The sequence below is a fragment of the Bradyrhizobium sp. USDA 4369 genome, from assembly GCF_054056435.1.
In genome coordinates this window covers 4,600,100-4,656,619 of the sequence record NZ_JBSRYH010000001.1, presented here as the reverse complement: position 1 = coordinate 4,656,619, position 56,520 = coordinate 4,600,100, and the positions used below count along the sequence as shown (strand labels likewise).

General features: G+C 61.8%; 53 protein-coding genes, 1 tRNA gene and 5 pseudogenes (2 of these 59 only partly in view). 32 read left to right on the top strand and 27 right to left on the bottom strand.

The annotated features are described in order from the left end of the window. Positions 1-238: the 5' portion of an efflux RND transporter periplasmic adaptor subunit gene (locus tag ACVIJ6_RS20930; protein WP_456774240.1), read on the bottom strand. 899 nt of this gene lie to the left of the window's left edge; the window shows 238 of its 1,137 coding nt (coding positions 1-238); the start codon lies at positions 236-238; its stop codon lies off the left edge, out of view. A 494-nt stretch (positions 239-732) separates the two neighbouring features. After that, entirely contained in the window at positions 733-1,593 is an 861-nt protein-coding gene (locus tag ACVIJ6_RS20925) for a ferritin-like domain-containing protein (protein WP_456774239.1), read from the bottom strand. A 302-nt stretch (positions 1,594-1,895) separates the two neighbouring features. Here ACVIJ6_RS20925 and ACVIJ6_RS20920 point away from each other — a divergent pair, with 302 nt between their 5' ends. Genes ACVIJ6_RS20920 through ACVIJ6_RS20890 form a run of 7 tightly spaced genes read left to right on the top strand, consistent with a single transcriptional unit; the run spans position 1,896 to position 10,772 of the window. Continuing rightward, positions 1,896-4,154, top strand: a complete 2,259-nt coding sequence (locus ACVIJ6_RS20920; protein ID WP_456774238.1) for a 4Fe-4S binding protein — start codon at positions 1,896-1,898, stop codon at positions 4,152-4,154. Between the two features lie 10 nt (positions 4,155-4,164). Further along, positions 4,165-6,084 carry a TAT-dependent nitrous-oxide reductase gene (gene nosZ / locus ACVIJ6_RS20915; RefSeq protein WP_456774237.1) on the top strand — a complete coding sequence of 640 codons (1,920 nt, stop codon included), beginning with the start codon at positions 4,165-4,167 and terminating at the stop codon, positions 6,082-6,084. 4 nt (positions 6,085-6,088) lie between these two features. Further along, positions 6,089-7,477, top strand: a complete 1,389-nt coding sequence (locus tag ACVIJ6_RS20910; RefSeq protein WP_456774236.1) for a nitrous oxide reductase family maturation protein NosD — start codon at positions 6,089-6,091, stop codon at positions 7,475-7,477. Continuing rightward, positions 7,474-8,394 (top strand): ATP-binding cassette domain-containing protein, encoded by a 921-nt coding sequence (locus ACVIJ6_RS20905; protein WP_456774235.1) that lies wholly within the window; start codon positions 7,474-7,476, stop codon positions 8,392-8,394. The genes ACVIJ6_RS20910 and ACVIJ6_RS20905 overlap by 4 nt, the downstream gene beginning before the upstream one ends. Continuing rightward, entirely contained in the window at positions 8,391-9,221 is an 831-nt protein-coding gene (locus ACVIJ6_RS20900) for an ABC transporter permease (protein WP_456774234.1), read from the top strand. Before ACVIJ6_RS20905 ends, ACVIJ6_RS20900 begins: the two co-directional genes overlap by 4 nt. After that, positions 9,218-9,763, top strand: a complete 546-nt coding sequence (locus tag ACVIJ6_RS20895) for a nitrous oxide reductase accessory protein NosL (RefSeq protein WP_456774233.1) — start codon at positions 9,218-9,220, stop codon at positions 9,761-9,763. The genes ACVIJ6_RS20900 and ACVIJ6_RS20895 overlap by 4 nt, the downstream gene beginning before the upstream one ends. A gap of 10 nt (positions 9,764-9,773) precedes the next feature. Beyond that, a complete protein-coding gene (locus ACVIJ6_RS20890) occupies positions 9,774-10,772 on the top strand; it encodes an FAD:protein FMN transferase (RefSeq protein WP_456774232.1) in 999 nt (332 codons plus the stop codon). A gap of 152 nt (positions 10,773-10,924) precedes the next feature. Here the strand turns inward: ACVIJ6_RS20890 and ACVIJ6_RS20885 are convergent, their stop codons facing one another. Continuing rightward, positions 10,925-11,668, bottom strand: a complete 744-nt coding sequence (locus ACVIJ6_RS20885; protein ID WP_456774231.1) for a helix-turn-helix transcriptional regulator — start codon at positions 11,666-11,668, stop codon at positions 10,925-10,927. A gap of 496 nt (positions 11,669-12,164) precedes the next feature. Between ACVIJ6_RS20885 and ACVIJ6_RS20880 the strand changes: the two genes are divergently transcribed. The 5 genes from ACVIJ6_RS20880 to ACVIJ6_RS20860 all read left to right on the top strand — a co-directional run bounded on the left by ACVIJ6_RS20880 (position 12,165) and on the right by ACVIJ6_RS20860 (position 17,729). Beyond that, positions 12,165-13,877, top strand: coding sequence for a choline dehydrogenase (locus ACVIJ6_RS20880; protein ID WP_456774230.1), 1,713 nt, complete (start codon positions 12,165-12,167; stop codon positions 13,875-13,877). 82 nt (positions 13,878-13,959) lie between these two features. Further along, the gene (locus ACVIJ6_RS20875) at positions 13,960-15,411 is read left to right on the top strand and encodes a coniferyl aldehyde dehydrogenase (RefSeq protein WP_456774229.1); all 1,452 of its coding nucleotides are present in this window, start codon (positions 13,960-13,962) and stop codon (positions 15,409-15,411) included. Positions 15,412-15,697: 286 nt separating this feature from the next. Beyond that, a complete protein-coding gene (locus tag ACVIJ6_RS20870; RefSeq protein WP_456774228.1) occupies positions 15,698-15,844 on the top strand; it encodes a hypothetical protein in 147 nt (48 codons plus the stop codon). 118 nt (positions 15,845-15,962) lie between these two features. Further along, positions 15,963-16,199 (top strand): hypothetical protein, encoded by a 237-nt coding sequence (locus tag ACVIJ6_RS20865; protein ID WP_456774227.1) that lies wholly within the window; start codon positions 15,963-15,965, stop codon positions 16,197-16,199. Between the two features lie 726 nt (positions 16,200-16,925). After that, a complete protein-coding gene (locus ACVIJ6_RS20860; RefSeq protein ID WP_456774226.1) occupies positions 16,926-17,729 on the top strand; it encodes a DUF1236 domain-containing protein in 804 nt (267 codons plus the stop codon). A 209-nt stretch (positions 17,730-17,938) separates the two neighbouring features. Here the strand turns inward: ACVIJ6_RS20860 and ACVIJ6_RS20855 are convergent, their stop codons facing one another. The 4 genes from ACVIJ6_RS20855 to ACVIJ6_RS20840 all read right to left on the bottom strand — a co-directional run bounded on the left by ACVIJ6_RS20855 (position 17,939) and on the right by ACVIJ6_RS20840 (position 21,891). Beyond that, positions 17,939-18,355, bottom strand: a complete 417-nt coding sequence (locus tag ACVIJ6_RS20855; RefSeq protein ID WP_456774225.1) for a hypothetical protein — start codon at positions 18,353-18,355, stop codon at positions 17,939-17,941. Positions 18,356-18,737: 382 nt separating this feature from the next. Next, positions 18,738-19,445, bottom strand: a complete 708-nt coding sequence (locus ACVIJ6_RS20850) for a VIT1/CCC1 transporter family protein (protein WP_456774224.1) — start codon at positions 19,443-19,445, stop codon at positions 18,738-18,740. 410 nt (positions 19,446-19,855) lie between these two features. Beyond that, complete coding sequence (locus ACVIJ6_RS20845; protein WP_456774223.1) at positions 19,856-19,981, bottom strand: hypothetical protein; 126 nt, start codon at positions 19,979-19,981, stop codon at positions 19,856-19,858. A 119-nt stretch (positions 19,982-20,100) separates the two neighbouring features. Beyond that, entirely contained in the window at positions 20,101-21,891 is a 1,791-nt protein-coding gene (locus tag ACVIJ6_RS20840) for an ATP-binding protein (RefSeq protein WP_456774222.1), read from the bottom strand. A 533-nt stretch (positions 21,892-22,424) separates the two neighbouring features. Here ACVIJ6_RS20840 and ACVIJ6_RS20835 point away from each other — a divergent pair. Beyond that, complete coding sequence (locus ACVIJ6_RS20835) at positions 22,425-23,159, top strand: Crp/Fnr family transcriptional regulator (RefSeq protein WP_456774221.1); 735 nt, start codon at positions 22,425-22,427, stop codon at positions 23,157-23,159. A gap of 33 nt (positions 23,160-23,192) precedes the next feature. Here the strand turns inward: ACVIJ6_RS20835 and ACVIJ6_RS20830 are convergent, their stop codons facing one another. After that, complete coding sequence (locus ACVIJ6_RS20830; RefSeq protein WP_456774220.1) at positions 23,193-23,939, bottom strand: Crp/Fnr family transcriptional regulator; 747 nt, start codon at positions 23,937-23,939, stop codon at positions 23,193-23,195. A gap of 151 nt (positions 23,940-24,090) precedes the next feature. After that, a complete protein-coding gene (locus ACVIJ6_RS20825) occupies positions 24,091-24,285 on the bottom strand; it encodes a hypothetical protein (protein WP_456774219.1) in 195 nt (64 codons plus the stop codon). Positions 24,286-24,581: 296 nt separating this feature from the next. On the opposite strand from ACVIJ6_RS20825, the gene ACVIJ6_RS20820 reads away from it, so the two are divergent. Further along, on the top strand, positions 24,582-25,850 hold the full coding sequence (locus ACVIJ6_RS20820) for a sensor histidine kinase (RefSeq protein WP_456774218.1): 1,269 nt from the start codon (positions 24,582-24,584) through the stop codon (positions 25,848-25,850). Here ACVIJ6_RS20820 and ACVIJ6_RS20815 read toward each other — a convergent pair. The 5 genes from ACVIJ6_RS20815 to ACVIJ6_RS20795 form a co-directional block, all read right to left on the bottom strand. Then, positions 25,823-26,557 (bottom strand): aldehyde dehydrogenase family protein, encoded by a 735-nt coding sequence (locus tag ACVIJ6_RS20815; RefSeq protein ID WP_456774217.1) that lies wholly within the window; start codon positions 26,555-26,557, stop codon positions 25,823-25,825. The genes ACVIJ6_RS20820 and ACVIJ6_RS20815 overlap by 28 nt on opposite strands. A 121-nt stretch (positions 26,558-26,678) precedes the next feature. Beyond that, the gene (istB, locus tag ACVIJ6_RS20810; protein ID WP_012041725.1) at positions 26,679-27,422 is read right to left on the bottom strand and encodes an IS21-like element helper ATPase IstB; all 744 of its coding nucleotides are present in this window, start codon (positions 27,420-27,422) and stop codon (positions 26,679-26,681) included. An 11-nt stretch (positions 27,423-27,433) separates the two neighbouring features. Beyond that, positions 27,434-28,966 (bottom strand): IS21 family transposase, encoded by a 1,533-nt coding sequence (istA, locus tag ACVIJ6_RS20805; protein ID WP_083780767.1) that lies wholly within the window; start codon positions 28,964-28,966, stop codon positions 27,434-27,436. A gap of 116 nt (positions 28,967-29,082) precedes the next feature. Continuing rightward, the gene (locus tag ACVIJ6_RS20800) at positions 29,083-29,976 is read right to left on the bottom strand and encodes an aldehyde dehydrogenase family protein (protein ID WP_456774216.1); all 894 of its coding nucleotides are present in this window, start codon (positions 29,974-29,976) and stop codon (positions 29,083-29,085) included. Continuing rightward, entirely contained in the window at positions 29,973-30,206 is a 234-nt protein-coding gene (locus ACVIJ6_RS20795; RefSeq protein WP_456774215.1) for a hypothetical protein, read from the bottom strand. Before ACVIJ6_RS20795 ends, ACVIJ6_RS20800 begins: the two co-directional genes overlap by 4 nt. A gap of 231 nt (positions 30,207-30,437) precedes the next feature. Between ACVIJ6_RS20795 and ACVIJ6_RS20790 the strand changes: the two genes are divergently transcribed. Next, a complete protein-coding gene (locus ACVIJ6_RS20790; RefSeq protein ID WP_456774214.1) occupies positions 30,438-30,650 on the top strand; it encodes a hypothetical protein in 213 nt (70 codons plus the stop codon). Positions 30,651-31,004: 354 nt separating this feature from the next. On the opposite strand, the gene ACVIJ6_RS20785 is transcribed toward ACVIJ6_RS20790, so the two are convergent. Next, positions 31,005-31,340 carry an HPF/RaiA family ribosome-associated protein gene (locus ACVIJ6_RS20785; protein ID WP_456774213.1) on the bottom strand — a complete coding sequence of 112 codons (336 nt, stop codon included), beginning with the start codon at positions 31,338-31,340 and terminating at the stop codon, positions 31,005-31,007. A gap of 1,476 nt (positions 31,341-32,816) precedes the next feature. On the opposite strand from ACVIJ6_RS20785, the pseudogene ACVIJ6_RS20780 reads away from it, so the two are divergent. The 3 genes and pseudogenes from ACVIJ6_RS20780 to ACVIJ6_RS20770 all read left to right on the top strand — a co-directional run. After that, positions 32,817-33,056: pseudogene (locus ACVIJ6_RS20780) on the top strand (phage integrase N-terminal SAM-like domain-containing protein); the annotation flags it as partial. A gap of 174 nt (positions 33,057-33,230) precedes the next feature. After that, positions 33,231-33,647: a tyrosine-type recombinase/integrase gene (locus tag ACVIJ6_RS20775; RefSeq protein WP_456777042.1), complete on the top strand. Its 417-nt coding sequence runs from the start codon at positions 33,231-33,233 to the stop codon at positions 33,645-33,647. Between the two features lie 12 nt (positions 33,648-33,659). Further along, positions 33,660-33,974 (top strand): annotated as a pseudogene (locus ACVIJ6_RS20770) (IS91 family transposase); the annotation flags it as partial. Here ACVIJ6_RS20770 and ACVIJ6_RS20765 read toward each other — a convergent pair. Continuing rightward, entirely contained in the window at positions 33,947-34,447 is a 501-nt protein-coding gene (locus tag ACVIJ6_RS20765) for a hypothetical protein (protein ID WP_456774212.1), read from the bottom strand. The pseudogene ACVIJ6_RS20770 and the gene ACVIJ6_RS20765 sit on opposite strands and share 28 nt — an antisense overlap. A gap of 305 nt (positions 34,448-34,752) precedes the next feature. Further along, positions 34,753-36,012, bottom strand: coding sequence for a cation:proton antiporter (locus ACVIJ6_RS20760; protein ID WP_456774211.1), 1,260 nt, complete (start codon positions 36,010-36,012; stop codon positions 34,753-34,755). A gap of 389 nt (positions 36,013-36,401) precedes the next feature. Between ACVIJ6_RS20760 and ACVIJ6_RS20755 the strand changes: the two genes are divergently transcribed. The 8 genes from ACVIJ6_RS20755 (at position 36,402) to ACVIJ6_RS20720 (ending at position 43,371) form a co-directional block, all read left to right on the top strand. Further along, the gene (locus ACVIJ6_RS20755; protein ID WP_456774210.1) at positions 36,402-37,169 is read left to right on the top strand and encodes a HalD/BesD family halogenase; all 768 of its coding nucleotides are present in this window, start codon (positions 36,402-36,404) and stop codon (positions 37,167-37,169) included. A gap of 72 nt (positions 37,170-37,241) precedes the next feature. Next, positions 37,242-38,396, top strand: a complete 1,155-nt coding sequence (locus ACVIJ6_RS20750) for a hypothetical protein (protein WP_456774209.1) — start codon at positions 37,242-37,244, stop codon at positions 38,394-38,396. 34 nt (positions 38,397-38,430) lie between these two features. After that, on the top strand, positions 38,431-39,231 hold the full coding sequence (locus ACVIJ6_RS20745) for a 2OG-Fe dioxygenase family protein (RefSeq protein WP_456774208.1): 801 nt from the start codon (positions 38,431-38,433) through the stop codon (positions 39,229-39,231). A gap of 111 nt (positions 39,232-39,342) precedes the next feature. Further along, positions 39,343-40,227, top strand: a complete 885-nt coding sequence (locus ACVIJ6_RS20740; protein ID WP_456774207.1) for a DMT family transporter — start codon at positions 39,343-39,345, stop codon at positions 40,225-40,227. Positions 40,228-40,390: 163 nt separating this feature from the next. Then, on the top strand, positions 40,391-40,762 hold the full coding sequence (locus ACVIJ6_RS20735; RefSeq protein ID WP_456774206.1) for a RidA family protein: 372 nt from the start codon (positions 40,391-40,393) through the stop codon (positions 40,760-40,762). Further along, positions 40,753-42,120, top strand: a complete 1,368-nt coding sequence (locus ACVIJ6_RS20730) for an aspartate aminotransferase family protein (protein WP_456774205.1) — start codon at positions 40,753-40,755, stop codon at positions 42,118-42,120. The genes ACVIJ6_RS20735 and ACVIJ6_RS20730 overlap by 10 nt, the downstream gene beginning before the upstream one ends. Before the next feature lie 33 nt (positions 42,121-42,153). Continuing rightward, the gene (locus tag ACVIJ6_RS20725) at positions 42,154-43,035 is read left to right on the top strand and encodes a branched-chain amino acid aminotransferase (RefSeq protein WP_456774204.1); all 882 of its coding nucleotides are present in this window, start codon (positions 42,154-42,156) and stop codon (positions 43,033-43,035) included. A gap of 87 nt (positions 43,036-43,122) precedes the next feature. Continuing rightward, positions 43,123-43,371, top strand: coding sequence for a transposase (locus ACVIJ6_RS20720; RefSeq protein ID WP_456774203.1), 249 nt, complete (start codon positions 43,123-43,125; stop codon positions 43,369-43,371). Here the strand turns inward: ACVIJ6_RS20720 and ACVIJ6_RS20715 are convergent. Together ACVIJ6_RS20715 and ACVIJ6_RS20710 are read right to left on the bottom strand one after the other, a co-directional pair. Continuing rightward, positions 43,356-43,850 (bottom strand): annotated as a pseudogene (locus tag ACVIJ6_RS20715) (IS66 family transposase); the annotation flags it as partial. The gene ACVIJ6_RS20720 and the pseudogene ACVIJ6_RS20715 sit on opposite strands and share 16 nt — an antisense overlap. Continuing rightward, positions 43,849-43,944, bottom strand: a pseudogene (locus ACVIJ6_RS20710) (transposase); the annotation flags it as partial. The pseudogenes ACVIJ6_RS20710 and ACVIJ6_RS20715, both read right to left, overlap by 2 nt. Before the next feature lie 597 nt (positions 43,945-44,541). Between ACVIJ6_RS20710 and ACVIJ6_RS20705 the strand changes: the two are divergent. Continuing rightward, positions 44,542-45,213: a GntR family transcriptional regulator gene (locus ACVIJ6_RS20705; RefSeq protein ID WP_456774202.1), complete on the top strand. Its 672-nt coding sequence runs from the start codon at positions 44,542-44,544 to the stop codon at positions 45,211-45,213. Positions 45,214-45,238: 25 nt separating this feature from the next. Here ACVIJ6_RS20705 and ACVIJ6_RS20700 read toward each other — a convergent pair. After that, positions 45,239-45,687 (bottom strand): annotated as a pseudogene (locus tag ACVIJ6_RS20700) (helix-turn-helix domain-containing protein); the annotation flags it as partial. Between ACVIJ6_RS20700 and ACVIJ6_RS20695 the strand changes: the two are divergent. Further along, positions 45,680-46,558, top strand: coding sequence for a phospholipase effector Tle1 domain-containing protein (locus ACVIJ6_RS20695; protein ID WP_456774201.1), 879 nt, complete (start codon positions 45,680-45,682; stop codon positions 46,556-46,558). The pseudogene ACVIJ6_RS20700 and the gene ACVIJ6_RS20695 overlap by 8 nt on opposite strands. Positions 46,559-47,019: 461 nt before the next feature. Here the strand turns inward: ACVIJ6_RS20695 and ACVIJ6_RS20690 are convergent, their stop codons facing one another. From ACVIJ6_RS20690 to ACVIJ6_RS20680, 3 genes are all read right to left on the bottom strand, one after another. Further along, positions 47,020-47,088 carry a hypothetical protein gene (locus ACVIJ6_RS20690; protein ID WP_456777041.1) on the bottom strand — a complete coding sequence of 23 codons (69 nt, stop codon included), beginning with the start codon at positions 47,086-47,088 and terminating at the stop codon, positions 47,020-47,022. Between the two features lie 337 nt (positions 47,089-47,425). Next, positions 47,426-48,631 carry a multidrug effflux MFS transporter gene (locus ACVIJ6_RS20685; protein ID WP_456774200.1) on the bottom strand — a complete coding sequence of 402 codons (1,206 nt, stop codon included), beginning with the start codon at positions 48,629-48,631 and terminating at the stop codon, positions 47,426-47,428. 226 nt (positions 48,632-48,857) lie between these two features. Then, positions 48,858-49,421, bottom strand: coding sequence for a TetR/AcrR family transcriptional regulator (locus ACVIJ6_RS20680; RefSeq protein WP_456777040.1), 564 nt, complete (start codon positions 49,419-49,421; stop codon positions 48,858-48,860). A gap of 109 nt (positions 49,422-49,530) precedes the next feature. Between ACVIJ6_RS20680 and ACVIJ6_RS20675 the strand changes: the two genes are divergently transcribed. The 4 genes from ACVIJ6_RS20675 to ACVIJ6_RS20660 all read left to right on the top strand — a co-directional run bounded on the left by ACVIJ6_RS20675 (position 49,531) and on the right by ACVIJ6_RS20660 (position 53,513). Then, on the top strand, positions 49,531-50,319 hold the full coding sequence (locus ACVIJ6_RS20675) for an SDR family NAD(P)-dependent oxidoreductase (protein ID WP_456774199.1): 789 nt from the start codon (positions 49,531-49,533) through the stop codon (positions 50,317-50,319). A gap of 59 nt (positions 50,320-50,378) precedes the next feature. Then, the gene (locus ACVIJ6_RS20670) at positions 50,379-51,473 is read left to right on the top strand and encodes an alkene reductase (RefSeq protein ID WP_456774198.1); all 1,095 of its coding nucleotides are present in this window, start codon (positions 50,379-50,381) and stop codon (positions 51,471-51,473) included. Positions 51,474-51,579: 106 nt separating this feature from the next. Next, positions 51,580-52,581 carry an NADP-dependent oxidoreductase gene (locus tag ACVIJ6_RS20665; RefSeq protein WP_456774197.1) on the top strand — a complete coding sequence of 334 codons (1,002 nt, stop codon included), beginning with the start codon at positions 51,580-51,582 and terminating at the stop codon, positions 52,579-52,581. 116 nt (positions 52,582-52,697) lie between these two features. After that, positions 52,698-53,513, top strand: a complete 816-nt coding sequence (locus ACVIJ6_RS20660) for an oxidoreductase (protein ID WP_456777039.1) — start codon at positions 52,698-52,700, stop codon at positions 53,511-53,513. 209 nt (positions 53,514-53,722) lie between these two features. Here ACVIJ6_RS20660 and ACVIJ6_RS20655 read toward each other — a convergent pair. The 4 genes from ACVIJ6_RS20655 to ACVIJ6_RS20640 form a co-directional block, all read right to left on the bottom strand. Continuing rightward, a tRNA-Lys gene (locus tag ACVIJ6_RS20655) sits at positions 53,723-53,798 on the bottom strand. A gap of 175 nt (positions 53,799-53,973) precedes the next feature. Then, positions 53,974-54,591, bottom strand: coding sequence for a Spy/CpxP family protein refolding chaperone (locus ACVIJ6_RS20650; protein ID WP_456774196.1), 618 nt, complete (start codon positions 54,589-54,591; stop codon positions 53,974-53,976). Positions 54,592-54,740: 149 nt separating this feature from the next. Next, positions 54,741-56,063 (bottom strand): TRAP transporter large permease, encoded by a 1,323-nt coding sequence (locus tag ACVIJ6_RS20645; protein ID WP_456774195.1) that lies wholly within the window; start codon positions 56,061-56,063, stop codon positions 54,741-54,743. Beyond that, positions 56,060-56,520 carry the 3' portion of a TRAP transporter small permease gene (locus ACVIJ6_RS20640; protein ID WP_456774194.1) on the bottom strand. 106 nt of this gene lie beyond the right edge of the window, so the window shows 461 of its 567 coding nt (coding positions 107-567); its start codon lies off the right edge, out of view; it ends in the stop codon at positions 56,060-56,062. Before ACVIJ6_RS20640 ends, ACVIJ6_RS20645 begins: the two co-directional genes overlap by 4 nt.

Below are 56,520 nucleotides of genomic sequence, written 5' to 3'. Positions count from 1 at the left end.
CCGCCTCGACGACACTGCCCTGCTGGAAGCCCCGCTCTGTCACGATACCACTGATGCGAGGCCGCACCTCCGCGATCCTCATCGGCGTAATTCGCCCCGGCAGGATCTTGGTGAGCGTCACCGGCGACGCCTGGACCGTGATGAACCCGACGGCAGGCGCATCCGCCGCCTTGGCTGCCGACGCCCCCTCCTGCTCCTTGCACCCCACGACACTGATCGTCGCAACCAGGAGAAGCATACACCGCGTCGCGTGCTTCGACACACAACCCGATAGGCGTAAGCTCAAGTTCAAGGCCATCGCAACGATCCCCTAGGAAAGGCGTCCATCACCAACCGCATGTCCGCCGGACACGCAACTAAGCAGCGCGATCCGAACAATCAACCCTTCGCGCGCATTGCTATCCTATCGATCGACTGCGACCACGAAATTTCAACTGCCATAAACGTTCGGGAGGAGCAATTGGATCAGTTGGTCGCAGACATTTACGCCCTATCAATCATGCGGGCCGCCGAACTACCGCTACGCATTCATTATACCAGCGCAGCTGCGCCCGGGAGCGACGGCCGTGCGCCAACTCGACGCGGGTCGAGACCGGCCAGCCGCACGCCGCTCCGGACATCAGATGCAGAAGCGGATTGACATACCGATCGCGGCTCGCCACGACGCGGGCCAAGCTTCCGGATTGCGCGTGAGGGTCAAGCGACGTGTACGTGCGGCATAGGCCGCGGAACTCAGTCGAGGGATCGCAGCCACGCCAGTCGCGCGATCGCCCGCGACGCAAGTCGCTGCAACCGGTCGAGCTGCTCGGGATCGGTCGCGCGCTCGGCATGGTCCAGATAGGCGTCCACCAGCGCCTCCGCGATCACCGTCGACTCTGCCTGAACGAGAGCGGCCGGCAATTGCACCAGACCGGCGATCTCCGCCGACATTCTGGAGGCGTCCTGCGCAAGCTCATGGAGACGCTCGGCCGGGCGGCTCGCCGAGCGAGTGGCCATGGCCTCGAGCAACTGCGCAAGCCGCGCCTCCAGCTGACGCGCATCGACGGGCTCTCCGTCGGATGTCGTAACCCCGCCTTCGTTCGCCGTGTGATAGGCGCGCCGCCGCTCCTTGCGTAGCGTCGCGACGTGGCCGAGCTCCTCGCGCGCCATGGCCTCGGACGCTGTCTTGACGTCCGCATTGTCAGTGAACGCGGCGACGTAAGACCAGAACGCGAAGGCACGCTCCTCATTGCGCACCGCCATGGCCAGCGCGCGATACGGCGTCATCAGGCGCGAGCCGTGAATTTCGCTCGCCGCCTCCGGCTCGAACGTCTCGGGCGCGCGCCATCGCACCAGCGCGGCATCGGGAGCGCGTCCCGTGCGCGCTGTCGACCACCGCGCCACGCTGTCGACGTGCTCTCGTTCCGCCGCAGCCAAGCGGGCAAAGACCTCGGCCAGATCGCGACGTCCCTGGCGCTGCATCTCTTCGCTCAACGCCGTGTAGCGATCAGCCGCCTCCTGCTCCATCGCATTCGCGAGCGCAAAAAGCTCGTCAAGCGAGGCAAGGTTCCCGGCGGGTTCCGACTTCAGCAAGAGGGTTCGTGACAACAACATGACGTCAGCCTGCTTTGACGACCTTGCCCGAGACGAGCTCTGAGACGCCGTTGTTTGAGATGACAACGTCTGAATGCCGTGGCGTGTTTGATCCAGCGCAACGTTCGTGAGATTGCAACCCACTAGACAGGGCGCACGATCAGGAGTCAATTTAGGTTGGCTCGATTTGCGCCGAGGATGTCAACGACGACGATCCTCCCTTCCCAACACGACAACTGATTGGAATGCGCGTCCTTCGCGGGGCGAGGGTTCCGCTTGAGGTGATCATGGTTGCGAGTGATGTCGCCACCAATCGAGGACCTATGGCTGCAATGACCCTGGCGGTCCTGATCGCGCTCTGCACGCTGGCAGCGCCGTGGCCAGCGCATGCGGCCGGAGATCTCGCCACCTATCTTTCAAAGATCACGCCAAGCGAGTTCTTTCCCGGCGCGGATCGTTTCGGCGCACCGCAAGGCGAACCGCCGATCGTGCCCGTCTATCGCGGCGATCAGCTCCAAGGCCATGTCTACCTCAATTCCGATTTCGCCAATGCCGTCGGCTATTCCGGCAAGCCGATCCATATTCTCGTCGGCATCGCGCCCAAGGGCGTTATCACCGGGCTGAAGCTGGTCGACCACAAGGAGCCGATCGTGTTGATCGGCATTCCCGAGCCGCGCATCGTTGCCGCGCTCAACGGCCTGCTCGGCAAGGACATGACGCCGATCGCGCAAGGCGCTGAGCATGCGCCGCAAGCCGACATCATCTCCGGCGCCACCGTGACCGTGCTGGTGATGCACGACAGCATCGTGCGCGCGGCGATGCGCCTGATCCGCAGCGGGCGGATTGGCGGGAGCAACCCAGCAGGCGCGGTAACCACACCGCCGAGCGTGATCAAGACGGTCGATCCCGACAAGAGCGAGATCCGCGACTGGACGAGCCTGCTCGGCGACGGCTCGGTGCGGCGGCTGCATCTCAGCATCGGCGACGTCAACGACGCGTTCGCCAAATCAGGCAATACGGCAGCCGCGCAGAATGCGGAGCCCGGCAATTCGGACGACACGTTCATCGACCTCTATGTCGCGCTGGCCAGCGTGCCGTCGATCGGCCGCAGCCTGCTCGGCGAGGAGGGCTATCAGCGGCTGAAAGACCGGCTGCAGCCGGGCCAGCAGGCCATCCTCGTCGCAGGCGACGGCGCCTATTCGTTCAAGGGCTCGGCCTATGTCCGCGGCGGCATCTTCGATCGCATCGAAGTGCTGCAGGACGGCGCCAGCACGCGATTCCGCGACAAGAATCATATGCGGCTGGGCGCGCTGGAAGCCAGCGGTGCGCCGGCATTGCGCGAGATCGGACTGTTCGTCACGCCGCCCGAGTTCACGCTCGACCCGGCCGAGCCATGGCAGCTTCAACTCCTGGTCCAGCGGACCACCGGCAGCCGTGACAAGGCGTTCCTCTCGTTCGACGTCAATTACACGCTGTCCGACGCCTATTTGAAGCGACAGGCGCAGGTTGCTCCGCCGGCCGCGAATGCGCCTGCGACACAGCCTGCCCCGAGCATGGCACAACAGTCGGCAGAGGACGCTGAAGAGCCGCTGTGGATGCGCATCTGGCGCTCGCAAACCGTGTCGGTCGGCATCACTGCACTGGCACTGGCCGTGCTCACCGGCATCTTCTTCTTCCAAAACGTGCTGGTGCGTCGCCCCCTGCTCTTCACATGGGTGCGGCGAGCCTACCTCCTGTTCGTGCTGGTCTGGCTCGGCTGGTACGCCAATGCCCAGCTCTCGGTGGTCAACATCCTCACCTTCACCAATGCGCTGCTGAGCGGTTTCCATTGGGAGTTCTTTCTCGCCGCTCCCCTGATCTTCATCCTGTGGGCCGCGACCGCCGCGGGCCTGCTATTCTGGGGCCGCGGTCCGTTCTGCGGCTGGCTGTGTCCGTTTGGCGCGCTCCAGGAACTGACCAACACCCTGGCGAAATGGCTCAAAGTGCCGCAGATCACGCTGCCCTGGGGCCTGCATGAGCGTCTCTGGCCGATCAAATACATCATCTTCCTCGGCCTGTTCGGTTTGTCCCTGTACTCGGTCGCGCTCGCCGAGCAGGTCGCCGAGGTCGAGCCGTTCAAGACCGCGATCATCCTGAAATTCGCGCGCAGCTGGCCGTTCGTGCTGTATGCGGCGGCGCTGCTCGGCACCGGCCTGTTCATCGAACGGTTTTTCTGCCGCTACCTATGCCCACTCGGCGCCGCACTCGCCATTCCCGGACGTATCCGCACCTTCGAATGGCTGCGCCGCTGGAAGGAATGCGGCTCGCCCTGCCAGCGCTGCGCCAAGGAATGCCCGGTGCAGTCGATCCATCCCGAGGGGCACATCAACGTCAATGAGTGCATCTACTGCATGCATTGCCAGCAGCTCTATTACGACGACCAGCGCTGCCCGCACATGATCCAGGTCCGGCTCAAGCGGGAGAAATTCGAGGCGATGTCATCGCCGTCGATGCGCAAGTCCAGCCCAAAGACACTGATCACGCATGCCGGCCAGCCGCTGACGGCCCCGGTCCAGCCCCCCGATCTCACCCGTCCAACATAAGGAGACCACGATGGCGCACGACGACGACCAGACCAAACTCAGCCGCCGGCAGATCGTCGGCACGGCCGCACTCGGTGCGGCCGGCGTGGCCGGCGGCATCGGCCTGACCAAGACGATCGAGACCACGCCGGCCGCAGCGCAGCCGCGGCCAGCCCCAGGCAAGGCGGAGGTCGCGCCGGGCCAGCTTGACGATTACTACGTGTTCTTCTCCTCAGGCCAAACCGGCGAGCTCCGCATCGTCGGCATGCCGTCGATGCGCGAGCTGATGCGCGTTCCCGTCTTCAACCGCTGCAGCGCCACCGGCTGGGGCCAGACCAATGAGAGCCGCAAGATCATGACCGAGGGGCTGCTGCCGGAGACGCGCGAGCGGCTCAAGGACAGGCTCGGCATCTGGATGAATGGTGATTGCCACCATCCACACATGTCGTTCACCAACGGCACCTATGACGGGCGTTACGTCTTCATCAATGACAAGGCCAACACCCGCCTCGCCCGCATTCGCACCGACGTCATGAAGTGCGACAAGATCATCGAGCTGCCGAACCAATACACGATACATGGCATGCGGCCGCAGAAGTTCCCGCGCACCGGCTATCTGTTCTGCAACGGCGAATATGAGGTGCCGCTGCCGAACGACGGCAAGGTGCTCGACGACAAATCGAAATACTGGTCGATCTTCTCGGCCGTCGACGGCGACACCATGAAGGTCGCCTGGCAGGTGATCGTCGATGGCAATCTCGACAACACCGATTGCGACTACCAGGGCAAATATGCGTTCGCGACCTGCTACAATTCCGAAAAGGGGGTGACGCTCGCCGAGATGACGGCCAGCGAGCAGGACTGGGTGACGATCTTCAACATCAAGCGCATCGAGGACGCCGTCAAGAAGGGCGACTTCAAGGAGATGAACGGCGTACCCGTCATCGACGGCCGCAAGGGTTCGCCCTACACCCGCTACGTGCCAATCTCGAACAGCCCGCATGGTCTCAACACCGCGCCCGACGGCATCCACGTCATCGCCAATGGCAAGCTGGCGCCGACGGTCACGGTGATGGACGTTCGCCTGATCGACGGCCTGTTCGACGACAAGATCAAGCCGCGCGACATCGTGGTGGCCGAGCCCGAGCTCGGCCTCGGGCCGCTGCACACCGCCTTCGACGGCCGTGGCAACGCCTACACGACGCTGTTCCTGGACAGCCAGGTCTGCAAATGGAGCCTCGATCTCGCCAAGCGCGCATTCAAGGGCGAGAAGGTCAACCCGATCATCCAGAAGCTCGACGTCCATTATCAGCCCGGCCACAACCACGCCTCGATGGGCGAAACGCGGGAAGCCGACGGCAAATGGCTGCTGTCCCTGAACAAGTTCTCCAAGGATCGCTTCCTGAATGTCGGTCCGCTGAAGCCGGAGAATGACCAGCTGATCGACATCTCCGGCGACAAGATGGAGCTGGTGCATGACGGCCCGAGCTTCGCCGAGCCGCACGACGCCGTGATCGTGCACCGCTCCAAGCTCGAGGGTCGCGTGACCTCGATCTGGAAGCGCGACGACCCGTTCTTCGCCGATGCGCGCAAGCAGGCCGCCGCCGACGGCGTCACCCTGGAAAGCGATGCCAAGGTGATCCGCGACGGCAACAAGGTGCGCGTCTACATGTGGTCGAGCGCTCCCGCCTATGCGCTCGAGAAATTCGAGGTCAAGCAGGGGGACGAGGTGACGGTCTATGTCACCAATATCGACGACGTCGAGGACCTCGTGCACGGCTTCTGCATCGTCAACTACGGCGTCAACATGGAAATCGACCCGCAGCAGACCTCGTCGGTGACCTTCATCGCCGACAAGCCCGGCGTGTACTGGTATTTCTGCACATGGTTCTGCCACGCCATGCACATGGAAATGCGCGGACGCATGCTGGTCTCGCCGCGGAACGCGTGAGACGATGCGGCGCAGGCGCCATATCGTGACATTGGGGCTGGCGGCGCTCGTCGCCGCCAGCCCCCCCTGCCGCGCGCCCGCAGCGACGCTGCGGGTCGCAGCCGGCACCCCTGACCTTCAGGCCGTTCTCGATGGCACCGCTGACGGCGACGAGATCATGCTGGCGCCCGGCACCTATCGCGGGCCGCTGCGGGTCCCCCACCGCCTGACGCTGAGCGGCGCGGCCGGTTCGGTGATCACTGGTGAAGGCCAGGGCAGCGTCATCACCGTCACCGCACCGGGCACCGTGATACGCGGCCTCGCCATCGGCGGCTCCGGCCGCTCGCTGGAGCAGATGGACTCCGGCATCTTCGTCGCGCAGTCCGCGCACGATACGCTGATCGAGCAGAACAAGCTCGAGGACAATCTGTTCGGCGTCTATCTGCACGGCGCGGCCAACGCCATGGTGCGACACAACAGCATCGTCGGACGGCGCAGCACGCAGCCTGGCGGCGCCGGCAACGGCGTGTCGGTGTGGAACGCGCCCGGCGCCCAGGTGACCGACAATGACATCCGCTACGGCCGCGACGGCGTGTTCGTGATCACGAGCCGCAACAACCTGTTCAGCCGAAATCGCTTCAGCGACCTGCGCTTCGCGGTCCACGACATGTACGCCAATGACAGCGAGATCTCCGACAACATCTCGACCCGCAACATCATCGGCTATGCGATGATGTTCTCGAAGAACCTGGTGGTGAAGGGCAACGTCTCTGACCATGATCGCGATCGCGGCCTGCTGTTCAACGCAACCAACGGCTCGCAGATTTCCGGCAACAGCGTGATTGGTGGCCTGCAGCCAGCCGACCGCTGGGCCACCGCGGAGAACCGCGGCTCCGATGAAGGCGTGCCGCAGACCGAGACGAGCGCGTTCGGCGCGGGCTCCGGCGTCCGGCCGGGTCCCGAGAAATGCGTGTTCATCTACAATACCAACAACAACCGCATCTTCGACAATTGGCTGGAGGGCTGCGAGATCGGCGTCCATTTCACCGCCGGCTCCGAGGGCAACGACATCCGCGGCAACGCCTTCGTCGGCAATGCCAGCCAGATCAAATATGTCGGCAGCCGTCATCTCGACTGGTCGAAGAACGGCCGCGGCAATTACTGGAGCGACAACCCCGGCTTCGACCTCAATGGCGACGGCGTCGCCGACACCGCCTATCGTCCGAACGATCTCATCGACCGTGTGCTGTGGACGGCGCCGGCCGCCAAGGTCCTGATCAACAGCCCGGCGGTGCAGGTGATCCGCTGGGCGCAGGCGCAGTTCCCCGCGATCCTGCCTGGCGGCGTCGTCGACAGCCATCCGCTGATGGCGCCGCCGGCGCGCCGCACCGCTCCGGAGAGCCACGCCCGATGACCGCGACCATCCATATCGCCGACGTGATCAAGCGTTACCGCAAGGTCGAGGCCGTGAAGGGCGTGTCGTTCGACCTCGCCGCGGGCGAGATGGTCGCTCTGATCGGCCACAACGGCGCCGGCAAGACGACGCTGATGAAGATGATGCTCGGCCTGATCCGTCCCACCGGCGGCACCATCGCCGTGCTCGGGGAGAATCCAGCCGCCGGCGAATTTTCTTCCCGTCGGCAGCTCGGCTATCTGCCGGAGAACGTCGCCTTCGACGCCGCCCTCACCGGCCGCGAGACGCAGTCCTTCTACGCCCGGCTCAAGCGTGAGCCGGTGCAGGAGGCGCTGGCGCTGCTCGACATCGTCGGTCTCGGCGACGCGGCAAAGCGCCGCGTCAACACCTACTCCAAGGGCATGCGCCAGCGCCTCGGCCTGGCGCAGGCGCTGATCGGCCGCCCGCGCGTGCTGCTGCTCGACGAGCCGACCACCGGCCTCGACCCGGAGCTGCGCCAGACCTTCTACGACGTGGTCCAGAAGCTCGCCGCTGAAGGCACCACCGTGCTGTTGTCGTCGCATGCGCTGACCGAACTGGAGGAACGCGCCGGCCGCGTGATCATCATGAACCGCGGCTTCAAGGTCGCCGATGGCACGCTGGACGAACTGCGGCGGCTGGCGCGATTGCCGACGCGCATCCGGGTCAGAGTCGCCAACCTGCCGCCAGCGGGCCGGCCAGCCTGGCTGCCCGCGACCGCCTCGTATCGCCGGATCAATGGCCACATCGTCGAGATCGACGCGGCGCCGAACGAGAAGATCGAGCTCCTGCGCCGCGCGACCGCCGACGGCAACGCCGTGCAGGATCTCGAACTCATTCCGCCCAATCTCGACGAGCTCTATGCGCATTTCCTGCGCCATGCGGAGCGTCCGCAATGAACAGCGTGATCACCATCGCCGCCAAGGAAATCCAGCAGGCGATTCGCAATCGCTGGGTGCTGGCGGCGACCCTGCTGCTCGCCGGCCTCGCGCTGTCGCTGACCTTCCTCGGCAGCGCGCCGACCGGCACGGTCGGTGCCCGCGCCCTCGATGTCGTCATCGTCAGCCTGTCGAGCCTGACGATCTTCCTGATCCCGCTGATCGCGCTGCTGATCGCGCATGACGCCATCGTCGGCGACATGGAGCGCGGCACCATGCTGCTGCTGCTGAGCTATCCGGTGGCGCGGTGGCAGGTGCTGCTCGGCAAGTTCCTCGGCCATCTCGCCGTGCTCGCTTTCGCGACCTGCCTCGGCTACGGCGCAGCAGCCGCGGCGCTGCCGCTCACCGGCAGCAGCTTCGACAGCGAGGGGTTTGCTGCCTTCGCCGCGATGATCGGCTCCTCCATCCTGCTCGGTGCGGTGTTTGTCGCGATCGGCTATCTCGTCAGCGCCGTGGTGCGCGACCGCGGCACCGCCGCGGGGCTGTGCATCGGGCTGTGGCTGGCACTGGTGCTGATTTACGACATGGCGCTGCTTGGCCTGCTGGTGCTCGACCAGGGCCGCAACATCTCCGGCGGCGTGCTCAACGCGCTGCTGCTGCTCAACCCGACCGACGCTTACCGGCTGTTCAACCTGACCGGCTTCGCCAATGTCAGCCTGTTCTCCGGAATGGCCGGGCTCGCCGGCAGCAGCACGCTGTCGGTGCAGGCGCTGCTCACCGCGCTCGTGTTGTGGATTCTGGTCCCGCTCGCCGGCGCCACGCTGGCCTTTTCCCGGAGGGAGCTATGAAGCGCCTTGCTCGCGCCTGCGCCGTTGGCGTCGCCCTCGTGCTCGCCGGCTGCAACGACAAACAGGCCGCCGCCCCGCCGCCCCCGATCAAGCTGAGCGCGGAGGCAGTCGGCCACTATTGCGGCATGAACCTGCTCGAGCATTCCGGGCCCAAGGGACAGATCTTCGCCGCCAGCCTGATCGAGCCGGTGTGGTTCTCCTCCGCGCGCGACGCCATCGCCTTCACGATGCTGCCGGACGAGCCCAAGGACATCCAGGCCATCTACGTCTCCGACATGGCAAAGGCGGTGAGCTGGGACAATCCCGGCGCCGACAATTGGGTCGAAGCGCGCAAGGCGGTATTCGTGATCGGCAGCCGGCTCAAGAGCGGCATGGGGAGCGACGAGGCGGTGCCGTTCTCCGCTCGGAGCGCCGCCGAGCGCTTCGTCGCCGAGCATGGCGGCCGCATCGTCGGCTTTGCCGAGGTGCCGCGCGACTATGTGCTGAGCTCGGCGGATGATCGCGACGGCGCAACCGGGCCGGGCTCCAAAGACAGCAATTGAGCAGACGCTGATGACCCATCACCTCTCGCGACGACGCTTCATCCGTATCAGTGCTGCGATGGCGGGACTTGCGCTGGCTCCACGCGCCACCGATGCCGCCCAGGACATGAGCGGCCTGGTCGAATGGCGCGGCACCCTGCTCGGCGCCGTCGCCACCATGAAGCTGCACCACCCGGATCGCGCGGAGGCCGAACGGCTGATCGCGCGATCGGTCGCCGAAGCACGCCGGCTGGAACGGCTGTTCAGCCTCTATCTCCCGGACTCTACCCTGGTCACGCTGAACCGCACCGGCGTGCTCGTCGAGCCGGCACCCGAGCTCGTCGACATTCTCACGCTGTCGCAGCGCTATGCTGTCCTGACCGACGGCCGCTTCGATCCAACGGTTCAGCCGCTGTGGACGCTTTACGCCGATCACTTCGCGCGCCCCGATGCGGATCCCGAGGGCCCGAAGCCGGCGGCGATCCGCGAGGCGCTGGCACGGGTCGGCTATGACCGGCTCACTGTGAGCCGAGATCGAATCGTCATGCCGCGTGGCACGGCGATCACCCTGAACGGCATCGCGCAAGGCTATGTCACCGACCGGATCGTTGATCTGCTGCGCAGCCAGGGGGTGCGGCAGAGCCTCGTCGACATGGGCGAGGCGCGGACCATCGGCACACGGCCGGACGGACGCCCCTGGGACGTCGCGATCGAGGATCCGGACGTCGCCGGTCGCACGGCCGCGATGCTGGCCGTCATCGACCGGGCCGTATCGACATCCGGCGCCTACGGCTTCCGTTTCGACCCTCAGGGCCGCTTCAACCATCTGTTCGATCCGCAGAGCGGCGGCTGCGCACATTCCTATCGCAGCGTGGCGACCGTGGCCGGCGATGCCACGGCTGCGGACGCGCTCTCCACCGCATTCAGCATCATGCCGGAATCCGACATCCGCGCGCTGATGCCGCGCGCCGAGATCGATCGCGTTCACCTGACCGACGTGAACGGGATGGCCGTCGATCTCCTTGCCTGACCGCCGTCGCGGCGCGCGGCAGCAAGTTCATCCGCAAGCAAGTCGGACGGACGGCCGTACGGATCGAGCAACGGAGCGATATGGACGGATCGAAGCCGCCCGGCCCCACGGTCCCTAGCGCGTTCTCGCCGGCGCCCTGAATCAAGCCGTGACTAGGATGATGCTGTTGGGGTCAAGGCCGGCAAGCGCAGCTCATGAGACAGGAGTTGGACCAGCTTGGCATGGCTTGGAACGCCCAGCTTGGTTCTGATGCTGCGCAACTGATGGTCGACGGTGTGAACCGAGCGCCGCAGGTCGCGCGCGATTTCCTTGTAGCCCATTCCCTTTGCGGCGAGACGCGCGACACGGATCTCCGCTTCCGTCAGTTGCAAGGACATGCTGGTCAAGGCGACCGACTGCGGAGCGTCGTCGTCCTGCAACGACTTCGAAGCCGCAAGAATCGGCGAAACGACCTCTTGCAGCACCGCCCTGAACAGATCGACCAAGGCGATCTCCCATGCGCGGTTGGCGCGCGTGAGCCGGTCAACGGACATCAGACCGAACGGCCGACCATCGTTCCCCCTCATGGGCATGACAATCTTCGTCTTGGTGCCGGTGGCCAGGAGCGCGGCACGCAAGGAACGACTCAGTCCCGCCGCGCTCGCGACCACCTCCAGCACGAGAGGAGCGTCGGCGTTCCAAAGCTGCCGCATCCCGGGATCGGAATTATCGAGCGTCGCCCCTTTTGCGCTCCGTGTGTCGCAGCCCGCCAACGCGCTCTCCCAGCGCCCGCAGACGTAGACGGCATCGGACGGACGGCCGATATTGCCGTCGACGCGCTCGCCCTGCACCCGCTCCAGCAACCATTGCGCGGCAATATTGCCCGCCAAGGTCATATCATCGATCGCCAGCAACATATGTGCAGCGAGGTCCCGCGCCGGCGCCAAAGAGATTGCGCCGCGGACGTCGAGCAAGGACGCGCGCAACGCCTGCTGCTTGCGAAAACAGGCCGCATCTCGGTTCACGACCACGCTCCTTCGTCGGCAATGAAGCGGTACCACCCGACACTGCCCATGCTGGTCTCTCGCGCGATCGGGCCGGATGAATATGCGACCGCTCAAAACCACTGCAGCGGCATCGCTTCCCGGACGATCTGCCCGCCAGCGTCAGCTGGTTACCTCGCACGTTCACAAAGCCTATTCGCAGCCGGAGGTGATGGCAAGCCCGCCGCCCGCGCTCATGGGCGCACGATCTCGCACAACTTCGGCCGTCGAACATCCGCCGGCCGGCCAATAGCGAATGTTCGCTATGTACGGTTGCACTTTCCTGGTCACTCTTGACATCAAGACTAACGCGCAACGTCGCGACCGGGTCTGGCAGACCCACAAAAACCACATGGGCGGAGACGAGAAAATGCCGAAACACGAGGCAGAGTTCGACTATGTCATCGTCGGTGCCGGGAGCGCGGGATGCGTTCTGGCGAACCGTTTGACGGAAGATCCAAACGTCAAGGTTGCGATCCTCGAGGCGGGGGGCCGAAACAAATCCCTGATGCTGAGAATGCCGGCGGCCATCGGCGACATCTTCATGCAGAAGGGGCCGGCGAACTGGATGTTCCAGACCGTGCCTCAAGGCACGTTGGATGCGCGGCGCCTGTATCAGCCGCGCGGACGAGGTTGGGGGGGATCCTCGGCCATCAACGGCATGCTCTACGTACGCGGCCACGCGCGCGACTACGACCAGTGGCGGCAAACCGGCCTGACCGGCTGGGGTTATGCCGATGTGTTGCCGTATTTCAAGCGAGCCGAGCATAACGAGAACGGCGGCGACAAATGGCGGGGCGATCGCGGCCCTCTTTGGGTCTCGGTTGGCCCGAACGGCAATCCCCTCTACCGCTCGTTCATCAACGCCGGACGGCAGGCCGGCCATCCCGTCACGCGCGATTTCAACGGATATCAGCAGGAGGGGCTCGGGCCTTTCCACCTCACGATCAAGGACGGCGAACGCTGCAGCGCGGCCTCGGCCTATCTGGAACCGGCCATTCGGGATCGGCGAAATCTCACCGTCTTGTCCCATGCCCACGCGACGAAGATCATCATCGAGAACGGCGAGGCCAGAGGCGTGCAATACGCGTCAGGTCGCATGAAGGTCGTGAAGACGGTGCGCGCCCGACGTGAAGTGATCCTCTCGGCGGGGGTCTTCCAGACTCCGCAACTGCTGATGCTGTCGGGCATCGGTCCTGCCGACGCGCTGCGGCGGCATGGCATTCCGGTCGTCCACGACGCCCCCGAGATCGGACAGAACCTGCAGGACCATTTCGATGTGGTGATGAGCTATCGATGCACCAAGCCGATCACCGCTCATTCGTTCATCACGGGATATCGCAAGATTCTGCTGGGCCTGGAATATCTGCTGTTCCGGACCGGTCAGGGACGGACCAACCACGTTCAGGCCGGCGCGTTTCTGAAGTCCCGCACAGAACTGGATCGACCTGACATCCAGTTGCACTTCGCCAATGTCATGCTCCTCAATCATCAGCCGCTGAAAACCCCTTCTCATGGCTTCGGTCTTCACGTCTGTCAGCTACGTCCTGAAAGCCGTGGCGAGATCGGGCTGGCGTCCCCTGATCCCTTCGCCGCGCCGATCATCGATCCGCGATACCTCTCCTCCGAGATCGATCGGCGCACGATCCGTGACGGTGTTCGGATGGTTCGCGAGATCGTACAGCAAGACGCTTTGAGAATGTATCGTGGACCAGAAGTGTATCCGGGCCTTGATGTGCGGACCGACTCCGAGATCGACGCATGGGCACGCCAGACAGGACAATCCATCTTCCATCCTGTCGGCACCGTCCGCATGGGCGCAGACGCCGACGCGCCGGTCGGACCGGACTTGGCGCTGCGCGGGGTGAGGCGGCTGCGCGTCGTTGACGCCTCCGTCATGCCGACACTGGTAGGCGGCAACACGAACGCGGCCACGATCATGATCGCTGAAAAGGCAGCGGATATGGTGCGCGGACGCCCACCATTGTCGCGCGAAGAGGCACCGATTGCCGAGGACGCCGCGATCTCCCACCGCATGCAGGTCCAGCGCCTCGCGTCGGCCACCGCGGTCGCGCTCAATTAGCGCAATCGCGAAATTGCGCGATGTATCCCCTCCGGATCTCTGACATTCGTAGACAAACAGATTCGAACAAGAGGCCACGACGATGAACATGACGGCAAATCCCTCGACCGAACAGACGAAGGCCCGAATGGAAGCCACCCTCCATCGGCAGAAGGCCGAGCAGACGCGCCTTGGTCCTCCGTCATTGGCGCTTCGCCGCGACCGGCTGGCGCGTGCGATCTCGATGGTGTTGACGCACAAGAACGAATTGCTCGACGCCATGAACACCGATTTCGGAGCTCGCTCTCGCGACATGGGGATGCTCTACGATATCGTGGGCTCGGTGCAGCCTCTTCGAGAGGCGCACAAGAATGTCGCGAAGTGGATGCGGCCGCAGCGGCGCAAGGTATCGCCCCCTATCCTGTCTCTGCTCGGCGCGCGCTCCACGGTAAGATACCAGCCCAAGGGCGTGATCGGCATCGTCACCTCGTGGAACTTTCCGCTGCAGCTCATGATGGATGCCGCGGCAGCCGCGTTTGCCGCCGGCAACAGGGTGCTGCTCAAGCCGTCCGAATTCACGCCGGCGACCGGAGCCCTGGTCGCGCAACTGTTCGACAGCCATTTCGACGAAGACGAAATTTCGACGTTTCTCGGTGGAACGGACGTCGCCAGCGCATTCACTAGCCTGCCTTTCGATCATCTGATCTTCACCGGCTCGACCAATGTCGGACGCCATGTGATGCGCGCTGCGGCAGACAATCTCACGCCGGTCACGCTCGAACTCGGCGGCAAGAGCCCGGTCGTCGTAGGACGGAGTGCGGACATCGGCAAGACGGCGGCGCGCATCATGATGGGCAAGATGATCAACGCCGGCCAGGTCTGCGTGGCGCCGGATTATGTCCTTGCGCCTGACGACCGGGTGGAGCCGTTCATCGCGGCCGCCACGACGGCGGTGGCCAAGATGTTTCCGACTCTCAAGGACAACCCGGACTACACGTCCATCATCACTCAGCGGCACTATGACAGATTGCAGACGCTGATCGACGATGCTCGGGCCAAGGGGGCACGCATCGTCGAGATCAATCCGGCAAAAGAGAACTTCTCGCAACAGCAATTCCGGCGGATGCCGCCGACCCTGATTGTCGACGCGACGGATGACATGGCGGTGATGCAGGAGGAGATCTTCGGCCCCGTCCTGCCAATCAGGCGCTACGGGACATTTGACGACTCGATCGACATGATCAACGCGAGGCCCCGGCCGCTCTCGCTGTATTATTTCGGCTCCGACAAGGCCGAGAGTGAGAAGCTGCTCGAGCGGACCCATGCTGGAGGCGTGACCATCAACGACATCTTCTGGCATATCGCGATGCCCGATCTGCCGTTCGGAGGAATCGGGCCGTCCGGGATGGGCGCGTATCATGGACATCGCGGCTTCGTTGAATTCTCCCATGAGAAGGCCGTGTATCAGCAGACGGGCAGCGAGATCATTGCGATGTTCAGACCGCCCTACGGACCGAAATATCGCAAGATGATCGGCGGCCTGCTGAAGGGATAGCGATCAGCCGCTGACGGCGCAGGATGGCGGAAGCCGCCCTGCTTCGCCGCTGCAAGGACCAAGGAGCAGCAGCGGACCGGTTCGCCGCAAGCTTCTTTCGCGCGCGAGATGCTTGCCGGATTGGACAGGCGACGGATGCTCAGAATGGAAGCCCGGATTCCGGCTGATCCATTGAAGGCTTGCTGGGCGCACTATTCCGTGATCGGAAACAATTGGCAACTGTTCTATATTGACCAACTCAGCCCTCTGCGTCGTGTCAACATGGAGTTTGATGCAGAGCATGCCAATGCACGATTACATCCACGACGCAAACATCGATCTGTATCGGCGTCTGATCGCCGAGAGCGAATGTGACCCGAAGCGCGATGAAGACCGGCATAAGACCCTGCTGAAATTGCTGGACGAGGAAACAGCCAAGGACAAGAAATTCTAACCGCGGTTTATTCCCGAAGGCCGTTCGACAATCGGGGGCTCATGGGCATCCGCCCCGGGGAACTTCCGGCGAACTTTGCGATTGGGCGCCACCTTAACTCAGACAAACGAGGTGAATGATGAGGTGCTTGATCACTCTCAGGGACGGCGTCGCAATGGAACGAGCGATGGGAGCGCTAGCGAAGTACAGATATACGGCGGGCGGTGAGTCCGTCGCTCCAGAAGGGCATCCAAGAGAATGGAGCCGCTGGCTTCTTGAGATCAATTCGGCAGAGTTCAAAGCCATCAATGACCACGTCGAAGCCGGTGACATCATCGAGATGAAACCGTCGACGAGTTCGCAGGCGGTTGTGTGATCCATGGACCAATATTGTCCCGCCACTGCGAGACCAATACATTTCTTGGAACGCCATCGACGTCCGGGACATCGATTCCGATGACTTCACGCCGTGTTCCGATTTGAACTCGACAACGATTCCGACTTGATGTCGTCTGTGGCGGGAGACGTGCTCGCTGTCTGGTCACTTGCATTGGGAATGCCTAAGCGCAGTCTCGAATAGCGCCTTGTTGCTGCCTCTGCCGTGGGTGCGAGCACACTAGCCTTCATTGTCCGGGCGCCACGACATGTCCGCAGAGCCTTGCTGAGATCGTCCGGGCTCGCGCGTTCGTCGCATCCCTGCGCTGCTGAGGTCGATCAGGTGGGCATTGTGGACGAGGCGGAGTGGATGGCTTCGCGTCGATCGGATCATCAATCAGCGTGCGGGCGAGACCGTCCAAGCGCCCTGACATCGCCCAACGGGCACGATACTGACGATATGCTCCTCGCGAGCGCTACAGCGATCCGGGCGGCTATAAAGATGGCGGCGAGCGCCAGCGCTGCCGGCGTACGCGTCAAATTCGGAGCCGTCCGCTACTGAATGGAAGAAGACGCTCCTATAAATATTCATAAGCGCAGTCCGCGGCTTGCAGCCGCTTGGCAAGCAGAGGGGCGAAGTTGCAAAAGATCATTGTTGAGCTACGCGCTTTCAATCGCGTCGTTTCCCAGCCTCAGTTGCAGCCTCACGCCGATACGGAACCATCGAATGTCGGGCTCGTTGCACTCTATGGCCGACCTTCGTCGGCATAATTTAAATCTGGATTGGAAAACTCAGATGAGGAAGTCATTGATGGTCTCTGCGGCCATTGCGGCCCTCTTAGCTACGACCGGGCTTGCGACAGCTCAAGGCTCCGGTCAAGCAGCACCGAAGGACTCTCCGACAGCCGCCTCGCCGAAAGCTGACGGCGCGGGAACGTTGAATGCGGCTCCTGCAAGGGACGCTGCGACACCGCCTGGGGCGGGGTCGAAAGAGGCGACGCCTCCGCATGCGCAAGGCAAGCCGGATACAAAGACGACTGGCGACACGAAAGCTGAAGGCAGGTCGAAGACCTCGGATGCCATAGCGCCGGCCACGAAGTCAAAGGACATGACGAGTCCGACCGCTGAAACGAAGTCGCATCCCGACAACAAGGCGGCGAGCGAGAAGAAGGCCGACAGCAAGACGAACTCGTCCGATTCGGCGAAGGACTCTGCCGAGACCAAGCCCTCGACCCCCGACAATCGAACGACCGGCAATGCCGCAACCTCGGCGGCGGCAGCGCCTCCCGCCGAAAAGCGCACTCAGATTACCTCGGCGATGAAGCAAGAGAAGGTCGACGAGGTTACAAACGTAAACTTCAATATCTCGATCGGAACCGCGGTACCGGCGGGTATCCGTTATCACCGGATGCCAGCACGGATCGTCGAAATCTATCCGGAATGGCGTGGATATGATTTCATCGTCGTGCACGGCAAGTACGTCGTACTACGCCCGCGCACCCACGAGATCGTCTACATCATCGAAGATTGAACGACCTGGCCAACCGCATGACGGACGATTATGAGACACCGGAGGACGGCTTACCAGCCGTCCTTCGAAATGCGCGTTCGCTTCTGGGTTACGGTTTGCCCAGGAGAGCGATGATCTGCCGCAATCCGAGACTTGTTCCGGTCGGAACCTCTCCTTTCACCTTAGCGCCCCCCCCTTAACTTCATCGGCCGCGCGGAACTGATCTGCCGCTACTTTGCGGCATTCACGCCATCCTTGTGCTTGTGCAAAAACCGGGCGATTTGACCGCGGAGCTCCGCCGTCTCCAGCAGCTTGCCGACCGATCCGGCCGTGTCGAAGATCTCCCGCTGTAATCCAGTCGGCAGAGCATTCCATTGCATGATGATAGCCGCGCCAAGACACCGCAAGACGCGCTCTTCTTCGCTTGCTAATTCTGCGCCGTGACGTTGATCCGGTCGGGCGGCGTGAACTGCATCACGGTAGCCATCCGCCAGTCCCTGCTCGTTGTCGGCGAGCGAGACCAGACGATCCTGCGCGTCCTGAAGCTTTCGACCTTCGTCCGGATCGATCGACCCCTTGGCCCGTTTGCCGTATTCGGCCGCTTCGGCGCGATGTTGTCTGGACTTGAACATGTCTTTCCCTTTCATAGATGCCTCCAGCCATTTCCGACGCTATCGTCAACCAAAGTAGGCGCCGAGCGCTGCTGCAATATACCCGCGGCTTGGCAAACGGCAGCAATGAGTTGGCAGCCGACCGCGCGTGACTCATAACACTCGTTACCAGCCGCGACACTTGGTGGCGACAGCCACGATGCGCGGAAAACCGCGCGAGACTTCAGTTTTGCGCCACCTGCGATTTCGATCTGACACTGCCGAGAATGACTTGTTCAATGACATTGACTATCGCCGGCTTCGCTCGGCAGCAGCGCTCGGACCATCGACGCACTTGGCAATCCGTCCCGGGCGCTGTTCTTCTCGTGAGCGTCACCGGCCCTCACGGGAGGTCGTCCCCAAAAGCAATCGATCTATATCAGAGCCGCTCTCCAAATGCAGCGCCGATCGCTGCCGTCAGAGCCATCGCCAAAGCTCCCCAGAACACGACGCGGACGGCAGCGCTGACCATTCCGCCTCCTCCTGCTTTGGCGCCGATTGCACCCAGAACGACCAGAAAGACCAGCGACACAATGGAGACCGTTACGGCCTCCCAGCCGACTGGGGCAGTGAGGGCGATCAGCACTGGAGGAATGCCACCGGCTGCGAACGAGAGCGCCGCCTGGATCGGACGTGCCGCGGTCATGTCCGACAGCCCGAGTTCATCGCAGCTGAGAGCACCGAGCGCATCATAGGCCATCAACTGCCCAGCTACGGTCGAGGCCAACGCCGGATCGAGCCCCCTCTGGACGTTGATGGCCGCCAACTTCTTCGTCTCGCCCGCGCCATCCGAGACCAGTTCTCGTCTCTCGCGCCCGACGTCAGCCGTTTCGGCATCCGACGGCGAACTAACCGAGACATATTCTCCTGACGCCATCGACATTGCCCCGGCAACGAGCCCTGAGATACCCGCAATCAGGATGCTCTCGCGGCTGCCGTTCGCGCTGGCGACACCGATGATCAAGCCCGATGTGGAGAGAACACCGCCATTTGCCCCCAATACAGCTGCTCTCAACCGGCCGAAGCGGTTGACAGTGCGACGCTCCACCTGTTGAGTGGAGAGGTCGTAGTGTCTGGCCTCTTGCATTCGACTTCGATCCCCCCGCACCTATTGCCCGCATTGCTCCGACTCTGCCGGACATCGCAGCCCGTTCCCTGCAGAACGCCCCCCGGATATCGTCGAGCTTCTGACGTGAGCAGTTCGGACCAGATCTGCTCGCCTGTGCCGATCTACACTCAGCAAATGACGATGCTCCCGGACACCGAAACCATCATGCATGGGAATGGATCACTGTTCTGCTCATTGGGGCCACGCCGTCAGGAAACGCGGAGTTTTAAAATGTCGGCTCCTTCAGATCTTCCTTTTCAGCCTGGCTCCAACGATCTCGATGGTAACGGCATTCCGATACTGCGATGTGAACTCTGCGGCTTAGGGATGACCCACCTTGGCGACCTGCCCGGCCGCATGGGAAAAGCCTCGATCCGCGTCTTTCGCTGCTATCCATGCAACCGGATCGTTTCGCACAGCTGCTGAGCTTTTTCGTTCCGACGTTCGGCGCTCGTGCACGCCGCCTTGTCTCCAAAAGCGGCAGGATCGCCGGCATCATTCAGATTATTCTTCATCAACTGATCGATCTCCCGAGATATCGCCCATTCGATCCGTTCTACAGAGGCTGACACGACCCAGTCCGGCCTGCCCTTGCGACGGGTCCGACGCATCCGCATACGTCGAACACGTTAGGCTACCATCCGCCGGCGATCGCCAGCCGGGCCAGCGCGGGAAGCGATCGCACGCCCGCCTTCTTCATGATCGACGCCCGGTGGCTCTCGACGGTGCGGCGACTGATTCCGAGGTCCATGGCGATATTCTTGCTCGGGTGCCCTGCCAGCACTCTCTGCATGACTTCCTGCTGCCGTCGCGTAAAGCACGGAATGTGATCGGCGGAGCCATCGTTCCGCCCAGCAGTGCTGTCGGACGTGCGTACCAGCCTCATGGCCCGCGCAACGCCGTCCAGAAGTTCAGCGCTGTGAATTGGCTTCTCGATGACGTCCACCGCGCCGGCTTTCATCGCTGCGACTGTCGTTGCAACGTCGCCATGCCTGGCCATCATGATGACCGGGATCGAATGCCCGAGGTCCTGGAGCCGGCTCAGCACGGTCGATCCGCTCATTCCGGGGCCATCGGTATCAACCAGCAGGCATGCATCGCAACCAGGCTTGTACGCCTGCAGAAACGACGCTCCATTCTCGTGATCCTCGACCACCCATCCGTCATGGTCGAGCGTATTGCGGATAGACCGGCGCAATTCGCGGTCGTGATTGACCAGATAGACGATCGGCGAGCCGGAGGAGACGTCGTGCCGTGCCGGCAGTTCGCGATAGGACTGCTCGATATCGATCGAGAACACCGACCCCTTTCCAAGTCTCGAACGGACCCTCACGGGGTGATGGAGGAGAAGTCCAAGCCGCTTCACGATGGAGAGCCCCAGTCCACGCCCGTCCCCCCGATTTCGAGCCGAGCCATCGAGCTGATGATACTCTTCAAAAATATTCCGAAGTTGGTCTTCGGGGATACCGATGCCGGTATCCCAGATCTCGATACTCAACGTTCCCTTGCGGCGCCGGCAGCCGAGCAGCACCCTGCCCCGCTTCGTGTATTTAATCGCGTTCGAAAGCAGATTGCGTATCATCTGCTCCAGAAGCTGCGGATCGCTGCGAACGAACATGCTGCACGGCGACACCTCAAGCACGATCTGCCGCGCTTCGGCCTGGTCGACCAGATCCGATATGATCCGGTGGAGCAAGGCGCAAATCGGGAACACTTCGTATTCCGCTCGAATGCTCCCAGCCTCAATACGATTGAGGTCCAGCAAGCCGTTCAGCATACCCGACATGTTGCCCAGTGCCTGATCGAGGCGCTCCACCAGGTCTTCAGCCTTGTCACCGACGACCTCCTTCGCAAGAAGCTCCTGGAGCAGCACGAGGCTCTGTAGCGGCTGCCGAAGGTCGTGGCATGCAGCGGCCAGAAAGCGAGATTTCGCAACGTTGCTGGCCTCAGCTTGTGCTCGCGCGCATTCGAGCTCCCCGGCGGTCCGCTTCTGGTCCGATAGATCGACGAACGCGATGACAGTCCCCACCATTTCGCGCCGTCTTGAACAGCACGGAAATATCCGCCGGATATAGCAGACACCGCCTAAGGATTCGATCTCGCGCTCGACCGGCGTGAGCGACTGCATGACATGATCTGCATCCGTCACAAGCATCTTGTCCGACGCGAGCCCCATCCGATCCCCTAGGGGCATGCCTATGTCGGTCTCGACCAAATTGAAGCACCGGCTCATTTCCGGCGTGAAGAAGCGGATGGTCAGGTCGGAATCGAGCAGAACGATCGGAACCCGGATGCCGGACAGCACGTCCTGTAGATCACGCGCGGTCAGTGCTCGACTTGCATCGACATCATCAAGAGAAACGGCCAAGGCAGACACAAGGGGGACAGCGCCGAGCTCCAATCGATCTTCTTTTCCTGCTCGCATCCCGACGCCTCACTTTTCCATCCATCTGACGCTTACCGGAGGTGCTATGTTTCGTTTCGTTACGCCTCGCGGAAGCCGGAATCCCGCCGCCGGACGACCAACTCCGGCTGCCGGCGCCGTGCGATCACGTTGCTAGCTATCAAGCGTCGCTGACACGATAACCGATCTACATCGCTGCAACCCACCGAAGGCGAGCTCATGACTCGGCGAGTGATTGAGCAGAATTGCTCAGTTTTCATAGGCTGCGCTTACCGCGCGCCCTCCTTTCAACCGGTATCAGGGAGTTGCCCAGACCAGCCGGTGAACACGGATTTTCCGCTGTTACGCGCTTTGACGACCGGCCGCTCTCCCTGGGAACCCGAACTTGCAGGGCCGCCTTACAGATCGAATTCGAGCATCGCGGCGAAATGCAAACGACTGCGCTTTCAAATGATCATAAAACACGTTATGATTGTGTGCGCATGTGCCAGTTGCGAGACCGGGTCCCCGGTTGCGTCGTTTCGGCTCTCGCGTTTGGTCAGCCGGGAGAATTTATGACAAAGCAGATCGTCGCAAGGCAGCCGGTGAGTACAAAGCGACCTTTCGACCCGTCCATGTTCCTGAAGACCGCGGGCGCCGGCCGGACCATCGGCAAATATCGAAAAGATCAGCAGATCTTTTCGCAGGGCAGTACGGCCGATGTCCTGTTCTATATCATAGCCGGAACGGTCAAGATCGTCGTCCATTCCGAGCAGGGCAAGGAGGCCGTCATCGCCATCCTCGGGCCCGATGATTTTTTCGGCGAGGGCTGCCTGGCCGGACAGGCTCACCGGCTGTCTGCAGCATCGGCCATCACAGAATGTGAGATTCTGCGGATTACCAAATCAGCGGCAATGAGCACTCTACGCGAGCAGCCCGCCTTCTCCGAAATGCTCGTCTCGCATGTCGTGGCACGGACGATCCGCGTCGAGGCCGACCTCATCGATCAGTTGTTCAACTCGAGCGAGAAGCGGCTTGCGCGGGCATTGCTGCTCCTGGCGAATTTCGGGAATGACGGAAAGCCGCAGCGTGTCATCGCAAAGGTCAGTCAGGAAATGCTCGCGGACATGATCGGGACGACGCGCTCACGCGTCAGTCATTTCATGAACAAGTTCCGCAAGCTTGGGTTCATCGACTACAATGGTCATCTCGAGATCCGCAGCTCTCTGTTGAATGTCGTCCTGCACGATCAGCCGCATATTTCGCGCGTCAAGTCGACCGGAGGCAAGGCCCAGGAAAAGATGGACTGATCCTTCCGACTCGGCCCGGCGTGTAGGCTCGGGTCATTCCGGCCGACTACGCACCGCACTCGCAGGCGGCTTGAGGAACGCATCGAACCGCTCTTTGACGATCGCGTAGCACTCGCACGACGTCGTTTCCAATGCCGCCCGGTTGATGACCTGTATGGTGCCCCGGTGATAGCTGATGAGGCCTGCCGCCTGCATCGATTGTGCGGCAAGGGTCACCGACTTGCGGTTGGCCCCCAGGATCTGCGACAGAAACTCATGGGTGTACGGAAGAGACTCGCCTTCGGCGCGATCGTGCATCATCAGAAGCCACCGGCACATTCGCTCTTGTGTCGAATGCATGGCATTGCAGGCGACGGTCTGCTGGACCTGCGACAGCAAGGTCTCGGAGTAGCTGACAAGAAGATTTCGGACGTGTCCGCTGGCATCGAACTCGTGCTGCAGCAGTTCGATAGGACAGCGGACCATATGCCCCTCCAGCTGCACAATACAGCGATTGAAGGAAACCCGGCTATACATCGCAGCGAAAAGTCCGAAGGCGCCTTCGCGACCGATGTTGGCGGTCTCGATAGCGGCACCACTCTCCAGCACCGTCAGCAGCGACAGCACGGATCCTCTGGGAAAGTAGGCATGCCTGAGCTGGCCGCCGGCCTCGCAGACCACGGCGCCCAGCTTGAACGCGACAGCCTCGAGATGCGGCTCGATGCGGCTTCGGCTGTCCGGCGGCAGGGCGTCGAGCAATTGATTGTTGCGCAGATCCTGATCGGTTTGCGCCTTGATCATTCGAGCTGTGCCAATCGGCCCTCTCATGCTGAGATGCGCGCGGCACCCCAACAGACGATGCCTATCATGACGCCACCAACGTCTTGAGCACGCCTTTCACATATAATCTGAGCAGAATTGCTCACATGCGCCCTCGGCTTGAATGGCGAGGTCACTCATCTGCGCGATCTGAACGCGTCGGCTCGGTCTCCGGACCCAGGGTGGCCCGGTCGGTCCAGAAGGTCGCCATCCTGACGCAATGCGCCTGGACGTCCGGATCAAGGGTCTCTCGGGAGAGCTGCGTGAAATCGGCCGCCAATCGAAGACACTCGCGGCTGTATTCGAGGTCGCTGGCGGGGTTCGACACGACATATCCTCTTGACTGGATCCATCTGTCACACAGCCCGCAGGGGGCTGTCGGTGGTCCAGGCCACGGAGCGGAACAAAAAGCTGCCACCCCCAAAGGGGCCAGACATGCCCTCCGACGCCCCCCCCAGCTCAGCCCATCCGGCCGCCGCTCCGCGACGGATCGCCCCGGTGCGGGCAACGCACCAATGTCCTGTTTTGCTCAGACTCCTAACCGGAGTCACCTCAGGTTAGGCTCGGATGCACAAGACGACAGGGCGTTGATCGTCAGGCTGTGTCCCAGCTTGGAGCATCATCATGCTGAGATCGTTGAACGAAACGGCTCCTTTTCCGGTCTTTCTGCTGCAGGCGGGCGTTCGGAACGAACTGCGCTATCGGCTCAAGCAACAGTCGCTGCTCGCCGAATTCAGTCGTGCTGCGCTGCAATCCCGCGACCTCCAGATCATTCTTCAGCGCGCCACCGAACTCTGTGCCAAAGGTCTCGATGCTCCCTTCGCGGCGGCCATGGAGTTCGTTGCGGACGAGCGGCGCCTCATCTTCCGTGCCGGAGTGGGATGGGCACCGAACATGATCGACCATACCTCGCTGCCGACGGACGCCGGCTCCCCGGCTGGGTATGCCTTGCAAAACGGTCAACCCGTCATCTGCAACGACCTGCCTTCGGAACCCCGCTTCCAGAGTCCGCGTCTGCTCGCAGAGCACGGCATCCAGCGGTCGATCAACGTCCCGATCAAACGCGGCGCGAACGGCAGCGCGTTCTTTGGCGTACTCGAAGTTGACAGTCCGGATCCCGGGCGCTTCGACGAGGCGGACGCTGACTTCCTCGCCGGCTTCGCTGGTCTCGTCGGAATCGCGGTCGAGCGTCACAACGCGGATGCCCGGCTACAGGAAGCGCTGGATTACCAGGCCATGCTGACACGCGAAATGAGCCACCGCGTCAAGAACAGCCTCACCTCGGTCGTTGCGATGCTCCACATTCAATCGCGCAGTACGCATTCAGATGACGTGAGGCGCGCGCTCGAAGAGGCGGGATCACGTGTCGCGACCATCGCCCAGGTCCATGACCAACTTTCTCGCGGCACGCGCGTCGGCTTCATCGACCTTGCCGTGTTCATGACCGACTTCTGCGGCCGATTGCATGGCACAGCGGGACCGAATACCCTGTGCTGCCATGCCGACGCGATACAGCTGTCGGCCGATCATGCGCTTCCACTCGGCCTTCTGATCAACGAACTCGTCACCAATGCGGTCAAACACGCCTATCCCGGTGGTCACGGCGCTATCGACGTGTCGGCGCGTGAAATGACTGGATGCCTGCACGTCGAGGTGTCCGATCACGGCATCGGCCTTCCAAAAGGCTTCGACATCGATCAGGCGCGCCCGAGCCTGGGATTTCGGGTCATCAGGGGGCTGGTGCGGCAACTCCGCGGCCGTCTGACCATCGGATCCAATACACCGACCGGTACGCGCTTTCTCCTCGAACTGCCGCTCATCTCCGGCGAGGGATCGCAGACGCCGAACACATCCGTGCTCACCACTCACTCCGGCGCGCCGGCTGCGACATAACGAACCAGCTTCTTGTTGACGAATTCCTGGATTCCCATGGAGCCCAGTTCGCGTCCATAGCCGGAGTTCTTGATGCCGCCGAACGGGAGTTCGGCATCGGACCAGCTGAGGTTGTTGATGAACACCATGCCGGTCTCCAGGCGGCCCGCGACGCGCTTTCCGCGCGCAAGATCCTTGGTAAAGACTGCGCCACCCAGGCCAAAATCGGAGTCGTTCGCGAGCGCGACCGCGGCGTCTTCGTCCTTCACGGGGAAGAACATCGCAACCGGGCCAAAGAACTCGTCCCTGAACGCGGGATTGTCCGGCTTCACGTCGGTGAGAATGGTCGGCTGCATGAAGGATCCCTTGCGATTGATCCTCTTGCCGCCCATCAGCACCTTCGCACCATGGCTCACCGCGACATTGATCTGCTCGAGAAGATCGACCAACGCCGTTTCCGTCGACAACGGACCAAGCGTCGTTGTCCGATCCATCGGATCACCGGCCTGGAGGTCTGCCAGCGCGCTGCCAAACGCCGCCAGGAATTGATCAGCAAGTTTCTCGACGACGATGAAGCGCTTTGCAGCGCAGCACGTCTGCGGATTCCGACGAAGTCGCCCAGGCGTACCGATATGAAGTCGCCCGTGGATTCCGAGACGATGTCGCCCACCTTTCCGATTTGATCTCGCCCAGCGGCGAGGCGTTCTGGCCGGCTGGTTCTCTGGCATCGGTCAAGCCGCGCGGTCAATCTGGAATCGCGACTTCAACCTTTTTTCTTCTTCTGCGGTTGCTGTGGGCATGTGGACAACGCGATTGCGTTGTCCAAGCGCAGCGGCATGTCCACGGCGCTCAGGTCTTTCGGGCGGATTGCCGAGTTCGGCGCAGGCTCTCACCGGTGAGGTCGAGCCGATGGGCATTGTGGACGAGGCGATCGAGCACGGCGTCGGCATAGGTGGGATCTCCAATGAGCAGATGCCACTGGTCCACGGGGAGCTGGCTGGTGACGATGGTGGAGCGATGACCGTAGCGATCTTCGAGGATTTCCAGGAGGTCGTGACGGGCGCCGGCATCGAGCGGCTCGAGCCCCCAATCATCGAGGATCAGCAGATCGACACGGCCAAGGCCGCGCAACAGGCGTGGGTGACGACCGTCGCCGCGGGCGAGCGCCAGATCGTCGAACAGGCGCGGGACGCGTTGATAGAGCACGGAGCGATTGTCGCGACAGGCCTTGTGGCCGAGCGCCGAGGCGAGCCAACTCTTGCCGACGCCTGCCGGGCCGCAGATCAGGAGATTGACGTGGTCGTCGATCCAACGGCCCTCGACAAGCTTGGCGAACAGCGGGCGGTCGAGACCGCGCGGGGTGCGGTAGTCGATGTCCTCGACGCATGCCTGCTGGCGCAGCTTGGCGTAGCGCAGGCGAGTGGCGAGCCGTTTGTCGTGCCGCAGCGAGGCTTCACGTTCGAGCAGCAGAGCAAGCCATTCGGCGTGACCGAGGCTGCCAGCCTCACCGGCGGCTTCGATGTCGGCGAAGGCCTTGGCCATGCCGTGGAGGCCGAGGGCGTTGAGGCGGTCGAGGGTCGGATGGGTGAGCAAGGGACGGTCTCCTAATTGTAGTAGCGCGGTCCGCGGATGTTGGCATGCAGGATCGGCGCATCGTCCGCGGAGCGCTGGTGAGCGGGACGCCGATCGAGATTGTTGGCGAGGATCGACTTGACCGAGCCATAGGTGCGCGCGCCGATGTCGATCGCCCGCGCAGCCGCCGCGTCCAGCCGTTCGCGCCCATAGGAGGCGGCGAGCCTGAGGATGCCGAGGCAGGCGCGGAAGCCTTGTTCGGGGTGCGAGCGCTCGTCGAGAATGAGGTCGCACAATGCGCTGGTTGCCGGCCCGATCGCGGCGGCGTCCTGACGGATACGCCCGATAGTCCAGCCGGCGTAGCGCCGATGGCTGGAGGCCATGTGCTCCGGCACGGTGGTGTGCTTGTGATTGCCACTCATGCGCTGATGCGCGGCAATCCGCTCGCCCTTGTGGAAGATCTCGACGGTGCGGGCGGTGAACCGCACCTCGACCTCGGCACGCGCGAAGCGATGCGGAACGCTGTAATAATGCTTCTCCACCTCGACGTGGTAGTCGAGGCTGACGCGGCGGATCCGCCACTCGGCGAGCACGTAGGGGCTCGCCGGCAACGGCTTGAGCGCCGGCCGGTCGATCTCCTCGAGCAGCCGGCGGCGCGTCACGCCGAGCCGCCGGATCGGCCGCTCCTCGTTGAGCCTGGTGAGCAACTCGCCGATCGCTGCGTTGACCTCGGCGAGGCTGTAGAAGACGCGGTGGCGCAGGCGACCGAGCAGCCAGCGCTCGATGATGAGGACGGCCTGCTCGACCTTGGCCTTGTCGCGCGGCTTGCGAGGTCGCGCCGGCAAGACGGCCGTGCCGTAATGCGCGGCCATCTCCGCATAGGTGCGATTGATCTGCGGGTCGTAGAGGCTCGCCTTGATGACTGCGACTTTGGTGTTGTCAGGCACCAGGAGCGCCGGGACGCCGCCGATCGCCGCGAAGGCGCCAACATGGGCGCTGATCCAGTCGGCGAGCCCCTGCGTCCACGTCGCCTGCGCGTAGGTGAAGCTCGAGGCGCCGAGCACGGCGACGAAGATCTGCGCCGTCCTCCGCTCGCCGGTGAGGCGGTCGACCACCACCGGCACGCCGTCGCCCGCGTAGTCGACGAACAGCTTGTCACCGGCCGCGTGCGCCTGGCGCATCGTCACCGACAGGCGTCCCTCCCAGGCGCGGTAAAGCTCGCAGAAGCGCGAGTACCGGTATCCGCCGGGCTCGGCGCCGATGTACTCCTCCCACAGGATCGACAGCGTCACGTGCTTGCGCTTGAGCTCGCGGTGCACCGCCGCCCAATCGGGCTCGGCGATGCGGCGATGACCCTGCCGGTTACCGTTGCCGGTCTTGGCGAACAGGCGGGCCTCCAGGGCCGCGTCCGTGAGTTCGTCGGGCAACGGCCAGCTCAGGCCTGCGGCCTCGAACCGCCGGATGGTCAGCCGCACTGTCGAGGGCGCCGCGCCCATCCGCCGAGCAATCTCGCGGCTCGGCAGCCCAGCCGCCTTCATCCTGATCACATCGCGCACACGGCGCATCGCAAGCCTCTCCGTCGGCATCCAGGGTCCCCCTTCGCAAAGCCGAAAGGTTGACCCTATGGGAGCCAGAAGAGGTCTCGTCACCCCGGGTTCGCTCTTGCGATACCCGGGCGACATCATCCCGGAATCGTGGGCGACATCATCTCGGAACGGGTGGGCGACTTCAAATCGGAATGGTGGGCGAGATCATCTCGGAATCCTGGGCGACATCGATCGGAATCCGCACACGTCTGTCCGGCATTGTACGTCCGTCCCCACACCGCCCATTTGACCGCATGTTCGAGATCAGCATCATCGAGCACGATGAACGCGTCGCTGCCGCCGAGCTCCATCGAGGATGGCTTGAGGCTCTGGCCGGCGCTCGCTGCAATACGCCGTCCTGCGGCGACGCTCCCGGTCAACGCCACACCCTTGATCCGCGGATCGGCGATCAACCCCTCCGACTTTTCATGCGAGATCATCAGGTTGGTATAAAGTCCCGACGGCGCGCCTGCGTCCGCCCAAAGCTTCTCGAAGCCCATGGCGCACTGCGGCACGCAGCCCGCGTGCTTGACCAGCAGAACGTTGCCAGCCATCAGCTGCGGCCCTGCGACTCTCGCAAGCTGATAGTACGGAAAGTTCCACGGCTGCACGCAGAAGATCGCTCCGATCGGAGTACTCTCCATATGACCTTCGCCCTGGGTCGGGTGCAGCTCGACGTCGGCCAGGAACCGCGCGGCATTCCTTGCATAGTAGGTCAGGATCGTCGCGCTGAATTCGACCTCTCCGCGGGCCTCCGATGCTCTCTTTCCCATTTCGAGCGTCATGATATGAGCGAGCTCATCGCGCCTCTTCAGCATCAGCGCAGCAGCGTTGGCGACGATCTCCGCGCGCTCGGCGTAGGTCTTCTGCTTCCAGGCCTTGAAGCAGGTTTCAGCCGTCGCCAGCTTCGCTTCGAGCTGCATGCCGGTCAGTTCGTCGAACGTCCTGAGGAGCTTTCCGGTAGCGGGATTGACGCTCTGATAGGTCATCGCTCGAGCCTCATTGTACGGATATTTTTGTACGGATATTTCGGATTTTTGACGATCGTGGCCGAGGCCTCAATGAAGACCTTCAGCGCCTTCGCGTTGGCCGCATTGCTGAAGTCTTGAAAGCATCGATAATGCCCGCAAGTGTCGACGGCACCCACGCCCTTCTGGCCCAGAACTCGCCCCGGATGACAGGTGGGCCCATCGCCCCGGAGCTCGATCGACGAGCGCATCCATCATGAACATTTGGGCTCCGCCCCGGTCCGCCTTTCCGTCATCTGTCGCCGCAGTCATGGTCTGCACCTCTCGCACGTTCCATGACGACACAGGTAGAGACGATTGATCGTGTTGAGTAGCCTCGGAAACTACTCAGAGGCGACCGAGCGATCGCCCTATCCTTCTGAGCGTTCAGGCCGCCGCTGCGCGCCAACGAACGTCCGTCTGTGCCGTACGGCGGATTCGCAATGCTGACCGATCATCTGATTGGTCGTCCCCCGGCCGTCTCCGGCTGGGTGGTCATGGCGCTCGATGCGCGACTGCCAGCATTCGTTCCTGTATTGCGAACTGCCTCCGCCAGGATCTCCCGTAGCTCGGCCTTCGTCTTAGGAGGATCGCGCGTGATGGATGGTTGCCAGTCTGCCATAGACCGTTATGTGGGGACTTCTGAGATCGATTGAAAGCCCTGCCAGACACGATCGCAACGCCCCGCACGCGCCGCGCCGCTACCACGACGCAACCGACGCTTTACGAAATCAATTCCGTTTCAATCGATCCGAATGAATTCCCGGAACCAATGCGGCTCTGGAAGCTTGACCAGAACGACCGGATGCGAATCCCCCATAGCATCCGATGAATGGCGGCCCCAACTACCCCGGTTGGGGCCGTTTCATTCGCCAGCGCTTTCCATGATCCGCTGCCTGCATCAGCGCCTTTGCAGATTCGTTGGGCGTCACTCGTCCTAAACACACCAATTAATGACTGACGAGCAGTGCCTCACGCGCGACAATCGTCACCGAGAGACCTGCCGTTCTTTAATGGCGATCCCGGCGATGATCTGGCTCCGCCTCTCTGGCGAAGGCATGATCAAGGGCCCTCTTCAACTTATGAACCGCGCCACGAACAGCCTGCTCCATGAAGCTGTCCTGGTGCGCAACGACAATGAGTTCGCTGCCGTCGCGATGGACCTCGATCGTGCAACTTTTGTCGTCGTGACTGGCTTTGTGACCGACCAGGTCGCTGAGATGCACATCGATCCGCCTGACTCGATCCTCGTAACGCCGGAGTACCACATGGACAGACGATTTCACGTCGTTTGACAGCTGCTCACCGCCGTTGATGTTTCCGTCGGTCCGAACATCGATCAGCATCTGTCTCTCCTTGCTTGAATAGAAGGCCGAGCGTCGTATGGCGCAATCGAGGTTACGATCAGCTCCAGGCACGTTCGTGCTCAGAACTTCAAATTCGACGAACTGGAGTCGAACATTTGCGAGCTGCTCTGCTGGCGGCGTCCACGGAGCTGTCCAGGAGATAGATCTCGACCGGCATCTTTGCGCGGCGTATCGCGCGGAGGCGCTCTCAGCTGACCTCAAATGTCAGGCGCAGGGTCAGACTGCCAGAGGCCGAGGTGCTCGACTGGTCAATATTGCTCAGTCGAGCCCGACAATAATGCTCACCATGAGGGCGACTTCCGCTTTTCAAGCCTGAACCGGAGATGGATGATGGATTATCCAATCACGTTTCGGTGCCCCCAAACGGGGACAGACGTGGACGCCTTCGTCGAACAGCCGAGGGGTCTGTCGCGATTCGAGACCGTCAGCTGCCCGGCCTGCATGAGATTCCATTTCATTGACGGAACGAGTGGCGCCGTCATTCCTCCCACCTTGTTGGGCCCTGCGAGTTGGACGTCCTGACTGGGACCATGACGAGAGCGAACGCGGACTGATCCCAGCGGGCGGATTTGAACTCTGGGCGAACATCTCGCTCATGACCGACCGGCCGGCCGGCGTGACGTCCCCCCCCCCCGGTCATGCGTGCAGTCGACGGCCCGATTCCGGATATTCGCGAATATTGGGCTGCCGGGAGGCGCTCTACGATGCCGGCGACATTCGCGCGCCCGTACTCCTGGTCCACGCGGAATGGGACCGGCACGTGCCCATCGCCTCGGCCCTGGATTTCCTCCTGCGGCTGAAACACGCTCCATACCGTCGATGGGTCGAGATCGGAGAAGCCACGCACATGGTTTTGCTGGAGAAGGACCGGTGGCAGGCCTTCTAAGCAATCAATCAGTTTCTCTCAGACCAATATGAACCTGCCTCGCGCGTCGCGCGGATTCTCCGGGCGACAGAGTGCGAGGGACCTCGACAGGATTCCGCTCATCGGAGTCCAAGAGCATGAACCCATGCCGAACAGAGAATTGCGACGCCCTGAAGCCACTACACGATGGCTGCACCTGACGACATCGGATGCCAGGCGCAATCATCCGACGACCTCAAGCCCCTTCAGGCGTAGCCAGCCTGGCGATGCTTGCGGGTTACACCGATCGAGTTATGGAGTGCGTCCGGATTCCCGGTACGTCCAGGGCGATCTTAGGTTCGGAAAAAAAGCGGGCGTCATCCATCCGAGTGTCGATCGGAGATACCCGCGAATTAACGACCCGAGCAGCGCGCGATCGCCAAGGAGCATCTTGCTTAGGTCAGCAAGGGACTGCACCCCAAAGCGGGCCAAAGCGGAAATACGAGTGATATCGTCGGCCTTGGGCCATAGGACTAAACCGCTCACGCGGTAGGGCACGACAGCCGACGGCGCGGCTGAGAGGATAGCGCAACGAGGCGTCCTGTCTTGAGATGAGGGGTTCGCAACCTTCATCCCGGACAGGAGCCCCCCATGACCGACGAGGCCATGAGCCCGTTGCGGCGGCGCATGATCGAAGACGTGAAATCCGCAAATTCGCGCCCAAGACCCAACATGACTACGTGCAGCGGGTCAAGGACTTCGCAGCCTTCCTCGGACGATCGCCGGATCTGGCCAGCTTCGAGGACGTGCGCCGCTATCAGCTCCATCTGGCATCGCGCGGCGTCGGCATACCGACCATCAACCAGACGGTCTCGACCTTGCGGTTCTTCTTCAAGGTTACGCTGCGGCGTCATGAGATCGTCGAGCATACCCACTTCATCCACGAGCCGCGCAAGCCGCCGGTGGCGCCGGCCTGCGAGCCAACGAGGTCGTCTCGCTCAAGATCTCCGATATCGACAGCAAGCATGATCATCCGTGTCGAACAAGGCAAGGACGGCAAGGACCGCAACGTCATGCTGTCGCCGAGCCTGCTCGACCTGCTGCGCATCTGGTGGAAGGCAGCGCGTCCCCAGGGCTGGCTATTCCCGGGGCGTGATCCGGCGCAGCCGATGACGACACGCCAGCTCAATCGTGCCTGTCATGCCGCCGCCCAAATGGCCGAGATCAACAAGCGCGTGTCGCTGCACACCCTGAGGCACAGCTTCGCTACCCATCTCCTGGAGCTGAACATCGATGTGCGCGTGATCCGGGTGCTGCTCGATCAAGCCAAGCTCGATCCGACCGCGCTCTATATCCGGGTCGCCACCAAGACGATCAGCGAAGTCATGAGCCCGTTGGAGCACATCGCGATCAAGCTGAAGGAGACCCGGCCGCCCGGCTGACGCAGGGCCGGCGTGTCTCGTCCGGCTCTGGAGGTCGCAGATATCTTCCGCGACCATGGTCCGGCATGGCGTCAGGCCTATGCCGGCCATGTCAGCCTCGACCAATTGAAGGTGATGTCGGCGATCGAGAGCTGCCGCACGGCAGCCCTTGGCGGTCATGTCGCGCGCTGCGAGGACTGCGCCTACACGTCCATCGCCTACAACTCCTGCCGTAACCGGAACTGCCCAAAGTGCCAGGGCGCCGCGGCGAAGCAGTGGCTCGCCGACCGCGAGGCGGCACTGCTGCCGGTGCCATACTTTCACGTCGTGTTCACGCAGCCGGCTCCTCCAACAATAAGGCGGTCGAGAATGTGAGCGCCCAGCTCCCCGAAAGCGGTGCCGTCACCGCCGACGCCCCCGAGCTGCGTTACTTCAAAACACTGCCAGACGGACTGTTGGAGGAGGATAACTGGGGTCCTATCGCGGCGGTGCTCGGCAACGCGCAGAACCGCAGTACGTTCCGCAACGGTTTTTGGTGGGACAACGAGATCGGCATGGCGCGTTAACTTGCCCATGCCGCCGGGACTCAGCAGCTTATCGAGATCACGGATGATGAAGGCAAGGTGATCGAGCGACGCCCTCCACGCATCGTCACCGAGGAGGATGCGCCGCGCGACCAGCGTCACGCTAAGCAGCGACGGCAAGCTGCACGCAAGACCTACCGGGTGGCACCAGAGAATGGCCGCAAGGCACAGGCCGATCTCAAAGCCGTGCGCAGCCTGATGGACGATTTGCCGCGCATCGTGGAAGCGGTGCGGCACGATTCCCTCCGACAGCAGCAGATGCGGCGGCCTTTGAGCGAGCCAATGCCGAGAGAGGAGCGCGCCGACCAGCTAAATTTGTGCGCAGTGCGCCATGAGGCAACCGCGCGGGCGCTGCATACCCATGCCGAGACGCGTCCGGGGCTCCTCGCGGGGCCTGTTCGGAACCGCGCAATTTCGAACTTGGCAAGGCGATCATGGGTACCTGATAGGGGTTTAGCATGTGGTCTCGCCAGCAGTTGATGAACGTTAGAGGGCGCTTTTCAGAGAGCTGAGCCTGTAGTTCTGTCCGCTGCAGCTCGGCCCTACTCTGCGGCGACGGCGGAGACCGCCGTACCGGCATCCTGCGGATCTCTAAGAAAAAGCATCGCGAAGGGTTTGCAGCAGAACGTCGTGAACATTGCCATGGCGAGCAGCGGAGCGAGACAGTCCGACGATATGATGTGGGCGTCGTACAGCATCTTGAGGGCAACAATCTCCATCATGCCCTTGCATTGCGCGAGGGCGCCGATCAGGCAGCTCTCTCGAAGATCCGCTCTGAACAAAAGAGATGCGCCGCAAGCAGCCGCAAACTTGGTCAAGATCGATACGACGAGCATTGTGACGAAGCACAGCCAAAAGGTGTTGAACTCGGTGATCGGGGTCAGCTTTGCGCTGACTGAAAGGAAAAAAAACGGCAGCGCCACATGGAGACAGAACGGCTCAAAGATTAGCACGGCTCGCTCAAAGACGGCGCGCGGAACAAGTAGGCCGGCAAAGAAGCTGCCAATCGCAAAATGCATTCCAATTGTTTCGGCCAGTACGCCTGCAAATACGAGCGACGCAAAGGACCACGTCAGAGCGGACGCATCCGTTGCCACGGCGATACCGTTCCGGCGCCGACGCCAGAGCCCCGCCGCGATTGCAATCGGAGCGAGCGCCAACAAGATAGCAAGAGATGTCCAGCCGAGCGATCCGCTGGCGGCCGCCCCCTTCGACGAGCTCACGACAATGCCAAGAATACACCAAACCGTTACGTCGCTGATCACGGCGACAACAATCGCTTCGCGTCCAGCTCTGACTTCAAGCAGCCCCATGTCGCTCAGGATCAGTGCGAGCACCGGCAGAGCCGTGGTCGCGATGCAAAGTCCAATCCCGACGGAGAAGGTCCAAGTGTATCCGGCAGAGCCGACGAGGGCGGGGACGCTTTCATAGAACCAGAGGCCCAGAGCGGTACCTGCCGCGAGGGGGAGCGTGAGCGAGGCTGCGGCAATAGCGAGCGCACGCCCCCCCTCGCCTTGTCCATCGAACAACCGCGACTGGCCTCCGGCAACGAAAGTAAACAGAGCAACCGCCAACCAGCCTGGCGCCTCAAAGACACTGGCCGATGATGGGAAAAGAGTCTCCACCGCTTGAGGACAAAATGCGCCGAGCACACCCGGCCCAATAGCTATTGAGACGAGCATCTGCACGACGCCGAGCGTCGCGACACGTCTTACTGTTCTCCAGAGAACATAGGAGAGGACGATCGTGATGCCGCCGCCCAATAGCAACGAGGCGCTGGCCGGTATTGCGGAGCTGTACATCGAAGTCTCGCTTTTCGAACGGCCGGCGGCAAGCTGATTTCGGATCAGCGTTCCAACTGGACACTGCGCAGAAGAGCGTGCGAGCTATCAAGCGAAGAATACGTCGACGAGTGTGTCTATTTGCGATTTTCAGGCGATATTCGCTGCAATATATGGTTACTACGCACGCGAGATCATTCAGTCACGTCGCAGATTGGGCTGATGCTCAATTATAAACCCGAATATAATTTCGAATATTGCGTATTGCCGCATTTCGGACAAAGCGGATCACTCACATTGATGTGCCGGCAAGCTTAGGCCTACCGACATCGCAAACGCCCAATCGACGGCTTCACCACGGGCGAGCGCCATCCAGCGCACTCTCCCTCAGCCAACCAGTGAGGACTGCAATGACAACCCAAGCCCACCGTAAGAACCCGCTCGAACACGTGGCCCGAGACGTCGAACATCACCACCAGAAGGCATTTGCGCCGGATACTGTCTGGCGGCTGCGCAACGAGTTGCTTCGCGACGGCTACGTCAGGTTGACAGAGCTGCTTCCGCGCCACGTCATGGCGGAGTTGCAAAAGGACGTAAAGTCGATCGTCGACAGCGCCGCTCGTCGCATCGACCTCACCGTGGAGCAGACCGGGCACACGCCTCGCAAGATGTCGACAGTCAATTACGCTGACATCAACAAGTTTGGCGAATTTGCCCCCGCACTCTACGCGCTCAAGCCGATGCGCAAGTTGCTCGACGATATCGCCGGACATGCGGTGCGAGACTGCGATTATCAACCGGAGCAGATGACGATCACGAAGCAGGAAAGGCCGGGCGACACTCACGGCTGGCATTGGGGCGACTATCAGTATGCGCTCATCTTCATTGTTGAGGCGCCATCAGTGGACGCCGGCGGAATGTTGCAATGCGTTCCGCACACGACGTGGGACAAGAAGAATCCGCAGATCAATCGCTTTCTGTCGGAGAATCCGATCCGCAGCTATCACCACGACAGCGGGGATATCTATTTCTTCCGCACCGACACGACACTGCACCGGACATCGCCGATCGAGCGCGACTGTGTGCGGATCATTTTGAATTTTACGTTTGCTGGCCCGGACGATCTCAACAAGGCGCGGACCCACGAGACGATGGAGGCGATCTACGAGTTTGCCTGACGCGAAACTGATGTGCGCGAGGTGAGGCGTCTGCCTTGCCTCGCGGCCAGTTAACCTTGGCGAGGGTAAAACATGAAAATCGGCCTCATCGGATCGTCGCTTCGCGAAAACGAACATCGAGCCCCTCTTCATCCACTTCACTTTCCCAGCCTTTCTGGTGGCGTTCAACGGCGGCTGATCGTTGAAAAGGGATACGGAGACCTCTTCAATTCCAGCGATGCGGAGCTTGAGCCGTTCGTCCGGGGATTTGCTACGCGCGACGAAATCTTGCGTGAGGCCGAACTTGTTATTCTGGCCAAGCCGATGGCCGAAGATCTGCGCGCCATGCGTGAAGGCGCGACCTTGTGGGGGTGGCTGCATCTCGTCCTCTATGGCGATCTCGCCGATATCGCAATCCGGCGACGCCTGACCGTCATTACATGGGAGGCTATGTACGAAGAAGCTTTCATCGATGGTCGGCCACTTCATACTTTTCACGAAAATAATGCGCTCGCCGGCTACTCTGGGGTACTCCATGCGCTTGGCGCTAAAGGTCTGGATGGCCGCTTTGGTCCTGCCCGAAAGACCGTGATCATAGGCCACGGGTATGCCGGGCGCGGCGCAGCCATCGCGCTTCAGTCCGTGGGATTTAAGGACCTCACCGTGTTTACGCAGCGCCCCTCCCAGACGGTCGACAATCGACTGCCGGGTGTGCGCTATCGGAGGTTTGAGGCAAGCGCTGCGGGGGGAGCGATTACGATCGACCCGGACGGTATTGAGCGTCGGTTTGTCGAGGAGCTCCGGTCGGCGGATATCATCGTCAACTGCATCGGACAGGATCCGGAATCGCCGGTCATGTTCGTTACCGAAGATGAGGTCGCGCGACTGGATCACCCGTGTCTCATCGTCGATATAAGCTGCGATCCTGGGATGGGATTCCCGTTCTCGCGCACCACCACGTTCGAAACACCGACTTTCAATATTGGCAAAATGACGGTGTGCGCCGTCGACCACACGCCGGCCTATCACTGGGATGCCGCAACGTGGGGAATATCCAAGGCTCTTGTCCCGCACGTCTCGACAGTTGCAGCAGGCCCCAATCACTGGCGCGAAAACAGCACCATCGGAAACGCCATCGAGATCGAAAACGGCATCGTACTCAACAGAAAGATCATTTCGTTCCAGGGTCGGTCGGCTGCTTATCCATTCGAGCGCGCGCTCGCCCCCCCCCCCCCCGCGCAGCCATGACAGCAGGCTCTCGCTGACAAGAGGAGATGGAAACATGATGAATCATCCTCAACCGATGCGGACCACGACTCCCCTCGAGCAACACGGCTTCGAGCGGTATGTCATCGGGGCCGCCGATGTGAATTTGGACGTCGATCGCCATCTGGATCAGATCAGGCAGGAATTCAGTTCGTTGCTTCGCGATCCCTACGGTCAGTCGGACAATCGGTACCGAAGCTATTCGCGCGGCATCTTGCTGCCATGGAATGCGAGTTTTGATTGGATCCCTCCGACGACGCTCGTGAATGGACATCCGACGACCGAGTATTTCCAGGGGCCTTATAATCCGCACTTCTCTCGAGAAAGGCGGATTCTGCCATCGATCACCGAGACCACGAAGGCCAACCCACTTCTTCGTCGGCTGATATGGTGGGATTTCGACCGAACATTCTGGACCAAGGAGCTCTGGGGATATCCCCTGCAGGTCGGCGTATCCTTCATCAAACTACAAGTCGATGCAGAGAACCACCGCGCGCTTTCGACTCCTGATAGTTTCCATCAGGATGGCGAAACGTTCACTTTTGCCCACCTGGTGAAGCGAGAGGGAATCGAGGGTGGCATCAACGCCATCACTTATCCGTCGGCCGCAGGGAAGGTCCGCGAGCAGGTTTCCAATAACGAATTGCTCGCTGAGTTCGAACTCCACGCACCTCTTGAATCGTACGCGATTTTCGACCCCAAGGTCAGCCACTATGTGAGTCCGATCGAGCTAGCGAGGGATTGCAGCAGAGGGGAGCGAAGCATCATGCTCATCGACTTTACCCCGATGGTTACTATGCACCATCTGCCGCAATAGGCGATCCGGCCAGGTCGGGACGCGCTGGAGGTGGCCAAAAGCCAAGGTCTTGTCTGAGGTGCTAAATTACCGTTATATGCGCATCTAGCGACCGGTGAAGAGGAAGCAGACATGACGGCCAATCTCCGGGCGGCTTTGTGGATCATCTCCTCATGCCTCCTGTTTAGTTCAATGAACGCACTCGCGAAGTTGCTGTTTGCGACGGGAGCTATCGGCGGCCTGCATCCGTTGCAGGTTACGTTTGCGCGATATCTGTTTGCGGCGGCTGCCCTATTACCCTTTGCGCTTCGAGAGGTTCGCCTTCCTGCGCGAGGCATGTTCGTCCGATACGCAGTGAGGGTCGTGGCGGGCTATCTCGGGGTCGTCTTCATGTTTTTCGCCCTGCAGAGAATGCGCTTGAGCGACGCGACGGCGATTGGCTTCACGAGCCCATTTTTCGCCATTGCGGCTTCGGCCGTCCTTCTCGGCGAAAAGCCCAACGGTCGGCGATGGTTGGCGGCTATTGTCGGATTTACCGGTGTTCTCATCATTACGCGCCCGTCCGGGAGCGCGTTCGAGCCCGCAGCGCTATTTGCCTTGCTCGCCGCCTTTTCGATGGGCGTTGAAGTCGTCGGCGTAAAGTGGATAAGCGAGGTCGACAAGCCGACGGTCGTCATCCTGCTCAGCAACCTCCTCGCTGCGCCGCTGAGCGCGGCGGCCGCCGTTCCGGTGTGGACCGCGCCCAGCAGCGTCCAGTGGCTGCTCTTGGCTTCGATCGGAGTCGTAGCCGCGGTCGGGCAGCAATGCGTCTTACGCGGCGCTCGATTGGGAGAGGCGAGCTTCATCGCGCCATTCTTTTACTCGTCCCTCGTGTTCGCAACCCTGCTCGGCGCTCTCATGTTCGGCGAGATCCCTCCGATGTCCACGCTGATTGGCTCTGTAGTGATCCTTGGTGGAGTCCTGCTCCCGGTCGAGAGCCGCTTTAGCCGAATCCAGAAGCCGGAATCTCTCCAATGAAGCGAGGCCTCTTGCCATGCTATCCGCCGGGAAGAAAAGGCCGCCAATCAGGAACAAGGCTCGCCGGACTGGTGAAGTGCGTCCGTCGGATCCCTGTGGCGGCCGTTCGAAGCAGCGGCTTTTCGTCACCGCAGGAAATGGAGTTCCGCCGAGCCTTGCCGGGGTGAGCCACGCGGTTGTCGTCGGTTCCATTTGCCATACGGGCGGGCAGTTGGCGATCAGCCCGGAAGGGCGGCTTGTCCATGGCCCTGCCGGCAAGCAAGCTCGGCTGGCCTTCAAGAATCTTCTGGCTGTACTCGCAGCCGGAGGATTTTCAAAGTCCGACCTCGTATTCGTGGATATCGCGTTGACCGAGATGGGTGATCTTCCGGCGGTCAACGCCGAATTCCACCATGTGTTCTCGAAGCCGCCACGTCCCGCGCGCGCTGTGCTTCAGGTGTCGGCGCTTCCGCTGAAAGCCAAAGTGAGACTGTACGGCGTCGCAGTTCGTGACAACGAGCGTGTCCGCCAAAAGGGGAGCCATCCATGCGAGTGAGTGCGGTCTCGAAACCGTCAAACGTATTTCCGAGACAGATCGGGAGTTCTTTGCCGACTGTTAGTCGCGGGGATGGCATCTACGTCATCGATGTCGAAGGACGTCGATACCTGGACGCCTCTGGCGGCCCGGCGGTGTCTTGTCTCGGCCATAGCGATGCCGAGGTAATCAGGGCCATTAAGGAGCAAGTCGACCAGATCTCCTTCGCACACACGAGCTACTTCACGTCGTTTGCAGCGGAAGCCTTGGCGGATTTGATCATAGAGGGAGCGCCCACCGGCTTTGGCAAGGTCTATTTCACCGGTAGCGGGTCTGAAGCGGTGGAAGCGTCGCTGAAGATGGCACGCCAATACTTCATACAGTCCGGCTTGCCATCGAAGACAAAGTTCATCGCGCGTCATCAAAGCTATCATGGAGCAACCCTTGGCGCGATCGGGCTGGGCGGCGTGGAATGGAGACGGCGGTTGTATGAGCCGCTCACCATGCAATGTAGTTTCATTCCGCCCTGCTATTCGTATCGACTGATGAGTGCCGGCGAGACTGAGGATGCATATGGCCTCCGCGCGGCAGATGCGCTCGAGACAGAAATCCTCCGTTTAGGTCCGGAAAATGTTGCTGCGTTTGTTGCGGAGACCATCGTCGGCGCTACGTCCGGTGCAGTTCCAGCTGTCAGGGGCTATTTTAATCGCATTCAAGAAATATGCGATCGGTACAACGTTCTGCTCATCCTCGATGAAGTGATGTGCGGGATGGGACGCACGGGTAGCGTCTTCGCTTGTCACGATGAGGGTGTCACGCCGGACCTGATCTGTGTCGCCAAGGGTCTCGCTGCGGGATATCAGCCACTTGCGGCGGTCGTCGTCTCCGATCGGATCTACGATGTATTCGAGCATAACGACCGAGTGTTCCATCACGGGCAAACCTACATGGGACACCCGGTCGGATGTGCGGCGGCTCTGGCTGTTCAAAGAAAGATCCGCGAACGCGATGTGCTAACCAACGTGGTGCGGCAGGGACAGCACCTGATAAGCGAGCTGAAGACCCGGCTGGGCCAACATCCGTTCGTGGGCGACATCAGAGGAAGAGGACTGTTAGTCGGGATCGAGCTGGTGGCGGATCGCTGCAGCAAGGAGCCCTTTGATCCGAAGCTGAAGCTGCACGCACGCGTCAAGCAGGCCGCGTTCCGACGAGGGCTGATTTGCTACCCTGGCGGAGGAACGATAGATGGGCAGCGGGGCGATCATATTCTCCTTGCACCTCCGTTCATTGTCACTCAGTCCGACATCGATCGGATCATCGACATCCTCTTTCCCGCGATCGATGATGCGACCGCGGACGCGAAGGCTGCCCGAATGTAGTCGAAATCTGCTCATCAACCGTGGAGTTGCATCATGGATATGCTGACGTTTGCGAATGATGGCTGGATATTCGACGATTGTCCCACGGTCAGGGTTCGCGATCATGCGCTGTGGATGGCGTCGACCGTGTTTGATGGCGCTCGAGCGTTCGAGAACGTCGTCCCCGATGTCGATCGGCATTGCGCGAGATTGATCGGCTCAGCCAAGACCCTGGGGCTTGTGCCGACGCGATCCGCCGACAGCATTGCAGCGCTCATTCGAGAAGGCGTGAAGCGATTTCCGGCCAATACCGCCCTCTACATTCGGCCAATGTTTTGGGCTTCGGAAGGCTGGGCCGTTCCAACTCCGGAGAGCACCCAGTTCGGGCTCGTCCTGCAACGATCGCCGCTCCCCGCATTTGACGGCTTTAGCGCTTGTGCGTCGCCCGTGAGACGGCCATCGCCAGAATCGGCACCGACCGAGGCAAAAGCTGCGTGCCTCTACCCGGCGACGGCGCGCGCTTTGCGGATTGCGCGCGCCGATGGATTCGACAACGCAGTCGTTCTCGATCACCTCGGCAACGTCGCTGAATTTGCTACCGCAAATTTGTTCTTTGTCTCCGATGGACAGCTATTTACCCCGAGAACGAATGGCTCCTTCTTAAACGGAATAACTAGGCAGCGCGTGATCTCTCTGCTCAAACATGTCGGACTACCTGTCACGGAAACGACCGCGAGCTTTGAGCAACTCAAACGTGCCGACGAGATATTCTCAACAGGAAATTTCGGCAAGGTTGTCCCCTTACGCCGGCTTGCCGATAAGAAGTTTGACGTCGGACCTGTAACGAAGATGGCTCGTCAGCTCTATTGGGACTACGCGCTCGCTTCCCCCGCGCTTTCGCATGAGCTTGAGACAATCTCTGTCACGGTGACCTGAATGGTAAGCGATCATCTTCCCCCACCTTTGTTGCTGACGGGTTGACCGGCAATATGCGTTCCGTCTTTGAGATGACGGTTTTCGCCGATGATCGAACATGCAGTCGAGGCGTCACCTGTTGAGCTCAGGCGCCGCCGGTGGAGCGAGGAGAGCAAGGCGCTGATCGTGGCCGATTCGATGGCGCCCGGCGCGGTCATTTTGGAGGTCGCGCGTCGCCATGCTCTGTCGCCATCGCAGCCGTCGGTTTGGCGCAAGGCCGCCCGCGATCGTGACACCGGTCGACGGCAAGGGGGCTCGCCGGAACGGTCGAGATCTCGGCGTCAGGCGGCGAACTGACCAGCGTGCTGTTTGGCCCAGACCCAAGGCATGAGCTCGTCGAGGCGCAAGGCCGGCCAAAGATTGACCAGCCTGCTGAGGAGGTTGGTGAGATAGGCCTGCGGCTCGACGCCGCACAGCTTGCAGGTCTCGATCAGCGAAGCGATGCAGGCCCAGTTCTCCGCGCCCTGGTCATGTCCCGCAAAGAGTGCATTCTTGCGGTTCAGAACGAGGGGGTGGATGCTTCGCTCGACGATGTTGGTGTCGAGCTCGATGCGGCCCTCGCCGAGGAACCGCGTGAGCCCGTCCCAGTGATTCCAGGTGTAGCGGATGTGCTCGGCGATTTTCGCCTTGCCGGAGACGTGGGTGAGCTGCAACTCGAACCAAGCCTTGAGCGCCAGCACGACGGGCTTGCTGCGCTCCTGGCGCATCAAGCGCCGCTCCTCGGCGCTGCGGTCGCTGATCGTCTTCTCGATGCCATAAAGGGCGGCGATCCGCGCCATGCTTGCAGCACAGATCGGCGACCGGAACGCCAGTCTCGTGCTCCTTCAAAATCCCGATGATCTGCTCTTCCGTAAAGCGGCTGCGCTTCATGCTCTGGTCCTCGCTGGGCCAGAACGAACTTCAAGCTGGATTAAGCCCGCGGAGCAAGGTCACCGATCGCTCCGAGCCACGTCGTCCACGAACTTCTTGCGCCTAAATGGGTTTAGGCCGACAAGGCCACGACTCATCTTGGCTGGGCTGCTCTCTTGCAGTCGCGATCTACATGTTTCTGCAGAGCAACTGGAGGCTCAAGTCATGTCGTCAGGCAAGACCAGGATGTCATTAGCAACGCTATACAATTCGTTTGCACGATTTTGCGGAGTTTGGGCTGCTGCACGCCATTCCCATGCCGGCCGGACCCGCCTGTTACGACACCAACACGGCTAGTCACAATCATCTTCTGATTGGTACCGAGACGTCCCTTTATGACGCGCCACATGGAAACTTCATCTTCGACCAAGCGGACTACGCCGCGATGGGTTTGAGACTTACGTCAGTCAACGTCTTGGTTAGAGCGCAACGGAAACAATTGATCCAAGAGGTAAGCGAACTTCTACCAGATCCGGTAGGGACAAAAACCCAAAATACGCCACAATTAAAAATTGTCTTTCGAGGTATCGATGCACCTTGAATTGTAGGGGCAAGGAAATGGATAAGCGGGTCAGTGATATTCGCAGATCCAGCGACACCTATTCAGATCTGAAAGAGCTGATCACCAACTATCGTTTTCGATTGGGCGAACATCTGAACTTGACCAAACTGGCTGAACGGTTGGGCGTGAGCGTAACACCTGTTCGCGAAGCGCTGATACGATTAAATGCAGAGTCTTTGGTAACATTTCTTCCCGGTCGCGGCTTCTTTCCAAAAATGCCGAATGCGATTGAGCAGATGATGTTGTATGACCTTGCTTTTTTGATTCTCAGCGTTTGTCTCCAAAATGCCGCTGAGGAACGAAACGTTCGCGACAAATTTCTTCGGCTGCTTGAGCCGTCGAACGAGCACTTTGATGAAGCGGTGACCTGCCGGTCAGCGACGATCATCGCCAGCCATATTGAAGATACATACGTAGAGATAGCTTCCGGATCGGGAAACGCTGAGTTCTTACGGGTGATAAGGAATTTTTGCGATCGCACTCACTTCATCAGAAGCATCGAACTCGAACAATATGAAATGTGTAGGAGTCGAGCGAAAGCGTATCCGATTTTGATTCAGGAGGATGGATCTGGACGTGCTATCGACGTAATAGATAAACTGTTCGCTAGTACGCGCAGTCGGCTCGATGGTTTGGTGAAAGAAGCGCTCGTTCGAGTTTTGAGATAATTGTCGCGCCCCGAAACGTTATTCCGACGCGCCTGCGCCATGGCTTGAGATCGTTCTCCGCCAGGCGCCGCCGAACCGTCTCGCGCGACAGCCCCTCGTGGGACGTCAACCTGACCATCTCGTCGGCCAGAAGCTCCAGCGTCCAACGCGCCCGACCCGCAGGCGGGCTCGAGCAGGCGGTGGCCACCAGCAGGGCTTCCTGCTTGTCGGTGAGCTTGCGTTCCGCGCCGGCCCGTGCCTCCTCACTCACGGCGGCAGTCAGATTGCCTTCGACGCAACGCCGTCGGGTCCGATACACCGTCGAATGACCGACGCCTTCGCTGGTGGCAATGTCGTCGTCGCTCATCCCCGCATCGGCTGCCAGCAGGATCTGCGCCCGCTTGAGCTTACGCCCGCCTGGCTGCCGCCGGCCAACAGGAGCCCCAGTTCCGCCCGCTCGGCGCTGCTCAGATCGACATGATAGCGTATGTTCATCGCGGCCTCCGTCCTGGAGGCCGAGCTGCATCGACCGATGAATCAAATGTCTGGCAAAGTTGCGCCCGGCTTCGCTCCCAAGCAGGGCCAGTATCTGGCGTTCATCGACGCCTACACAAGCGTCAATCGGCAGCCGCCGGCCGAGCGCGACATCCAGCGCTATTTCGGCGTCACGCCGCCGACCGTGCACCAGATGATCCTCACACTTGAGCGCGCCGGATTCATTCGCAGGACCCCGGGCGCATCACGCAGCATCCAAGTCCTCGTCGCGCCCGAAGACCTGCCGGTCTTGCACGACCCCGATCAACCCGTCAAAACCTCTGTGTCGAGGTACGTCGGCTACGCTAAACATGCGATCTCGATTGACGAGAACCGCGCCGACTTCAAGCGCGTCGGCTGGTCCCCGACAGCCGAGAAGCAGGATCAACGCGACGCGCACGGCAATCTTTACTTCGAGCAGGTCTGGTTTCCGGGCGCGCACGCCGATGTGGGCGGCGGCTATCTCGAGAATGAGGCTCGGCTCTCAGACGTCGCGCTGAACTGGCTGCTCGCCGGAGCTTCACTCATTTTGAACGGGCTGAAACACGACGGCAGTGTGCTGCGGCTGTCGCCCGATCCCGCCGGCCCCCAGCACAATGAGCAGGCGGGAGACGTCCTCAAGGCCGGAGTTCTTGACCTGCCGATCGATTCCGAGACGGAAGAATCGAGATCACCGATACACAAATCGGTCTATCGGCGTTTCGAGGCCGCGTCCGTTCTCCTTTCCGATCGCATGGCGCGCCTACCGCCCGGACAACATGAGGGTCCACGTCGACTTCAAGCGCTAGTTCGACGGAAGCGCGGCGCAACCGGGCCAATGCCTCGCCGATGACATTGAACAGAAGCGGGAGAATGCAGGCCGTGTGGGGCGGCTCTAAGCAAGTCGCCCGAGAATCAGCTGCGTTGACACAGATCACAATGCCGAGAGCGGACGAGCCAACCGGCCGCTTAAAACACCGTTTGAAAAAACCGCTCTGGTTCGGCTCTCTCAAACGGTTTCTCGCTAAGGTCTTAATTTATATGGTGGGCGCACTAGGGCTCGAACCTAGGACCCGCTGACTAAGAGACATATGATTTCGTAGTAAGATCAACGTTCATTCCGACACTTATGTCCTCAGACTTGCATTGACTCCGCGATTGAATGTCCTCTTGTCGGAATGCCGGATGTGTAGCGCGATGGCCACCGACACTATGTCTTGAGTTGTCCTTAGCGGGTCAAGCGCACTCCGGGTTTGTCGCCGTCAGTGAATTCGACCCCGGCCACCTCTAGGGCACGTGATCGCCGTCAGGTTGTTAAGGGAGTCTGCGTCCTTGCTCGAAATCGCAAATAGTACTCTCGCTCAGATTGGAGCGAGCGGCCAATTCAGCTTGAGACCAGTCTGGCAGACCTCTAGCTGCCCGAGTGGTGCATGCTGGTGGCTCGATGCTCTGAATTACCAATGGTGCGAGAAAGTGTTCGCCTGAACGTCTCTTCTGCTAACACTATGTCGAAAGATGGCATGGTCCACCTTCGTCGGGATCGTCTCAGCCAATCTTTCGTCGTCGAACTATGCCAGACAGCCCTCTCCAGAGCTTTCACCCTGCGGCAGAGACAAGAGCTCACTGTGCAGCCGCGGTGCTACACTTCCCACTTCATGGCCGACCTTGTCCAGCCTTGGGAGCTACCGCACCAGCAGGGCGACACACGACCTTAGCGGGATCAAACGCCTCTTAACCGAACTTGGAAGACTGCCGAAGCGAGGATGGAGGCGAGCGCTAGCACAAGACCAAGCCCGGTCATCGGATTCTTTGTGATTACCGCCGCGAGCGCAACCCCCAGCGCCGCGGCCAACATCTGCCAGAAACCCAACAGCGCCGAGGCTGCACCCGCGCGATCCCCGAAGGGCGAAAGTGCCTTCGCACTGCAGAGCGGATTGACCATGCCCATTCCCAGGAGGAACACGCATACGCCGCCAAGAAATGGCAGGAAGCGCCCGTCGAACACTGCAAGCAGCAGCACCATGCCGGCGCCGACACAGGCGAGCGCGAGGCCAAGAACAATCGCCCGGTCGAGACCGAGATGCGAAACGATTCTCGTCGCGATAATGCCTGCGCTGAAGACGATGATGACCGTGCCTGCGAAGAACAGGCCGAGTTGCATGGGTGTGAAGCCGAGGCCCTCGATCAAGACACGTGGCAATGCCGAGAACATTGCAAACAGCGCACCCAGGATGAGGCTGACGGCCCCGGCAGGAACGACGAAGCGACGGTCGGTCGAAAGCGACAAGTAGTTCCTGGCGATCGTCGATGCATCGAACTTGGCGCGTGGCGCGTGGTGCGTTTCCCCGAAGGCGGCCAGGAATGCCGTGGCCGCCACTGCGGCGAAGATTGCGACGAAGATGAAGGCTGAACGCCAGCCGAAAAAATGATCCAGCGCGCCACCGACCAGCGGCGAGAATCCAGGCGCCGCAGCCATCGCAATCATGACAAAGGTAAGTACGCGGGCGAGCTTGTCACCCTCGAAGAGATCTCTCGCGATGGCTCGGGAAAGAACCGACGTGGCGCATGCACCACCGGCCTGCACGACGCGGCCGATCAACAGTGCCGGCAGATCGTTCGCCAATGCACACCAGATGCTGCCTGCGAAGAACACCGCAAAACCCATCAAGACGGGTCCGCGCCGGCCGAAGCGATCCGACATCGGACCGACGACGAGCTGCCCGAACGCGAACATCGCGAGGAACAGGGTGATCGCTGCCGTGACCTGTGCACTGGAGACACCCACCGCAATCGCAATGCTCGGCAGCGACGGCAGCAGAATGTTGGTGGCGAGCGTGCCGCTCGCGGACAGCGCGGCAAGAACGGCGACCTGAAGTCCGAGCGGCACGCCCGGTGCGATCGGACGAATTTGAACTTTGTCAGCCACGAGCCGCTTCCATCTTTATATATGATAAACATCATACAAATAGCCCATCTGCAAGCGCTACCATGCGCATGCTCCCCTGTCCTGTCGGTCACCATTTCCAAGCCGCGCAGCTCGCAGAAACGCGTCATCTGGGCGCTCGCAAAGCGATGGCCTGTCGCGACACGTAGCAGGCGGGTCACGTAGGGGACACGCGCTCGAACACCAACCCGGTCGAAACGCATCGCGATCAAGCGACGGGCATTTGCTTGATCCCAGCGTCAAGCCACGCTCGCGTCTGCTCCAGGATCTCGTCCGAGAGAGCGGAGTCATCGATCGCGCGGGCGAGGATGACGGCTCCCACCATCGCTGCCCAGCTTCCGATGGCCGCGCGACGTCTGCCTGCCGGGTCCGATTCTGGGAGTGCCCTCTCGATGCGGCTGATCTGCGACCGCAGACCCTCGGTCATGGCCGAGCGCGCAGCCGGGGTCTGATGGCGGATGGCGGCGGCAAGCCCCGCCGTCGGGCAGCCACCGGCGGGATCGTCGCGATGCCGAGGCGATAGATAAGCATCCAAGTACCGGCTAAAGTTGCCGCCTTCACTCGCGTCAGCGGCCAGCACGTGGGCCAGGGTCTGCGCGACGAGATCGTCCTTCGAGCTGAAATGTCCATAGAAGCCGCCATGCGTGAGCCCGGCGGCCTTCATCACTTCAGAGACGCTGACGGCGTCAAAGCCCTTCTCGCGGAACAGTCTGCTGGCGACCTCGAGGATCCGACGGCGATTTTCCGCCATCTGCTCTCGGCTGACCTTCATTTCAAATTTCTCCACCGAACCTCATTGACATAATCATGATGATCATCATATTTAGTCAATCATGACAACCATCATGAATATAGGTTTCAACGGAGCAGAGAGCAATCCCATGGCTGCCATTCCCTCAGTTCTTGTGACCGGAGCCTCCACGGGCATCGGCGCCACTTATGCCGGTCGCTTCGCACGCCGCGGCCATGACCTCGTGCTGGTCGCACGGGACCACGCGCGCATGGAGGCACTGGCCACGCGCTTACGGAGGGAAACGGATGTGGCGATCGACATCATCCAGGCCGATCTGACTCAGCCCGCCGAACTTGCTGTGGTCGAGGCGCGGCTGCGCGACGATGCGCGGATCGGCATCCTCCTCAACAACGCCGGAACCGCCCTTGGCGGCAGCTTCGTCGAGCAGTCCACGGACGATGTGGCACGGCTCGTCGCCCTCAACACCACGGCCCCGCTGCGGCTCGCCAGCGCCGTCGCGCCTCGCTTCGCGCAGGCCGGCGAAGGGGCGATAATCAATATCGGCTCGGTGGTCGGACTGGCGCCTGAATTCGCCATGACCGTCTACGGTGCGACCAAGGCGTTCGTGCTGTTCCTGTCGCAAGGGCTCAGCCTCGAGCTCGGCCCGAAGGGCGTCTACGTCCAGGCCGTCCTTCCCGCCGCCACGCGCACCGAAATCTGGCAGCATGCGGGTGCCGATGTCAGCGCCATGGCCGGCGTGATGGACGTCGATGAACTGGTTGATGCGGCGCTGGTGGGCTTCGACCGGCGCGAACCGGTGACGATTCCGCCCCTGCCCGACGTCGAACAGTGGACGGCCTATCAGGCGGCACGCCAGGCCATGCTGCCGAACACGCGCCAGGAGCACGCGGCAGCGCGCTATCGGACGGCCGTCTGAGCACGCGCAGAAACAATGTTCTGACCGATAGCCCCAGTCGCACGAAAGATCAGCGCAGCATGACCACTCAAGCTCTCTTCGCGCCATATCAACTTGGCTCTCTGACTCTCGCCAACCGCATCGTCATGGCGCCGCTGACCCGGAACCGTGCAGGCTCGGGTCTCGTGCCCGGCGCGTTCGCCGCGGAGTATTATGCGCAGCGGGCAAGCGCCGGACTCATCATCACGGAGGCCACCCAGGTCTCGGAGCAGGCACAAGGCTATCAGGACACGCCTGGCCTCTACACGCCGGAGCAGATCGCTGGCTGGCGGAATGTGACCGATGCGGTCCATGCCAGCGACGGACGCATCTTCGTCCAGCTGTGGCATGTTGGCCGCATCAGCCATGTCGACCTGCTTGGCGGAAAGCCGCCGGTCGCTCCGTCGGCGATCCGCGCACGAACGAAGACCTTCGTCAATAACGGCTTTGTCGACGTCTCGGAACCGCGCGCGCTGGAGGCCGACGAGATCCCCGCCATCGTCGACTCCTTCCGCCAGGCCGCCGCCAATGCGATCGCGGCCGGGTTCGACGGGATCGAAGTGCATGGAGCCAACGGGTATCTGCTCGACCAGTTTCTCCGCGAGACGGCGAACGTCCGAACCGACGCCTATGGTGGCTCGATCGAGAACCGCGCCCGCCTGCTGCTGGAGGTGACCGACGTCGTCTCGAAGCAGATTGGTGCGGATCGCGTCGGCGTTCGTCTCTCACCGGTCTCGCCGGCCAGCGGCATCATCATCTCGGATCAAGAGCAATCGCAGTTCGACTACGTCGTCGAGCAGTTGGACAAGCTTGGCATCGCCTATATCCACGTCGTGGAAGGCGCTACCGGCGGGCCGCGCGATGTTGCGCCGTTCGATTTCGGATCACTCCGCCGCCGCTTCAAGAACAGCTACATCGCCAACAACGGCTACGATCTGGAACTCGCGGCGTCACGGCTCGCCGAAGGCAAGGCAGACCTGTTCGCCTTCGGCCGGCCGTTCATCGCCAATCCCGACCTGGTGAAGCGGCTGCAAACCGGCGCACCGCTGGCGCAGATCGATCCTGCCACGCTCTACGGCGGCGGCGCCAAGGGATATACCGATTATCCCACCATCACCCCGGCCGGTGGCCACTGACAGCTTCGGCGCCACGTTGCGGTGCGGCGCCAACCCTTTTGCGCTGTCTGCGATGACGTCTCCAACCGGAGGCGGGCGTAGGCAGTGTCCTGGAGATCAGATCATCATGAAGGCGTTCATCCTCGACAAATACAAGAAGAATGGCGCGCTGCGCTTCGGTGACATGCCGCAGCCCGCGTTGGGGGACGACGATGTCCTGGTCGACATCCACGCGGCCGGGCTCAATCCGCTGGATTCCAAGATCCGCGATGGCGCCTTCAAGCCCATCCTTCCGTATCGCCCGCCTTTCATTCTGGGGCACGACATGGCCGGAGTAGTCACGCGGGTCGGCGCCAACGTCCGTCGATTCAAGGTCGGCGACGAGGTCTATGCCCGGCCGCGCGATGGCCGCGTCGGGACCTTCGCGGAATCGATCGCCATCAATGAGGCCGACCTGGCGTTGAAGCCGAAGAACCTGACCATGGAGGAAGCGGCTGCCATTCCCCTGGTGGGGCTGACCGTCTGGCAGGCACTGGTCGATCGGGCCGGCCTGCGAAAAGGGCAGAAGATCCTCATCCACGCGGGCTCGGGCGGCGTAGGGACGTTCGCCATTCAGCTCGCCAAGCATCTCGGCGCGACCGTCGCTACGACGACAAGTACAGCCAATGTCGAGCTCGTCAAAAACCTCGGCGCCGATGTCGTGATCGACTACAAGAAGCAGAATTTCGAGAAGGTCCTGTCCGACCACGACGTCGTCTTGAACAGCCTCGACGGCGATACGCTGCAAAAATCGCTGGTCGTGCTGAAGCCGGATGGCAAACTGATTTCCATCTCCGGCCCGCCGGACCCCGATTTCGCCCGGCGACAAGGGCTGAACTGGCTCCTGCGTCAGCTGATGCGCCTTCTGAGCTCGAGCATTCGCAGGAAGGCCAAAGCCAGAGGGATCAGCTATTCGTTTCTGTTCATGCGGGCGGACGGCGCGCAGTTGACCCAGATCACGGCACTGGCCGAAGCCGGAATCCTTCGCCCGGTGATGGATCGGGTCTTCGCGTTCAAAGCGACCAGTGAAGCTCTGGCCTACCTCGAGACGGGACGCTCCAAAGGCAAGGTCGTCGTCAAGCTGAGGTGACGGCGGTGTCGTATCGCCCCCGCAATCGCGGACCGCGCTGAGGCGCGCGTCTGTTGCTCATGTTCAAGGAAACGATCGTGAACATGCCCGATGCCACGCCAACCGGATCGACAGCGATGCAGCCGAATTCCCAGAAAACTGCGCTTGTGACGGGAGCCTCGTCCGGCATCGGCCGCGCCAGCGCCGAGGCCCTGGCGCGCGCCGGCTTCACCGTCTTCGGCACCAGCCGAAAGCCGAATGGGAACGGTCCGAAGCAGGTGTCGATGCTGCCCTGTGACGTGACCGATGAAGCCTTGATCAAATCACTCGTGTCGACGGTGCTCTCGCAGACCGGGCGCATCGATGTTCTCGTCAACAATGCCGGCTTGGGCCTGTTTGGCGGCGCCGAGGAATCCTCGGTCGCTCAGGCTCAGCGTCTCTTCGACGTCAACCTGTTCGGTGTCATCAGGATGATCAACGCGGCCTTGCCGTCGATGCGCGCGCGTGGGCAAGGTCGCATCATCAACCTGAGCAGCGCGCTTGGCTTCCTGCCGGCGCCGTATTCGGCACATTATGCCGGAAGCAAGTTTGCCCTCGAAGGCTATTCAGAATCGCTCGATCACGAAGTCCGCGCCTTCAACGTCCGCGTGTCGTTGATCGAGCCCGGCACAGTGAAGGGCAATTTCGACCAGAGCGCGCTGGAGCCCGACACCAGGATGCCGGAGTATGATGCCGCGCGCGCCTGGGTGCATGGCTTCTACAAAAAGGCGTTGCTGACGGCGGTGACGCCTGACGACGTGGCGGAAACGGTCCTTCTGGCGGCCACGGCGTCGCGCCCGCAGCTACGCTACCCCGTCGGCAAGGTGGCAAGGCAGGTCAGCCTGTTGCGCCGACTCATGCCTGCGCGAATGTTCGACAAGAGCCTGCGCCAGCAGTTCGGCCTGCCGGGCTGAATGGAGCCCCCCGCTCCGACCGAAGGGCTCACCCGCCTGGCTCAAGAAATCGGCATCCCATGGAGTCAGGAGCCCATGGCGGGCGCGTCGACTGTATGTGGACCACCGAACTCGCGGAAGCTTCGTTGCCATCAAGTGGCGATTGGGCTGCATCGGTCGGGACCGACTGCTCTGCCAAACTGCGATCTGCGGCAAGTCTTTGAAAGGCTTGGTGGGCGCACTAGGGCTCGAACCTAGGACCCGCTGATTAAGAGTCAGCTGCTCTACCAACTGAGCTATGCGCCCGGATCTTGCATCCGGAGTAAGCCTTTGCAAGAGCCGGTCGTTTAGCAAAGCGATTCCGGGATGTCCAGCGATCCCTGACGATTTTTCGGCAGTTTCGATGCAGAAAAACCGCCGGCTTGCGGCGGTTTTCCCCAGGTGAGATCTTGAGCGGATTCAGAGGGTCGTTAACCAGCCCTCAGAGCCGTCCGGAGTCGGGTCCCTCGTCGGACCAGCCCATGCGATCCATCGGCGGGTGGCCCATCGGTCCGGGGCCGAAGCGATTCTCGCCGAAGCGCGGCCCGTCCGGGCCGCCCTCGCCGCGCTCCATCCAGCGGTGGTGACGCGGACCGTCCGGTCCCATCATCCGCCCCATCGGCCGGGTCAGCATCGACAGCCGGCGCTTCTGGCCGTCATCGAGCGTCTTGTAGAGCGGGTCGGCGGCATCGGCGACCTTCTTCATGGCGTCGGCCGTCACCGCCATGGTGTCGGCATGCTCGCGCAGCCGGGCCACGGGATCGACGTCCTTGTCCGGCGCGTCGTCGGCCGCCTTCATCCGCGCATTGGCGCGGTCGAAGCGCAGCTTGACGAGATCGCGCACCGCACTCTCGATCGGCGGCCACAGCTTCTCCTGGTCGGCCGACAGCTTCAGGCCGGCATGGACCGAAGCAATGCGTGCATCGAGCATCGCGGCGCGGTCTTCCGGATTCATCCGCGCGTGGTGCATGTGATCATGAAGCCAGCCGCGCTGGGCGTAGACCGCGGTCGAGCCGGCGATGGCCAGCACGGCGACGGCGGCAATGGTGAACTTTCTCATGCCAACCTCCTTGGAAAGCCGGACCAACATGAGCCTGCCGCGTCGGGCCTTCAACTTACAGTTTGGACAGAGTGTACGACGTTACAAAGATGTAATTACTTCAAATTCCTTTCTGTTTTTGCAATTCAGTTTCATTTCGTTGCTGCACCTCAAAGCATCCCGAGCATGCGCGGCAACCAGAGCGAGACTTCCGGCACGTAGGTGACGAGGGCAAGGAAGCCGAGCATGGTCAACAGCCAGGGCATCACGGCGATGGTCAGCTCGGTGATGCCCATCTTGGCGATGCCGGAGGCGACATAGAGGTTGAGGCCGACCGGCGGATGGCACATGCCGACCTCCATGTTGACCACCATCAGGATGCCGAGATGCACCGGATGGATGCCGAGCTTGACCGCCACCGGAAACAGGATCGGCGCCATGATCAGCACGATCGAGGTCGCCTCCATCACATTGCCGGCGAGCAGCAGCAGGATGTTGACGACCAGCAGGAACACCGCCCAGTTGACGCCAGCCGCCGCCATCCAATTGGCGATCTGCTGCGGGATGTTCTCATTGGCCATCAGGAACGAGAACAGCACCGCATTGGTGATGATGTAAAGGATCATCGCGCTCATATTGGCCGAGCCGAGCAGCACCTTCGGCACGTCCCTCAGCGACATGTCGCGATAGACGAACACGGCGATGATGAAGGCGTAGACGGCGCTCACGGCGGCCGCCTCGGTCGGCGTGAACTTGCCGGTGTAGATGCCGCCGAGCACGATGACGATCAGCAACAGGCCCCAGATGCATTTGCGGAACGCCATGAAGCGCTCCGCCCAGCTGGCGCGCGGCAGCCGCGGATAGTCGTTCTTCCAGGCGCGGTAGAAGGTGGTGAAGCCGAGCAGGGTCGCCAGCATGATGCCGGGAATGACGCCGGCGATGAACAGCTGGCCGACCGAGGCCGAGGAGACGCGATGGCCGGCCGGATCGAGCGCGATGCTGCCGCCGGTCGCGACCGCATAGACGACCATGACGATCGAGGGCGGGATCAGAATACCAAGAGCGCCGGAGGTGGTGATCACGCCGGCGCCGAAGCGTTTCGGAAAGCCCTGCTTGACCATCGCCGGCAGCATGATCGAGCCGATCGCGATCACCGTCGCGGGCGACGAGCCCGATACGGCGGCGAACAACGCGCAGGCCATGACGCCGGCAAGCCCCAGGCCGCCATACCAATGCCCGACCATCGAGGTCGCGAAATTGATCATGCGCCGGGCGACGCCGCCATGGGTCAGGAAATTGCCGGCGAGAATGAAGAACGGGATCGCCATGATCTCGATGTCGATGCCCGTGAACAGCTTCAGCGCGACCGACTCGGTCGGCACGTTCGTCATGAAGAAGACGAAGGACAGCACGGTCAGGCCGAGCGCGATCGAGATCGGCATGCCCGTCAGCATCAGGAAGATGAGCAGGCTGAAGATCAGGAGGCTGCTCATCGCACGGCCTCCGTGCCGGCCGCCTCGACGCCTTCGACATAAGCGTGGTCGTGGTGCGGCAGCTCGTCATGACGGAGATAGTGCCAGGCGACCTGCAGGAAGCGGAAGCACATCAGATAGGAGCCGAGCGGGATGCAGAGATAGACCAGCCAGCTCGGCAGCTCCATGTCCGGCGTGACCTGGTCGGTCTGCGACAGGCCGTAGACGAACTTGGCGCCCATGGTGCCGATGATCGCGGTGAACAGCGCCCCGCACATCAAGCCGAACAGGATCGTCACCTTGCGCAGCGAGGGCCGGAGCATGTTCACCACGACGTCCACGCCGACATGGATGCCGGTGCGCACGCCATAGGCGGCGCCGAACTTCGCCATCCACACGAACATGTAGATGCAGAGCTCCTGCGCCCAGGACAAATCGATCGGGAACAGGATGGGATAGAGGAAGGGCACACCGACGA

Coding starts and splice junctions, on each gene's coding strand:
- ACVIJ6_RS20925 (WP_456774239.1), bottom strand. CDS start 1,593: ATGTTGTTGTCACGAACCCTCTTGCTGAAGTCGGAACCCGCCGGGAAC.
- ACVIJ6_RS20920 (WP_456774238.1), top strand. CDS start 1,896: ATGGCTGCAATGACCCTGGCGGTCCTGATCGCGCTCTGCACGCTGGCA.
- nosZ (WP_456774237.1), top strand. CDS start 4,165: ATGGCGCACGACGACGACCAGACCAAACTCAGCCGCCGGCAGATCGTC.
- ACVIJ6_RS20910 (WP_456774236.1), top strand. CDS start 6,089: ATGCGGCGCAGGCGCCATATCGTGACATTGGGGCTGGCGGCGCTCGTC.
- ACVIJ6_RS20905 (WP_456774235.1), top strand. CDS start 7,474: ATGACCGCGACCATCCATATCGCCGACGTGATCAAGCGTTACCGCAAG.
- ACVIJ6_RS20900 (WP_456774234.1), top strand. CDS start 8,391: ATGAACAGCGTGATCACCATCGCCGCCAAGGAAATCCAGCAGGCGATT.
- ACVIJ6_RS20895 (WP_456774233.1), top strand. CDS start 9,218: ATGAAGCGCCTTGCTCGCGCCTGCGCCGTTGGCGTCGCCCTCGTGCTC.
- ACVIJ6_RS20890 (WP_456774232.1), top strand. CDS start 9,774: ATGACCCATCACCTCTCGCGACGACGCTTCATCCGTATCAGTGCTGCG.
- ACVIJ6_RS20885 (WP_456774231.1), bottom strand. CDS start 11,668: ATGTTGCTGGCGATCGATGATATGACCTTGGCGGGCAATATTGCCGCG.
- ACVIJ6_RS20880 (WP_456774230.1), top strand. CDS start 12,165: ATGCCGAAACACGAGGCAGAGTTCGACTATGTCATCGTCGGTGCCGGG.
- ACVIJ6_RS20875 (WP_456774229.1), top strand. CDS start 13,960: ATGAACATGACGGCAAATCCCTCGACCGAACAGACGAAGGCCCGAATG.
- ACVIJ6_RS20870 (WP_456774228.1), top strand. CDS start 15,698: ATGCACGATTACATCCACGACGCAAACATCGATCTGTATCGGCGTCTG.
- ACVIJ6_RS20865 (WP_456774227.1), top strand. CDS start 15,963: ATGAGGTGCTTGATCACTCTCAGGGACGGCGTCGCAATGGAACGAGCG.
- ACVIJ6_RS20860 (WP_456774226.1), top strand. CDS start 16,926: ATGTCGGGCTCGTTGCACTCTATGGCCGACCTTCGTCGGCATAATTTA.
- ACVIJ6_RS20855 (WP_456774225.1), bottom strand. CDS start 18,355: ATGAAAGGGAAAGACATGTTCAAGTCCAGACAACATCGCGCCGAAGCG.
- ACVIJ6_RS20850 (WP_456774224.1), bottom strand. CDS start 19,445: ATGCAAGAGGCCAGACACTACGACCTCTCCACTCAACAGGTGGAGCGT.
- ACVIJ6_RS20845 (WP_456774223.1), bottom strand. CDS start 19,981: ATGAAGAATAATCTGAATGATGCCGGCGATCCTGCCGCTTTTGGAGAC.
- ACVIJ6_RS20840 (WP_456774222.1), bottom strand. CDS start 21,891: ATGCGAGCAGGAAAAGAAGATCGATTGGAGCTCGGCGCTGTCCCCCTT.
- ACVIJ6_RS20835 (WP_456774221.1), top strand. CDS start 22,425: ATGACAAAGCAGATCGTCGCAAGGCAGCCGGTGAGTACAAAGCGACCT.
- ACVIJ6_RS20830 (WP_456774220.1), bottom strand. CDS start 23,939: ATGATCAAGGCGCAAACCGATCAGGATCTGCGCAACAATCAATTGCTC.
- ACVIJ6_RS20820 (WP_456774218.1), top strand. CDS start 24,582: ATGCTGAGATCGTTGAACGAAACGGCTCCTTTTCCGGTCTTTCTGCTG.
- ACVIJ6_RS20815 (WP_456774217.1), bottom strand. CDS start 26,557: ATGCCAGAGAACCAGCCGGCCAGAACGCCTCGCCGCTGGGCGAGATCA.
- istA (WP_083780767.1), bottom strand. CDS start 28,966: ATGCGCCGTGTGCGCGATGTGATCAGGATGAAGGCGGCTGGGCTGCCG.
- ACVIJ6_RS20800 (WP_456774216.1), bottom strand. CDS start 29,976: ATGACCTATCAGAGCGTCAATCCCGCTACCGGAAAGCTCCTCAGGACG.
- ACVIJ6_RS20795 (WP_456774215.1), bottom strand. CDS start 30,206: ATGCGCTCGTCGATCGAGCTCCGGGGCGATGGGCCCACCTGTCATCCG.
- ACVIJ6_RS20790 (WP_456774214.1), top strand. CDS start 30,438: ATGCTGACCGATCATCTGATTGGTCGTCCCCCGGCCGTCTCCGGCTGG.
- ACVIJ6_RS20785 (WP_456774213.1), bottom strand. CDS start 31,340: ATGCTGATCGATGTTCGGACCGACGGAAACATCAACGGCGGTGAGCAG.
- ACVIJ6_RS20775 (WP_456777042.1), top strand. CDS start 33,231: ATGATCATCCGTGTCGAACAAGGCAAGGACGGCAAGGACCGCAACGTC.
- ACVIJ6_RS20760 (WP_456774211.1), bottom strand. CDS start 36,012: ATGTACAGCTCCGCAATACCGGCCAGCGCCTCGTTGCTATTGGGCGGC.
- ACVIJ6_RS20755 (WP_456774210.1), top strand. CDS start 36,402: ATGACAACCCAAGCCCACCGTAAGAACCCGCTCGAACACGTGGCCCGA.
- ACVIJ6_RS20750 (WP_456774209.1), top strand. CDS start 37,242: ATGAAAATCGGCCTCATCGGATCGTCGCTTCGCGAAAACGAACATCGA.
- ACVIJ6_RS20745 (WP_456774208.1), top strand. CDS start 38,431: ATGATGAATCATCCTCAACCGATGCGGACCACGACTCCCCTCGAGCAA.
- ACVIJ6_RS20740 (WP_456774207.1), top strand. CDS start 39,343: ATGACGGCCAATCTCCGGGCGGCTTTGTGGATCATCTCCTCATGCCTC.
- ACVIJ6_RS20730 (WP_456774205.1), top strand. CDS start 40,753: ATGCGAGTGAGTGCGGTCTCGAAACCGTCAAACGTATTTCCGAGACAG.
- ACVIJ6_RS20725 (WP_456774204.1), top strand. CDS start 42,154: ATGGATATGCTGACGTTTGCGAATGATGGCTGGATATTCGACGATTGT.
- ACVIJ6_RS20720 (WP_456774203.1), top strand. CDS start 43,123: ATGATCGAACATGCAGTCGAGGCGTCACCTGTTGAGCTCAGGCGCCGC.
- ACVIJ6_RS20705 (WP_456774202.1), top strand. CDS start 44,542: ATGGATAAGCGGGTCAGTGATATTCGCAGATCCAGCGACACCTATTCA.
- ACVIJ6_RS20695 (WP_456774201.1), top strand. CDS start 45,680: ATGTTCATCGCGGCCTCCGTCCTGGAGGCCGAGCTGCATCGACCGATG.
- ACVIJ6_RS20680 (WP_456777040.1), bottom strand. CDS start 49,421: ATGAAGGTCAGCCGAGAGCAGATGGCGGAAAATCGCCGTCGGATCCTC.
- ACVIJ6_RS20675 (WP_456774199.1), top strand. CDS start 49,531: ATGGCTGCCATTCCCTCAGTTCTTGTGACCGGAGCCTCCACGGGCATC.
- ACVIJ6_RS20670 (WP_456774198.1), top strand. CDS start 50,379: ATGACCACTCAAGCTCTCTTCGCGCCATATCAACTTGGCTCTCTGACT.
- ACVIJ6_RS20665 (WP_456774197.1), top strand. CDS start 51,580: ATGAAGGCGTTCATCCTCGACAAATACAAGAAGAATGGCGCGCTGCGC.
- ACVIJ6_RS20660 (WP_456777039.1), top strand. CDS start 52,698: ATGCAGCCGAATTCCCAGAAAACTGCGCTTGTGACGGGAGCCTCGTCC.
- ACVIJ6_RS20650 (WP_456774196.1), bottom strand. CDS start 54,591: ATGAGAAAGTTCACCATTGCCGCCGTCGCCGTGCTGGCCATCGCCGGC.
- ACVIJ6_RS20645 (WP_456774195.1), bottom strand. CDS start 56,063: ATGAGCAGCCTCCTGATCTTCAGCCTGCTCATCTTCCTGATGCTGACG.